The sequence below is a fragment of the Clostridium sp. AF21-20LB genome, assembly GCF_003478795.1.
GTDB lineage: Bacteria > Bacillota > Clostridia > Lachnospirales > Lachnospiraceae > Otoolea > Otoolea fessa.
Genome location: NZ_QUGD01000021.1, coordinates 1 through 47,256 on the forward strand (window position 1 = coordinate 1; position 47,256 = coordinate 47,256).

The 47,256-nt window shown below is 48.2% G+C and carries 44 protein-coding genes, 3 pseudogenes and 1 other annotated feature; of the genes and pseudogenes, 41 read left to right on the forward strand and 6 right to left on the reverse strand.

From position 1 onward, the window contains the following. On the forward strand, positions 1–678 hold a 678-nt coding region (locus DWX76_RS10465), incomplete at its 5' end, for an IS200/IS605 family accessory protein TnpB-related protein (protein ID WP_243022538.1). Positions 679–766: 88 nt separating this feature from the next. On the opposite strand, the gene DWX76_RS10470 is transcribed toward DWX76_RS10465, so the two are convergent. Next, positions 767–1,174: an IS66 family transposase gene (locus DWX76_RS10470; RefSeq protein WP_147353854.1), complete on the reverse strand. Its 408-nt coding sequence runs from the start codon at positions 1,172–1,174 to the stop codon at positions 767–769. A 189-nt stretch (positions 1,175–1,363) separates the two neighbouring features. Between DWX76_RS10470 and DWX76_RS14510 the strand changes: the two genes are divergently transcribed. The 3 genes from DWX76_RS14510 to DWX76_RS10480 are packed head-to-tail and all read left to right on the forward strand — an operon-like array spanning position 1,364 to position 2,864. Next, entirely contained in the window at positions 1,364–1,588 is a 225-nt protein-coding gene (locus tag DWX76_RS14510) for a winged helix-turn-helix domain-containing protein (protein WP_243022539.1), read from the forward strand. A gap of 8 nt (positions 1,589–1,596) precedes the next feature. Continuing rightward, complete coding sequence (locus tag DWX76_RS10475) at positions 1,597–2,133, forward strand: aminotransferase class I/II-fold pyridoxal phosphate-dependent enzyme (protein WP_243022540.1); 537 nt, start codon at positions 1,597–1,599, stop codon at positions 2,131–2,133. Next, on the forward strand, positions 2,130–2,864 hold the full coding sequence (locus DWX76_RS10480; RefSeq protein WP_147353855.1) for a PLP-dependent aminotransferase family protein: 735 nt from the start codon (positions 2,130–2,132) through the stop codon (positions 2,862–2,864). The genes DWX76_RS10475 and DWX76_RS10480 overlap by 4 nt, the downstream gene beginning before the upstream one ends. Before the next feature lie 97 nt (positions 2,865–2,961). On the opposite strand, the pseudogene DWX76_RS10485 reads toward DWX76_RS10480, so the two are convergent. Then, positions 2,962–4,376, reverse strand: a pseudogene (locus DWX76_RS10485) (spore germination protein). A gap of 453 nt (positions 4,377–4,829) precedes the next feature. On the opposite strand from DWX76_RS10485, the gene DWX76_RS10490 reads away from it, so the two are divergent. The 17 genes from DWX76_RS10490 (at position 4,830) to DWX76_RS10565 (ending at position 23,305) form a co-directional block, all read left to right on the forward strand. Beyond that, positions 4,830–8,249 carry a hemoblobin-interacting domain-containing protein gene (locus tag DWX76_RS10490; RefSeq protein WP_182429773.1) on the forward strand — a complete coding sequence of 1,140 codons (3,420 nt, stop codon included), beginning with the start codon at positions 4,830–4,832 and terminating at the stop codon, positions 8,247–8,249. A gap of 17 nt (positions 8,250–8,266) precedes the next feature. After that, entirely contained in the window at positions 8,267–8,698 is a 432-nt protein-coding gene (locus tag DWX76_RS10495) for a hemoblobin-interacting domain-containing protein (RefSeq protein ID WP_412694054.1), read from the forward strand. Positions 8,699–8,817: 119 nt separating this feature from the next. After that, positions 8,818–9,252, forward strand: a complete 435-nt coding sequence (locus tag DWX76_RS10500; protein ID WP_118570631.1) for a hypothetical protein — start codon at positions 8,818–8,820, stop codon at positions 9,250–9,252. Positions 9,253–9,273: 21 nt separating this feature from the next. Further along, on the forward strand, positions 9,274–9,873 hold the full coding sequence (locus DWX76_RS15155) for an FAD:protein FMN transferase (protein WP_118570632.1): 600 nt from the start codon (positions 9,274–9,276) through the stop codon (positions 9,871–9,873). After that, a complete protein-coding gene (locus DWX76_RS15160; RefSeq protein ID WP_412694052.1) occupies positions 9,870–10,409 on the forward strand; it encodes an FAD:protein FMN transferase in 540 nt (179 codons plus the stop codon). The genes DWX76_RS15155 and DWX76_RS15160 overlap by 4 nt, the downstream gene beginning before the upstream one ends. 84 nt (positions 10,410–10,493) lie before the next feature. After that, positions 10,494–11,135, forward strand: a complete 642-nt coding sequence (locus DWX76_RS10515) for a hypothetical protein (protein WP_147353856.1) — start codon at positions 10,494–10,496, stop codon at positions 11,133–11,135. A 181-nt stretch (positions 11,136–11,316) separates the two neighbouring features. Then, entirely contained in the window at positions 11,317–11,886 is a 570-nt protein-coding gene (locus DWX76_RS10520; protein WP_022360190.1) for a biotin transporter BioY, read from the forward strand. A gap of 135 nt (positions 11,887–12,021) precedes the next feature. Then, complete coding sequence (locus DWX76_RS10525; protein WP_118570634.1) at positions 12,022–13,167, forward strand: acetyl-CoA C-acyltransferase; 1,146 nt, start codon at positions 12,022–12,024, stop codon at positions 13,165–13,167. A gap of 169 nt (positions 13,168–13,336) precedes the next feature. After that, positions 13,337–14,578 carry an AMP-binding protein gene (locus DWX76_RS10530; protein ID WP_118570635.1) on the forward strand — a complete coding sequence of 414 codons (1,242 nt, stop codon included), beginning with the start codon at positions 13,337–13,339 and terminating at the stop codon, positions 14,576–14,578. A gap of 88 nt (positions 14,579–14,666) precedes the next feature. After that, positions 14,667–14,852 carry a hypothetical protein gene (locus DWX76_RS10535; protein ID WP_118467328.1) on the forward strand — a complete coding sequence of 62 codons (186 nt, stop codon included), beginning with the start codon at positions 14,667–14,669 and terminating at the stop codon, positions 14,850–14,852. Between the two features lie 256 nt (positions 14,853–15,108). Next, positions 15,109–15,732 carry a Holliday junction branch migration protein RuvA gene (gene ruvA, locus DWX76_RS10540; protein ID WP_107001651.1) on the forward strand — a complete coding sequence of 208 codons (624 nt, stop codon included), beginning with the start codon at positions 15,109–15,111 and terminating at the stop codon, positions 15,730–15,732. 158 nt (positions 15,733–15,890) lie between these two features. Next, the gene (gene ruvB / locus DWX76_RS10545) at positions 15,891–16,913 is read left to right on the forward strand and encodes a Holliday junction branch migration DNA helicase RuvB (protein WP_118570636.1); all 1,023 of its coding nucleotides are present in this window, start codon (positions 15,891–15,893) and stop codon (positions 16,911–16,913) included. An 89-nt stretch (positions 16,914–17,002) separates the two neighbouring features. Continuing rightward, positions 17,003–17,272, forward strand: coding sequence for a cell division protein ZapA (locus DWX76_RS14515; RefSeq protein ID WP_243022541.1), 270 nt, complete (start codon positions 17,003–17,005; stop codon positions 17,270–17,272). After that, complete coding sequence (locus DWX76_RS10550) at positions 17,248–18,090, forward strand: hypothetical protein (protein ID WP_243022542.1); 843 nt, start codon at positions 17,248–17,250, stop codon at positions 18,088–18,090. Before DWX76_RS14515 ends, DWX76_RS10550 begins: the two co-directional genes overlap by 25 nt. 13 nt (positions 18,091–18,103) lie before the next feature. Continuing rightward, a complete protein-coding gene (locus tag DWX76_RS10555) occupies positions 18,104–20,473 on the forward strand; it encodes a U32 family peptidase (RefSeq protein WP_118570637.1) in 2,370 nt (789 codons plus the stop codon). Between the two features lie 47 nt (positions 20,474–20,520). Beyond that, positions 20,521–21,861: an FtsW/RodA/SpoVE family cell cycle protein gene (locus DWX76_RS10560; RefSeq protein ID WP_117795001.1), complete on the forward strand. Its 1,341-nt coding sequence runs from the start codon at positions 20,521–20,523 to the stop codon at positions 21,859–21,861. Then, positions 21,845–23,305: a peptidoglycan D,D-transpeptidase FtsI family protein gene (locus DWX76_RS10565; RefSeq protein WP_118492044.1), complete on the forward strand. Its 1,461-nt coding sequence runs from the start codon at positions 21,845–21,847 to the stop codon at positions 23,303–23,305. Before DWX76_RS10560 ends, DWX76_RS10565 begins: the two co-directional genes overlap by 17 nt. A 74-nt stretch (positions 23,306–23,379) precedes the next feature. Here the strand turns inward: DWX76_RS10565 and aroA are convergent, their stop codons facing one another. Then, the gene (gene aroA / locus DWX76_RS10570; RefSeq protein WP_118293797.1) at positions 23,380–24,657 is read right to left on the reverse strand and encodes a 3-phosphoshikimate 1-carboxyvinyltransferase; all 1,278 of its coding nucleotides are present in this window, start codon (positions 24,655–24,657) and stop codon (positions 23,380–23,382) included. Positions 24,658–24,723: 66 nt separating this feature from the next. Next, entirely contained in the window at positions 24,724–25,830 is a 1,107-nt protein-coding gene (locus DWX76_RS10575) for a prephenate dehydrogenase (protein ID WP_118492045.1), read from the reverse strand. Positions 25,831–26,164: 334 nt separating this feature from the next. Between DWX76_RS10575 and DWX76_RS10580 the strand changes: the two genes are divergently transcribed. The 3 genes from DWX76_RS10580 (at position 26,165) to DWX76_RS10590 (ending at position 30,284) form a co-directional block, all read left to right on the forward strand. Further along, complete coding sequence (locus DWX76_RS10580; RefSeq protein ID WP_118570638.1) at positions 26,165–28,255, forward strand: elongation factor G; 2,091 nt, start codon at positions 26,165–26,167, stop codon at positions 28,253–28,255. Positions 28,256–28,635: 380 nt separating this feature from the next. Further along, positions 28,636–29,766 (forward strand): hypothetical protein, encoded by a 1,131-nt coding sequence (locus DWX76_RS10585; protein ID WP_118570639.1) that lies wholly within the window; start codon positions 28,636–28,638, stop codon positions 29,764–29,766. Continuing rightward, positions 29,763–30,284 (forward strand): hypothetical protein, encoded by a 522-nt coding sequence (locus DWX76_RS10590; protein ID WP_118570640.1) that lies wholly within the window; start codon positions 29,763–29,765, stop codon positions 30,282–30,284. Before DWX76_RS10585 ends, DWX76_RS10590 begins: the two co-directional genes overlap by 4 nt. A gap of 158 nt (positions 30,285–30,442) precedes the next feature. Here DWX76_RS10590 and DWX76_RS14520 read toward each other — a convergent pair whose 3' ends face one another. Beyond that, positions 30,443–30,949, reverse strand: a complete 507-nt coding sequence (locus tag DWX76_RS14520) for an acetyl-CoA hydrolase/transferase C-terminal domain-containing protein (RefSeq protein ID WP_412693910.1) — start codon at positions 30,947–30,949, stop codon at positions 30,443–30,445. Further along, positions 30,835–31,731, reverse strand: coding sequence for a hypothetical protein (locus tag DWX76_RS10595; protein WP_243022543.1), 897 nt, complete (start codon positions 31,729–31,731; stop codon positions 30,835–30,837). Before DWX76_RS10595 ends, DWX76_RS14520 begins: the two co-directional genes overlap by 115 nt. Before the next feature lie 424 nt (positions 31,732–32,155). On the opposite strand from DWX76_RS10595, the gene DWX76_RS14525 reads away from it, so the two are divergent. From DWX76_RS14525 to DWX76_RS10675, 17 genes and pseudogenes are all read left to right on the forward strand, one after another. Then, positions 32,156–32,674: an MATE family efflux transporter gene (locus DWX76_RS14525; protein WP_243022544.1), complete on the forward strand. Its 519-nt coding sequence runs from the start codon at positions 32,156–32,158 to the stop codon at positions 32,672–32,674. After that, positions 32,599–33,510, forward strand: a complete 912-nt coding sequence (locus DWX76_RS10600) for an MATE family efflux transporter (protein ID WP_243022545.1) — start codon at positions 32,599–32,601, stop codon at positions 33,508–33,510. Before DWX76_RS14525 ends, DWX76_RS10600 begins: the two co-directional genes overlap by 76 nt. 30 nt (positions 33,511–33,540) lie before the next feature. Next, on the forward strand, positions 33,541–34,599 hold the full coding sequence (locus DWX76_RS10605) for an MBL fold metallo-hydrolase (RefSeq protein WP_118570641.1): 1,059 nt from the start codon (positions 33,541–33,543) through the stop codon (positions 34,597–34,599). Between the two features lie 233 nt (positions 34,600–34,832). Beyond that, positions 34,833–35,045 (forward strand): FeoA family protein, encoded by a 213-nt coding sequence (locus DWX76_RS10610; RefSeq protein ID WP_022360163.1) that lies wholly within the window; start codon positions 34,833–34,835, stop codon positions 35,043–35,045. 128 nt (positions 35,046–35,173) lie between these two features. Then, positions 35,174–35,412 (forward strand) — a binding site (T-box leader). Between the two features lie 195 nt (positions 35,413–35,607). Continuing rightward, positions 35,608–38,018: pseudogene (leuS, locus tag DWX76_RS10615) on the forward strand (leucine--tRNA ligase). Positions 38,019–38,203: 185 nt separating this feature from the next. After that, positions 38,204–38,425, forward strand: coding sequence for a hypothetical protein (locus DWX76_RS10620; RefSeq protein ID WP_147353857.1), 222 nt, complete (start codon positions 38,204–38,206; stop codon positions 38,423–38,425). A 310-nt stretch (positions 38,426–38,735) separates the two neighbouring features. Further along, positions 38,736–39,431 (forward strand): transcription termination/antitermination NusG family protein, encoded by a 696-nt coding sequence (locus DWX76_RS10625; RefSeq protein ID WP_118570643.1) that lies wholly within the window; start codon positions 38,736–38,738, stop codon positions 39,429–39,431. Continuing rightward, positions 39,406–39,837, forward strand: a complete 432-nt coding sequence (locus DWX76_RS10630) for a glycosyltransferase (RefSeq protein WP_182429774.1) — start codon at positions 39,406–39,408, stop codon at positions 39,835–39,837. The genes DWX76_RS10625 and DWX76_RS10630 overlap by 26 nt, the downstream gene beginning before the upstream one ends. Beyond that, positions 39,834–40,400 carry a hypothetical protein gene (locus tag DWX76_RS10635; protein ID WP_118570645.1) on the forward strand — a complete coding sequence of 189 codons (567 nt, stop codon included), beginning with the start codon at positions 39,834–39,836 and terminating at the stop codon, positions 40,398–40,400. The genes DWX76_RS10630 and DWX76_RS10635 overlap by 4 nt, the downstream gene beginning before the upstream one ends. Before the next feature lie 100 nt (positions 40,401–40,500). After that, entirely contained in the window at positions 40,501–41,871 is a 1,371-nt protein-coding gene (locus DWX76_RS10640; RefSeq protein ID WP_118467352.1) for an exopolysaccharide biosynthesis polyprenyl glycosylphosphotransferase, read from the forward strand. A 151-nt stretch (positions 41,872–42,022) separates the two neighbouring features. Continuing rightward, positions 42,023–42,994: a glycosyltransferase gene (locus tag DWX76_RS10645; protein WP_412694053.1), complete on the forward strand. Its 972-nt coding sequence runs from the start codon at positions 42,023–42,025 to the stop codon at positions 42,992–42,994. 2 nt (positions 42,995–42,996) lie between these two features. Beyond that, entirely contained in the window at positions 42,997–43,785 is a 789-nt protein-coding gene (locus DWX76_RS10650) for an ABC transporter permease (RefSeq protein WP_107001635.1), read from the forward strand. A 30-nt stretch (positions 43,786–43,815) separates the two neighbouring features. Continuing rightward, positions 43,816–44,552, forward strand: a pseudogene (locus DWX76_RS10655) (ABC transporter ATP-binding protein). A 26-nt stretch (positions 44,553–44,578) separates the two neighbouring features. Beyond that, a complete protein-coding gene (locus tag DWX76_RS10660; RefSeq protein ID WP_118570647.1) occupies positions 44,579–45,292 on the forward strand; it encodes a DUF4422 domain-containing protein in 714 nt (237 codons plus the stop codon). An 87-nt stretch (positions 45,293–45,379) separates the two neighbouring features. Beyond that, on the forward strand, positions 45,380–46,420 hold the full coding sequence (locus tag DWX76_RS10665; RefSeq protein WP_118570648.1) for a glycosyltransferase family 8 protein: 1,041 nt from the start codon (positions 45,380–45,382) through the stop codon (positions 46,418–46,420). After that, complete coding sequence (locus tag DWX76_RS10670) at positions 46,417–46,788, forward strand: glycosyltransferase family 2 protein (protein ID WP_118570649.1); 372 nt, start codon at positions 46,417–46,419, stop codon at positions 46,786–46,788. The genes DWX76_RS10665 and DWX76_RS10670 overlap by 4 nt, the downstream gene beginning before the upstream one ends. Positions 46,789–46,843: 55 nt before the next feature. Next, positions 46,844–47,236, forward strand: a complete 393-nt coding sequence (locus tag DWX76_RS10675) for a hypothetical protein (protein WP_118570650.1) — start codon at positions 46,844–46,846, stop codon at positions 47,234–47,236. The last annotated feature ends 20 nt before the right edge of the window (positions 47,237–47,256 follow it).

Here is a 47,256-nt window from a genome sequence, read left to right on the forward strand (position 1 = left end):
ATCAATACGGATGCGGTCTGCAGCATCATGCGTGCAGATGGCACTATCCTGGGACGTAAATTTATAAATTTCTCCAGTGATAAAGACCATTTGTATCATGTGCTTGGCAGAATCCGCCGTTTTCAGAGGGAACATTCCTCCAGACAGGTCCAAAGCCGATGGGATTATGCAAAAAGGCTGAATATGGAGCTGTCCCGCAAAATAGCTACGGAGATCACGAAATATGCCGCAGAGTATCAGGCCGATGTAATTGTATTTGAGTATCTGGAAATGCAGGGAAAAATATCCGGAAATAAAAAGCAAAAACTTCATTTATGGAGAAAGCGGGATACTCAGAAACTGTGTGAACATCAGGCACATCGGAACAGAATTCGTGTGTCCAGAGTCAGTGCCCGGAACACCAGCAGGCTGGCCTGTGACGGAAGCGGAGCGGTAGTAAGAAATCAGGAGAACCATAGCCTATGTACCTTCCGGACAGGAAAACAGTACAACTGCGACCTGTCAGCTGCCTATAATATTGGAGCGAGATATTTTATACGGGAACTTTTAAAACCCTTGCCGGAAACGGGAAGGTCTTCACTGGAGGCAAAAGTACCTGCGGTGAAGCGTAGAACCTCATGTGTTTATGCAGATTTAAGAAAGCTTTATGTGGAAGTAAACAACTTAAAAGCGGCATAAACGCAGGCAGATATACAGCGGACTACCTGTAATGTGGAAACCAGCCGTATCCGGCATGGGAAAAGTGCGTATCCGCACAAATTCTAAGTTACTGGCGTATCCGCCGATATTTAGTCTTGCCGTTTAAAACGGCCGAGAAGCACGTGACTTTAGCCATGTGAGGTTCACGATAATTACGCAGTGTTTCTTTATGTTTTTTTGCGTATATCACAGCTTTTTCCAGCTTGCTTCTTTTTACAGGATTGAGTTGTTCCAACCATGCATAAAAGCTTTCCCATACCGGCACTTCTGTTTCCAGACGTCTGTCTTTTCGCTCTTCCGGAGTAAGGTCACGGAACAGCTTTTCCAAAAAGAAAAGCTTGTTGCAGTATGCCAGACCAACTTCAGCCGGAATCATGCGGGGGATTTCTTCTTTCTTAGGAAGAATCGGCTCTTTGATTTCTTCCTCGGAAATTCCGTTACTGGGCACGTATGCGTGAACAGTAACAGTACTCAATTTTGGGGATTGCCTATAAGCAGGAGAAAACGGTATAATTGAGGAAGGCAGTTGGGTATGAGGGGGTACAAGTGGTGGAGATGAAAAATATTGTGAAGACGGAAAGAGGGGCGGTTGTCTGGGATATGGGATGATGCGGATGATCGATGCGGTGCATCGCCGTTTACATAAATAGATAGAGGAAATACGATGGAACTGAATTTAAGCGAACCGGGACAGAGCCGGTATCTGAGAGTATATGAATATTACAAAGAATTGATCGTGTCCGGGCAGATGAAGCCGGGAGCGAAGCTGCCGTCGATCCGCAAATGTTCCCTGCAGCTGCAGCTTTCACGGACGACGGTGGAGACGGCGTATATGCTGCTGGCAGCGGATGGCTATATCATTTCGCGCCGCAGAGCGGGTTTTATGTAACGGATGCGGTGCTGGCGGCTGCAAACCGGGAGGAAGTAGAGCACGGTGTGCCGCATCAGGAGGAACGCCCGGAAATCCGGTATGATTTTGCGTCTTCAAATGTGGATCGGGAGAGCTTCCAGTTTGATTTATGGCGGCGCTATGTCAAGAGCGCCCTGCGCCAGGATGAGCGGCTGCTTTCTTATGGCGAACCGCAGGGAGAGCGGGAATTCCGGGAGGCGCTCTGCGCGTATCTGGGGCGCCACCGCAATGTGATCTGTACGCCGGACAGTATCGTAGTAGGGGCGGGTGTGCAGAGTCTCTTGCATATTTTGTGCCCGATGCTGCGGGAGCGGGACAGCGCATGGTTTTTTAATCCGTCGTTCCGGCAGGGACGCCAGATTTTTGAGGATTATGGGTTTCGGACCGGAGATATAAGAGAATATTGGGAAAGTAATGATAGGAGGATTGAGTCCTCAAAAAAGGATTTGTGCGGAATAGAAAAGCCAGATGTATGTGCAAGAGAGATGAAACAGGGTTATCCGAACAGATGTCAGAGGCGATGAGACATACAGGGAGAAGTGTTTGCTATCTGACCCCATCGCAGATGACAGTCTGGGGCGAGGTCATGCCGGTGGGCGACCGGATGAAGCTTTTAAAGGATGCGGCGCGCGAGGATATGCTGATTATTGAGGACGATTACAACAGTGAGTTCCGCTATTATAACCGCCCGACACCGTCCCTGCAGGGGCTTTCCGGCGGGCGGGGCGTCGTGTATCTGGGGACATTTTCAAGGCTGCTTCTTCCCTCGATCCGCATGAGCTACATGGTCCTGCCGCCGGATCTGCTGAAACGGTATCAGGAGCGGGGGCGTTTTTATAACCAGACGGCGTCCAAGGCAGAGCAGATTGCCCTCTGCCAGTTTATCCGGGACGGACATCTGGAAAGCCAGATCCGAAAGTCCAAGAAATTGTACGCGGCAAAGGCAAAGTGTCTGTGTGATGCGGTGCGGCGCATTTTTGGAGAAAAAGCGCGAACGCATCTGGGCGATGCCGGTTTTCTGGTTCTCATGGAGCTTGACAGCCCGCTTACATCGGCGGAAATTGCCGGGCGTGCGGCACAGGCAGGCGTCGCCGTCCGCCCGGTGGAGTCGGTCGGGAGTCTTTTGGAAAAACAGGAGCATCATTTTCAAGAGGGATATCCGAAGCTCCTGTTGTCCTGTGCCTCGATGGGGGCAGAGCGGTATGAGGAGGCGCTGGAGGTGCTGAAAGAGGTAGTGTATAAGAAAGAAAAATAGAAGATAGATATAGAAGTTAAAATGTCCGCATAAACCACAGCCAGTACCCGGAACCATCCGGGCAGTTGTGGGTATGCGGACATTTTAGGCGACATTCTTACCCGTTTTTCTCCTCATGCGGCAGCCGGTTCCGGAGCAGCCGCTTTTTTAATTCACTCCAGTGAAATGGAATTAGCGGGTAAATATAACTTTTTCCGGCGATTGTCCGGTTAAAGACAAGGCAGCCGACGGCAATGAGCGTTCCTGCGATGAAGCCCCAGAGATTGAGGAAAAAGGTCAGAATCAGGAGCAGGACGCGCATGAATTTGAGTGCGTAGCCGAGTTCGAAGCTCGTCATCGAGTAGTTGGCGATCGTGACGAACGCCATATAGAGCATCGTCTCGCTGTTGAACCAGCCGGATTTGACCGAGTATTCTCCAAGCACGATACCGGCGATGACACTGAGCGGTGTCGTCAGCATGCTGGGGGTGTTGACTGCCGCGAGCCGCAGACCATCGATGGCAAATTCCAGGATCAGGAGCTGATAGATCAGCGCCACATGGATCTCGTCGGTGACACGGATAAAAGCGAGCCATTCCGGGATCCAGCCGGGATTCTGCATAAAAAGCAGCCACAGCGGTGTCAGAAATAAGGTCAGGAAAAAGATGACCGTGCGCGACAGGCGCAGATAGGTGCCGGTCAGCGGTGGAAAATAGTAGTCGTCGGCTTCCTCGATGATATCGAAAACAGAGGATGGCAGAATCATTGCGGATGGCGAATTGTCCACCAGAATGATGATATTTCCTTCCAGAATCGAGGCAGCGGAGGTATCCGGACGCTCTGAAAAACGAAATTTTGGGAACGGATTGAACCATTTGTGCGGATAAATACATTCGGCAAGGCTTTCCTGGTTCATCGAGAGGGCATCGACATGCACTTTTTGAATCCGGGTGCGGATGCGGTTTAAAAGTTCGGTGTCCACCCGGTTTTCCATGTAGCAGATGGCGATATCGGTGTGCGAACTTTCACCAATATTCATGATTTCCATCCGCAGCTTCGGATCGCGGATGCGCCGCCGGATCAGAGCCGTATTGAACACAAGCGTTTCGACAAAACCATCGCGTGAGCCGCGCAATACCTTATCCTTTTCAGGTTCGCTGACTCCGCGGGCGGGATAGGTGCGGCAGTCTATTGTGAGTGCCTGTGCATACCCGTCGATCAGAAGAAAAGGAACACCGGAGAGAAGCTGGATAATCAGCGCGTCCGAATCCGTTTCCAGCCCGATTTCGCCGTAGGCGAGGTAGAGGGCGGCAAAATCGTTTGCATTGTCAGGCATCTGGCGGTTTCAATGCTGCTCATCGCCTGCAGCACTTTTAAAAGCGTATCGTCCTTGGTAAAACCATCAATACAGTAGAGGCAGGCATCGCGCCCGCCGATCATCAGGTTCCGATCTACGACATCAAAACTGATGTCCGGTCGGAGCTTTTTTTGAAAAAAAGTCCGGTTATTTTCAATGGATGAAGAAATCTGCATCGTGTAAATCTCCTATCAGAGAAGCCAATATCAGTGACCGCGAAGGGACTGGAATGGGACAAAATGTTTACAGATGGAGTATGTGCGAAAAGGATAAAAATATACGAAATGAAGCAAATGGATAAAAATTCTCAAAATATGTTTTTTTAAAATTCATGACAAGCGAGGCAATATCAGTGAAAAAGGCGGAAAAATCGCTGCAAAATGAGACTTAACATGTGCTGAATGAAAAAAGAAATTTGCATGTTAGTTTTAGCAACTAAAAAACCAATGCTTTATTGAGAATAAAATTCGATTAAAAAATAGATAAAAATTCTCATTTTTAAACAGATTTAAATAATTGACAGATTTTATTGGATTAGTATATACTAACCTCCTCGGCCGCCTGAGTTAGGGATGCCTAATCCGGTGCGGAGGGTAAGATATTACAAAAGATTATATGGAGGAATATGTATGAAAGGTAAGGGAAGATCCCGGCAGGCAATTCTGGCAGCGGTGACCGTGTTAGCGGCGGCGCAGGCAGGTACTGCTTATGCTTCAACCGGACCGGCATCGGAGTCCGGAGTACAGACCGGCGCCTGGATTCAGGAAGGACAGGACTGGAAATATCAGGGAACGGACGGAACGCTCAAGACTGGATGGGTTAAGACCGAGAATGGCTGGTATTATCTGGATCCGCAGACCGGACGGATGATGACTGGATGGATCACCGTCGATGGACGCCGGTACTATATGAACACAACTGCCGATGGCGTGGAAGGACAGATGCGCCGCGGCTGGTGGAAGGACAATGCAGGAAAATGGTATTTCTTCAGCACTGCATCCGATGGAACGGAAGGTATGACCGTGACCGGATGGCAGTGGATTGATGGAAAATGCTATTATTTTGATAACTTGAGTGCAGAAAACTTTGGTCAGATGCACACCGAAGGCCGGACGCCGGACGGCTACAGCGTCAATGCGGATGGACAGTGGGTCAATGAAAATGGAGAGGTCCAGACCCGTGCGGATAGAGGTTACGCGAGCAGCCCGGCAGCAGACGGCAACGGAAGCAGCGTATCAGGAGGCGGTTCGGGGAATTCCGGCAGTTCCGGCGGCAGCCATTCGGGGGGCTCTGGAAGCAACAGTAATTCTGGAAATAACAGTAATTCCGGAAATAACAGTAATTCTGGAAATAACGGTAATTCCGGGAATGACGGAAATCAGAATGGCGGAAATGCCGGAGATAACGGAAACACTGAAAATCCAGACAAGCCGCAGATGGTTTCGCTGGTAGATGAGACGAAGACAAAGCTTACCGAAGTAAATTCCCTGGGCTGGTGGCTTCCGATCGCATTTGATGAGGGATACAATGCAGGCAATACGGTCGTTAAGGTCGATGGAAAAGATGTAACCAATCTTTTAACTCCGATCACAGATGACGGACGTATGGCAAAACTGGCGCTTCTTGGCACACCGGGCAAAGTAACCGTCAGCAGCAAAGAAGATGCGGCAAAGGAAGAGACGGTGGTTCTGAGCAATGAGAGCCAGGAAGATGCTGTATATGAGGAAAACGACGGCTATCTGCCTGAGAAGATTCTGACGCATGAGCCGGTTGCTTACTGGGACTATTATCTGACCAATTACGATGAAAACGGAAATGCTCGCATTTCTCCGAAAAAGACTACGTATAACTTGAATGAAGAGAAACAGACTCATCCGAGCTATTCGCCGGATGCGGTTCTTCCAAAAAATGGAAAAGCAGCCGTTACCATTCTGTTTAACTATAATACAGATGAGGAAAAAGAGTGGTTTGACGGCATCCGCAAACTGGAACTGGTTGAATACAATGAGCAGAAGAACACAATTAATTCGAGTCTCGTATTTGACAGTGAAAAGAATGTGGCGCACGGACAGGGACGCGTTGGACAGCTGACTATCCAGACAGGACAGAGCAATTTCTACAATAATGGACGTTATTATGTGCGGGTTGTATCGTCGGCGGGCGGTTCCGCGCTCGTTCCGATTCATGTTGTCAATGAGACAGTACCGACGCTGGAGCTTAAGGAAACACCACAGTCCGGAAAGAACCTCCATTTTGCAGTCAGCGATCTGGTATACGCAATTGAGACACCGATCGAGCGTGTGACACTGGAAGATCCGAGCGGAACAGTAAGCGACCTTAAGATGATCGATGACTGGTATCTCTACAGTCAGGATTTATTTGTTCTGTACAATGATAATACAGACCATCTGCCATACATGGGCAATTACAAGATCACTGTATATGCAAATGGTTTCCAGTCATTCTCCAAGAGCTTCAAGGTGAAAACGGGCGCAGAGCCGGTAAAAGAGAAGGAACAGACCAATGGTCAGAAAATGGCGTCATACGGATTCGACGGTATCAGCACTGCATCGACCGGTTCCGGCGGAAGCGGAAGCTCCAGCGGCAGCAGCTCAGGAAGCTATGCAATCTCTGCAAACCTGATTTTTGATTCAGATCTGCTTGTAAATGCACATCTCCTTGAACAGGCCAAGATGGAAAATGATGCGTCCAAGGCAGTGATGGAATGGTGGTACAATGCGATTCCGGATGCAGTCTATGATACTGGAGATGATGATTTCTTCAGATGGAAAGACTACGTAAATAAGAGCGAGAATCAGAAATACGAAGAGAACAGAATGCTTCCATTTGCAGATTACCGTGAAAATGGAGCACTGGATCCGAACCATCCGGCAACGGCAAAAGAGGTTCTCGAAGATGGTCTGCTCGGCGATATCCAGTACAATGGAAACTTCTCCCGTCAGGATGCACCGGCGATTACAGTTGTACAGAACAAAGAGGGCGATCCGGTAGTTCTGCAGACAGAGGATACAGAGTATATCGGGGCAGTTCAGGGTATCGTTGTCAATGGAAACTGGCAGGCACTCAGCAAGGATAAATATTCCATCGACAAAGAAGCTGGCACCATTACCATTAATGCGGATGTATTCAAGGCTGGTGAGGAGTACAAGCTGACTGTTGATGCAACGGGATATAAGAGCCAGAGTATTGCATTTACATACGATAAGGTGCTGGAGAGTGATCTGGCGCTGAAGGTTGATTATGCGGATACCAAAAATGCATTTTCAGCAAAGAAGACAGTAGATGGAAAAAATACATACTACTTTGCAGACGCTGAATTTACCGTTAATGGCAGCAAGGGAGATTTCCTGAAGAACCTGAAATCTGTTACCCTGCTTTCTGACGAGGAAGATGCGGTTGAGAGAAATATCTACACGAAAGGCGTGTCCAGCAGCAACGATGTTTACTATGAAGTATCCGGGGATGGCAAGAAGCTGATTCTTCACCAGGTTCAGCCGGGAACTTATAAACTGACACTTCGTTCGAATTACTATACGGAGGCGCTGAGATGTGAATTTGTGGTTGAGAAGGAAGAGGAAGAAATTCAGGAAGAGATGGCAGCTCCAGAAGTAGTGGAGTTCAGCAAACATAAAGCCAGTTGGTCATTTGATCCAGATTTTGGACGTGCTTCTTTTAAGGCTTCAAAGGGAACGAGTGTAAAAGATTACCTGGCTAAGATTACGTCCGTGAAGGTTGGAAATAAAGAGTATACGAAAGCTTACAGCCTTAGTTCGTATAAGCCTACATGGAAGATGTCAGATGCAGATGATCCATATAACAATGTACAGAATTTTGATTGCATCGATTTCACCTTAGACGGTTTCAGCACCGAAGAAAGCACCGATGTAACGATTCAGGCAGAAGGATATGAAGAGCTTACCTTTACAGTTACAAAGGATATGAAGTTAGCGGGTGACGAAGAGAAACTGCTTCCAGCACCGAAACTGACAGGCAGCACTACGTTGATACGGGAAAACCGCTGGTTCTGACTGGTGATGAAGAGTATCTGAAAGCAATTAAGTCTGTAAAAGTAACTGGCAATGATGAGGAGGAAGATGCTGCACTTGAATTTGCAGTAAATGGTACAACATTGACAATTCAGACAAGCGCACTGGATAGTGGTCTGAATGAGGTTGTGATCGAAGCAAAAGGTTACAAGAATCAGTCGATCACGGTTACAGTTGAGAGCCAGAAAGCAGATACAGAAATTGAGGTTTCCAGTGTTGTAAAAGAGAGTAGTTGGACAGGAGATTATTTACTGATTCGCTTCAATGGAGTTGAGGGAGAAAAGCTAAAAACCTTCTTAAAGGAGATTGATTCGGTTGAGGTAAATGGAAAATCGTATAGCAAGGCATTCAGTTCTGCGTTCCTTGGAAGTGGTGAGTTTGCACCGCATGCAACGGATACATCTCAGAGCATGATAATTACGATTGTTTAAAGGTTTCAGCGTCCGGACTGAGTAAAGAAGAGGAGAATGAAATTTCTATCTATACTAAGAATAACGTAACGATTGAGTGCAAACTTGATAAAAACTGGGAATTAATCAAGAAATCCCAAGTGCTTCTCGCCGACGAAGTTCTCCCAGATGAGATCGTCGCCACACCGGAGCAAACACCGGAAGAGCCGAAGACGAATGACGAAAACAAGGCAGATGTACCAGATGGCGATAATAAGAACGAGACAGACGATGCGAACAAGGCACCGGAAGTAGACGAGGACAAGAAAGCGGATTCGGACGAGTCCAAGGATACTTCGGATGAGAAGAAAGACGAAACTTCAGATAAAGGCGATGCTGACAAGGATGATTCGAAAGATGAATCCGGCGAAACTGGTGACGATTCCAAGAAGAATGAAACGGACGAATCTAAGGACAATGATTCCAAGAAGGATGAGACCGGTAACGTAAAAGATGATATTTCTGATAAGGAAGAATCCGACGGCGGTAAAGGCGATGCTTCTGAGAAAGAAGAGTCTGTTTCTGAAGAAGAGTAGTTGTATTTAAAGGAGTAAAAATTGAAACAGAAGTGGTGGATTTTATTAACCCTGCTGCTGTGTGGCTGCGGTGTTTCATCGCAGCCGGATCAAACGGGGGCGGTCCAGAATGACCGTCCTCGTTTATCTGCGTCTACGGAAGAGACGGCAGAAAATGTGGCAGTAGTAGAAAAAAACGAAAATTTAGAGAAAAATCCCTCAAATTCGAACCAGAATCCGGGAGAAGGGCAGAACTGGACGGTGTTTGCGATGGATACTGTGATGCAGTTTGACGCCTACGGCGGAAGCACGGATTTGCAGGAAAAAGTGAAACGGCGGGTGGAAGAGCTGGAAGGGGAGTTTTCGACAACGCAGGAAAACAGCGATATTTTTCATCTGAACCAGGAGAAAACAACGGAACTTTCAGCGGATACGCGTTATCTGATGCAGGAGGCGCTGGCACTGGGAGCGGAAACAGATGGTGCGCTCGATATTTCGATTTATCCGGTTGTGCAAAGCTGGGGATTTACAACGGGAAATTACCGGGTCCCCAGTGAGAGCGAGCGGGAAAGCCTGCTTAAATCGGTCGATTATCGTCTGGTCGGTTTAGAAGCAGATACGGCGTCGATCGAGCGGGAATGATGGTGGATCTAGGCGGTGTCGGAAAGGGATTTACCGGAGATGAGGTGGTAAAGACTATGAAGGAGGACGGCGTGACAAGCGCACTGTTCAGTCTTGGAGGCAATATCCAGACGATCGGAACAAAACCGGATGGCGAGAAATGGTATGTCGGCATCAAGGATCCGGAGAGCGACGGCTATCTGGGCGGAGTCAGGGTGCAGGATGAGGCGGTCATTACCTCCGGCGGCTATGAGCGCTATTTCACGGATGATGACGGAACAATTTACTGGCATATCATGGATCCGTCCACTGGGGCGTCGGCGCATAGCGGGCTGATTTCTGTGACAATCATCGGACCGTGCGGACTGCGCTGCGATGGGCTTTCGACCGCCCTGTTTGTCATGGGACGGGAAAAGGCAGCGGCACACTGGGCGGCGCATCAGGACTATGAGGCAGTCCTGGTTGACGAGGGCGGCACGATCTGGCTGACACCGGGCTTAAAAGACCGATTTATTCCGGTGGATCAGGGGGAGACGCGGGAGATTCGGATATTGTGATTCTGGAACAGAACTAGTATAATGAGCAGAGAAAAGTGCATGCGAGTCAGATTTACAATTTATAACGAAGAGGTCGAAAATACCGTGAATGATAGATTGAAAAAGAAGCTTCTTTGCTTTGAGCGCGCTCTCTCCACATTGGAAGGATACGAGGGCTGGATGATAGGCACAACTACACTTCATCTGGACTGGCAGCCCAAACAGGGGGAGAATGAGTTTTACCATACCAAATTAACTCCAGAAATCATCAAAAAAGGCCGCTCGGCAATCCGGGTCCGCATAGCGGCAGCGGAGGAGGAAAAGGAACGGGAAAATGAGGAGATGGAAGTGCTGCTGGTAAAACCGCGCCAGAGCGTCCTTGTCCCGGAAAAAGAGAAAATGCCGCTCATGAAAGCAATTACGGAACTGGGCAGTGAGGATGATGATACGCTGGTATTTAGCCGCAGCCAGATGGAAGAATATCTCCGGGAGGCGGCAGATACCAATCCGATCCATCAGGGAGAAGCGGCAGTTCTGCCGGGGTTTCTTGTTATGAATGCCTGCCTGCTTCGTCTGTGGAAGAAGGGCTGGATGAAGGGACAGACCGCTCTGGAAGTACGTTTTCTTGCCCCACTTCGTCCTGATGAGGAGGTATATCTGTCGGATTCGGGGCAGGAGGGAAGAAACGCGGTGTATCTGAGAACGAAGCAAGAGGGAAAGGAAATTCTTTCGATTACAGAAAAATAGGGATGCCGATGATAAAGTGGGTGCAGAGGAGCTATGGATGCATATGTAAACCATTTATAAAACAAGGTTGACAATCCTCTGAAATTCCGATATACTCTTTTCTAGCAAAGATTCTCTGTGTGTGATTCATAGGAAAATGCATTACACGGCTTAGAATTTTATCACTGAGGAGGTATATATAATGAGTTCAGAGACAAGTGCAGTGAACGTACACGGCGCATGGAGCGCGAAGCGGCTTACACTTTTGGCGATGATGCTGGCTCTTATCAGTGTGTCTTCGTATATTGCGATTCCGCTTCCGTTTTCGGATGCAAAGATCACAGCGCAGACGATGATTGTCAACCTGATCGGTCTGCTGATTGCACCACAGGATACCATTTTAGTTATGGCGAGCTGGCTGCTGTTAGGCTTATGCGGCGTGCCGGTATTCAGCGGCGGAAGCGCAGGACCGGGAAAACTGCTTGGACCGAGCGGCGGTTACTATATCGGATTTCTGGTTGTAGCGTTCCTGATTTCCCTGTTTTGCCGGAAATGGAAAAATGTTGCATTCCAGACAGCGTTCCTGATTGTAGTTGGTATTCCGGTGATTTACGCATTCGGTGCAGGCTGGATGAAACACGTGACCGGACAGCCGTGGGGTGCAGTTATCGTGCAGTCGATAATTCCGTTTATTCCGCTGGACATCGTTAAGTGTGTGGCAGCGGTAGCACTTGGAAAGGCGCTGAAGCGGACGGGCTTATTTGGAAATTAGATAGAAAATAAAGATGGGATGTGGTAGTGAACAGAATCAGCCTTTTAGTGCAGAAATGCAGCCAGGAGGCATGAGGAGTCCGTTGCCGCATCCCTTTAATTTTAATTAGGAATAGAAGAAAAACAGGAGAAAAGTATGAATCACGTATATATTCTGGGCGGTTTGCGCAGTTACATCGGGGTGAAAGATGGAATGTACCGTCATATCCCGGCGGAAAAGCTGGGGGCGGAGGTGCTGCGGGAGGTGGTTTCGCGATTTGAGCTTCCAACCGATGCGATCGACTATATAATAGGAGGAAATGCGGTCGGGGGAGGCGGCAATATCACGCGCCTGGCGGCACTTTCGGCAGGGCTTCCAGAGCGGATTCCGGCGGTTACTTTGGATCTGCAGTGCGGGTCGGCGCTGGAGGCGATCAGCGCGGCAGCAGCCAAGATTGAGAGCGGGATGGCGGATCTGGTCATTGCCGGGGGAATGGAGAGTTCTTCGGTACAGCCGTACCGCATGATGTCCCCGAACCATCCGGAGTATGACGGTGGAAAGGTGTATACGGTTGCACAGTTTGTGCCGGGAAAGCGCGGCGAGCAGGTTATGTTAGAGGGCGCGGAGGAGACTGCGATCCGGGAAAATGTCTCTAAGGAAGAGATGGACACCTGGGTGCTCCGGAGCCATAAGAGGGCGGCGCAGGCGCGCAAAGAGGGAATATTGGAGGATATAACGGTTTCCATCGACGGCAGCAGCCGGGATGAGGGAATCCGTCCGACAATGAGCCAGCGTCTGATCGACCGCCTGCCGTATCTGCTTCCAAATGGCACGAAAATCACGGCGGCAAATGCGTGCCTGATGCACGATGGCGCGGCATTTGTGGTACTTTGTTCGGAACGGTTTTTGCGGGAACAGGGACGGAAAGCAGAATGCCGTTTCCGGTTTGCTACAGCGATCGGGGATGATCCGATGATGAGCCCAAAATCAGCCGTCAGCGCTGCTAAGGCGATACTTGCAAAAACGGGGCATTCTTATCAGGAGATCGATGCTTTTGAGGTCAATGAAGCGTTTGCCGTTATTGATGTTCTATTTGAACGTGCATTTCCGGGGATTGAAGACCGTTATAATATCTGGGGCGGGGCACTTGCCTATGGGCATCCATATGGAGTCTCCGGCGCAATGATTCTGCTGCATCTGATGAAAGCACTGGAACATAAAAATGGGCATTTGGGAATGTGCTGCGTGGCAGCCGCCGGAGGGATCGGAAGCAGTATTCTGGTGGAGAAAGTAATGAAGTAGATGAAGACAGTGCTTGAATGATATAAAAAGTAAATGTGGTAAATTTAAAAGCTCAAATTGGTAAAAAGTTCTACATAAAAATAAGTAAAAGACAGGAATTAATCATGAAAGAAATACAGACACAACGTATAAATACATATCTGGATGCGCTCCGGGCATACCCGCCAGAGTGGGAAGCCTGATCACGGAGAAAGAGCGCTATACGTTCGGGGAGCTCATCGAGGCGGCAGAACGTGTAAGGAAACATCCGAAAGAGATAGAAGAAAAACAGGGAAAACGTCACATCCACTGGATCCAGGAACCGACGATCGCGCATCAGCTTATTCAGTTTCTGGCATATGGAGACGGAAATACGGTTCCGGTGATTGCACCGTCCGATGTAAAAATTTCCGATGAATTGCGTGACGTGACACCTCCGGAAGGGGCATATATGGGTGTGATGACGTCGGGAACCTCCGGTCGTCAGAAAGTATTGTTCCGCTCCTTTGAAAGCTGGCACGATTTTTTTAAGCTTCAGAATAAAATTTTCAAAATGGGAGAGGGAAGCATTACGTTTATGCAGGGAAGCCTGGCGTTTACGGGCAACCTGAACCTTTATATGGCGCAGCTTGCGTCCGGCGGAAGCGTCGTTGCGGCGGATTCCTTTGATCCGCGCCTCTGGAAGCGGATGATCGAGGCAGAACAGGCGACCTGCGTCTATCTGATTCCTGTCAAGCTGCGGGCGCTGCGGCGTATCTATGAGCGGGAACAGGCGGTCAATTATCGGATTATTTCTTTTGTCAGCGGCTCCCAGAGTATGGGCGGTGCGGAGGCAGTGCAGTTTAAAAAGGCATTTCCCGAAGCGGAGATTACATTGTATTATGGCGCCAGCGAGCTGAACTATATTACCTATATCCATGGAAGTGAGATGAAAGAAGATACGACGCTGGTTGGCCGTGCATTTCCAGAGGTGGATGTCTGGATTGAAAACGACCATTTTCATGTAAAAACGCGGTATGGAATCCTTGGAATTGGAAATGACGCGGTGATTGGGGACTGCGGTCACACAGATGCAGAGGGACTCTTCTATTTTGATGGGCGGGATGATGATATCTGCAACATAAATGGGAGAAAAGTGTCATCCCTCCGGATCGAAGAGGCGGTGCGGACATTTCCGGGAGTGGCAGAGACGGCAGTGAAGGCAGTCCATGAGCATGGGCGCGATTATCTGAAAGTGTGGATTGTGTGGGAGAAAGAAGCTGAAAGGGAAGAAATTGCCGGAAGTGACAGCGAAAAAAGTGGTTGTATCAATATGGCAATTCGGGAATTTTTGGCAGAAAGACTGGCAGATTATGAGATTCCACGCGAATTTGTCTTTCTAAAGGAGTTTCCAAAGACTGAAAGTGGAAAGATTCGTAAAAAAGAACTGTGAAAATTGCTTTTTCTTGTCAAAAAAGAAAATAGCTTATTGTGCAAAATGACAAAAGGAAGACATAGGGGCAGCTTATGGAGATGCACTGATGGCAGCGATTGGAGTCGGATTCTACCAAGGTTTTTCAGATTTGCGCCAAGTAATCCAAAAGAAATGTATTTATAAGCCGGATTTAGAGAGGCATGAGTTATACAAGCCGTTTAGAAAGCTATTTGATGAATTATATAGGTGTAATCAGGAAATATTACATAGTTTATCTAAGCATAACAAGTAAATAAAAGATATGAAAAGGCTTTTTGACTGTAATCATTGATATTACAATTGAAAAGCTTTTTCATTTATAGGTTCCCGATAATGTGTAAAAATGAAATTCAATCAACCGGGCAGAATATATGTTCGAAATTCCGCACTTTCCTTGCAATGAAAACTGTGCTATGGTATACTGAAAAGAAGATTTGGAGGCATTTTGAAGCGTTCTTTTTTTAGTTTGAACCAGATCTTGAACCAGTGAGAAAAGAAAGGAATTTACCGTGATTTCGTATGTAAAAGGCATCCTGGCGGAGAAGGCAAAGGACCGTATCGTGGTCGAGTCCGGCATGATGGGGATCGGGATTTTTGTCCCGATGTCGGTGCTGGAAGTTTTACCGCCGCTCGGGGAAGAGGTAAAGATATATACGCACCTGCAGGTGCGGGAGGATGATATGAGCCTGTACGGCTTTTTAAGCCGTTCGGATCTGGAGATGTTCCGCCAGCTTCTGGGGGTCAACGGCATTGGTCCGAAGGGGGCACTTGGCATCTTGTCGGCGCTGCGTCCGGAGGATCTGCGTCTTGCGGTTATGACTGGGGATGCGAAGGCGATCTCCCGTGCACCGGGCGTTGGGGCAAAGACGGCACAGCGGATCATTCTCGATTTGAAGGATAAAGTACAGGCAGAGGATCTGCTGACACCGCTGTTAGATGGCAGTGCGGCGGTTTCGCCGGCTGCGGAAAACGGGCTTTCAGGCAATGCGGTGAAGGAAGCCGTGGAGGCGCTGGTGGCGCTGGGATATACGAATGCCGAGGCGGTGAAGGCGGTCAAGAGCGCCAATGTGACGGAAGAGATGGATTCCGAGGCGGTATTGAAGGCATCGCTGAAATATCTGGCGTTTTTGTAAAACAACCTATGTGTCGGACATTCGAAATTGCTGGATCATAAAAAATAGTGGTGCTTGTGCGTCAGATGAAAATTTGGAATGTGTGGCAGATATGAGAAAATGGAACTGTCATGGCTTAATTGAATGAGAGAGAAAAACAGGAAAGACAGGAAACAAGTATGAGCAGAAGGACGATTACAACCGAGGTGACGGAGGAGGATAAGCGGATTGAGGGAAGTCTCCGCCCGCAGACCTTAGACGAATATATCGGTCAGGAGCGGATCAAATCGACGTTAAAGGTATTTATCCATGCGGCGAAATCCCGCGGCGAGGCGCTTGACCATGTTCTTTTCTATGGACCGCCGGGACTGGGAAAGACGACACTTAGCGGCATTATCGCCAATGAGATGGGAACCCGTATGAAGGTTACCTCCGGTCCGGCAATCGAGAAACCAGGGGAGATTGCGGCGATTCTCAACGGGCTTCAGGAGGGAGACGTCCTCTTTGTGGATGAGATTCACCGCTTAAACCGCCAGGTGGAAGAGGTGCTTTATCCGGCGATGGAAGACTATGCGATCGATATCATGTTGGGAAAAGATTCGACGGCGCGCTCGATTCGTCTGGATCTGCCGAAATTTACGCTGGTAGGCGCGACGACACGCGCGGGGCTTCTGACGGCGCCGCTGCGCGACCGCTTCGGCATCGTGCAGAAGATGGATTTTTATACGCCTGAAGAGCTGCAGACGATTGTCCTGCGGACGGCGGGAGTTCTGGATGTGGAGATTGATAAGACGGGGGCCTATGAGATTGCGAGACGTTCGAGAGGAACGCCGCGTCTGGCAAACCGCCTGTTAAAACGTGTGAGGGACTTTGCACAGGTCAAGTACAACGGCGTGATTACGAAAGAAGTCGCGGATTTTGCACTGGATATCCTTGATGTGGACAAGCTGGGACTTGACAACAACGACCGTGCGATCTTACATATGATTATCGACAAGTTTTCCGGCGGTCCGGTCGGACTGGAGACGCTGGCGGCAGCGCTGGGCGAGGATGCTGGGACACTGGAAGATGTGTATGAACCGTATCTTCTGATGAACGGTCTGCTCAACCGGACTCCGCGTGGACGGATGGCGACCGAAGCAGCGTATCGGCATCTCGGGTATGCCTGGAATCAAGTAAAAAACGGTATTTCTGAGATTTGATATTTGATTGATTTGAAGGTGGTATTTCTGTGTGGGTGACGTGACAACGTCGAACCATATTTATTAATAGATAGAAAGAAGAGAATGCGATGGCAAAACAGTATATAGATGTATTAATTGATGGAAAAGTGTATAGCCTGGGCGGCAGTGAGACGGAAGGATATGTACAGCAGATTGCCACGTATCTGAATGGGAAGATTTTCCAGCTCAAGGCGCAGCCGGGATTTTTGAAAATGCCGGAAGACTACCAGAGTATTATGACTTATCTGAATCTGGCGGATGATTATTTTAAAGAAAAAGAGAGTGCGAAGCACTTGCATCCGACAAAGAGAGCATGGAAAAAGAGACATACCGTCTGAAACATGAGATGGTCAGCACCCAGATGAAACTCGAGAGTCTCCGCAATGAGCGCACCGTCAGCGAGGAAGAACTGGAGACGGCAAAGAAGGCGGCAAAAGAGGCAGCTGAGCAGGCGGAAGCTGCTAAAAATGAGGTACAGGCACAGATCGAGCGTGTGAAAAAAGAAGCGCAGGAGCAGATCGAGGCTGTGAAGAAAACAGCACAGGAACAGGTTGAGTCTGCAAGAAAAGAAGCGCAGGAGCAGATTGAACGTGCGAAGAGAGAGGTACAGGATCGCGTGGAATCCGCGGAAAAAGCAGCACAGGATCGCGCTGCCAGGGCGGAGCAGACAGCCCGGGAGCAGGCAGAAGCTGCAAAGAAAGAGGCATTGGAACAGATTGCGGATGCAAAGAAGGAAGCAAACGATTTCCGTGGAGAAGCAGAGGTTTGGAAACAGGAGGCAGAAGATCAGCGTCTGGCGGTCGAGTCATCCCAGAGTGAAATCGCTTCTTTGCAGGACAAGCTGGAGATTTTCAAACAACAGCTTGAAGAAGCAAGACAGGCGGCGACAGCTGTGCAGACGGAAAAATCGCAGCTGGAAGCACGTCTGATGCAGACGGAACAGGAAAAACAAAGTGTAAAAGAGCAGCTGAGCCAGCTGGAGCAGGAAAAACAGACGATAAAGAAAGATCTGGAAGAGAGCCTCCAGGAGGCAGGGGCAGCACGTGAGGAACTGGCAGCTGTCCGTCAGGCACAGGTGGAGGCATATATGAAGCGGAAGCCATTTCCCAAGAGACAGGGAACGGTGGAACTGAAAGATGCAATTCTGCGGTTATAATGGGTGAAATGATATGAAAAAAAAGGTGGAAATTCTGGCACCGGCGGGTTCCTTCGATAGCATGAAAGCAGCGGTTGCTGCGGGGGCGGACGCAGTCTATATGGGCGGCAGCCGTTTCGGAGCCAGGGCATATGCGGAAAATCCGGATGAAACGGGGATGCTGGAAGCGATCAACTACGTGCATCTGCATGGGTGCCAGCTTTATATGACGGTCAATACGCTGGTAAAGGAAGACGAGATGGATGACTTATACGACTATCTGCTTCCGTATTACCAGGCGGGACTGGATGCCGTGATCGTGCAGGACATGGGCGTATTTTCTTATATCCGGGAGCATTTTCCGGATTTGCCGGTTCATGCGAGCACACAGATGACGATTACCGGACCGGAGGGCGCGGCGCTTATGACGAGAATGGGCGCGGTCCGCATCGTTACAGCGCGTGAACTTTCATTGGAAGAGATACGCCGCATTTATCAGGAGACGGGCGTGGAGATAGAGAGCTTTGTTCACGGGGCTCTCTGTTACTGTTATTCGGGACAATGCCTGTTCAGCAGCCTGATCGGCGGCAGAAGCGGCAACCGGGGACGATGCGCTCAGACCTGCCGGCTTCCGTTTGATGTCCTTCGGCGGCTGGATGAGAACAACCCGAATGAAAACAAAAACAAAAAGAAAGAAAATGGCGTGTTAAATCCGGGCGATTCCAAGTATGTGCTCAGTCTCAAGGATCTTTGTACGCTGGATATTTTGCCGGATATTCTGGAAGCAGGCGTTTATTCCTTGAAAATCGAGGGGCGCATGAAGAGTCCGCGCTATACGGCAGGCGTGGTGCGCCTGTACCGGAAATATGTAGATTTATATTTAAAGAATGGCAGAAAAGGTTACCGGGTTGACCCGAAAGACCGGAAGGAGCTGCTGGATCTGTTTGACCGCGGCGGTCAGACGTTAGGCTATTATACCGAGCACAATGGACGCGATATGGTGGTCTGCCATGAAAAACCGGCATTCCGCCAGGAAAACCGGGAACTTTACCAGTATCTGGACAAAACGTATGTGGAAGCAGAGGTAAAAGAACCGGTTCAGGGGTTTGCGCGTGTCTGTGAAGGCGAACCGCTGCAGCTGACGCTTCAATACGAAGATCCGCTGACGGGAGAAAGCCGGATGGCAGGCGGAATCGGAGCAGTTGTCCAAACGGCAGTGAAACAGCCGATGAGCAAGGAACGGATTGAGAAACAGCTCGGAAAAACGGGAAATACGCCGTATTATTTTGAAAATCTGGAAGTGGAGACAGGCGGCAGCCCCTTTGTGCCGGTGCAGGAGTTAAATGAACTCCGCCGCTCTGCGTTTGAGCAGCTGACCGAGGAGATACTGCGTCCATACCGCCGGGAGATACCGGAAAATAGGGCGTGCGGGACAGGAAAAGGGTGGCAAAATCCGGAAGAAAATAACCAGACAGGTTCGGAATCAGAAAAAACCAGCCCGGCTCAGGACGTTGAACTCACAGCAGATTTACCTGTACAAAGCCAGGAAACGCTGTTTGAGAATAAAAAAGGGAATAAAACAGCTCTGTACCACATCCACGTTTCGGTCGAACACCCGGCACAGTTAAAAGTGGCGTTATCCGTACCGGAAGTCGGCGCCATCTATCTGGATAGCGCTGAATTTGGCGCCGAACAGTGGAACGAATGGGTATCGCGCTGCCATGAGGCAGACAAGCAGTGTCTTTTGGTAATGCCGCATATTTTCCGCGATCGGGCAAAGGAATATTTTGAAACACATCGTTCCAGGCTGGAATCGGCGGGATTTGACGGTCTTGTCATCCGGGCATGGGAAGAGCTGGAACTGGTGCGCGAGTGGAAGATTTCCATCCCGCTTGTGATGGATTATGGTATTTATACGATGAATCACCGGGCGGAGGATTTTGTGCGGGAGATGGCGCCGGAGCTTTCGATGCGTTTTACCCTTCCGGTCGAGCTCAACAGCCGGGAGTTGGAGGCGCGCGACAGCCGGGAACGGGAACTTCTCGTATATGGTTCGATCCCGGTCATGGTAACCGCCCAGTGCATCCGGAAAACAGTGGAAGGATGCAGTAAATGTCCGGAATATCTGTATCTGCGGGATCGCAAAAAGAAGGTATTTCCGGTAAGGAACCAGTGCCGTTTCTGCTGCAATACGATCTACAATTCCAGCCCCCTGTCGCTTTTGAAGGATAAAAAGCAGATAGACCGCCTGCAGCCGGAGGTGCTGCGTCTGGCATTTACGTCGGAGAGTGCGGCACAGACCGGGGAAGTGCTGGATGCCTACGTGAAGACCTTCCTCCATCAGGAACCGGTGGAGCTGGAGGGCGAATTTACAAGAGGTCATTTTAAGAGGGGCGTAGAGTAGCGTGTGTACCGGGAATCCTCCGGGTACACATGAAAAGGAGGATCACCATGATAAATCTTGTGACAACGATGTCCAGGTATCTGATGATATTGCTGATACTGATTTATACATATTATAATTTCCGCTTTTTTTCACTGCCGGATGACGAGTCGAAACTCCGGCTCTGCCGTCTGCAGAATGTACCGCTGTTTTTGATATTTCTTCTGTCGGGTACAATCATTTATCTACAAACCGAGGATGAGGCAGTTGTGCTGTTTTTCGGCGCGCAGCTTGTCTTTTTTGTCCTGTACCAGCTCTTATACCGGTTGTTTTACCGGAATGCGTCGAGACTGTTGCTGAACAACACGTGTATGCTTCTGTGCACCAGTTTTATCATGCTGACGCGCATCTCGATGGACAAGGCGGTCCGCCAGTTTATCATCATGGCAGTTGCGGCGGTTATCACAATGATTATACCATATGTGATAGATAGAACCTGGCAGCTCGCTAAGATACCGTGGGTGTACGGCCTGATAGGTCTGGCGCTGCTGCTGGTTGTCTGTGTGATCGGCAATACCAGCTTCGGCGCGCAGCTTTCGATCAGTATCGGCGGATTTTCGTTCCAGCCGTCCGAGTTTGTTAAGATCAGCTTTGTATTCTTCGTGGCGACGATGTTTTACCGCTCAACGGAGTTTAAAAATGTGGCGATCACGACCGGCGTGGCGGCGGCGCACGTGTTGATTCTGGTGTTATCCAAGGATCTGGGAAGCGCGCTGATTTTTTTCCTCGCCTATGTCCTGATGCTGTTTATTGCAACCTCCAACTGGCTGTATCTGGCAGGCGGTCTTGGAAGCGGCTGTGCGGCTGCGATGCTGGCGTATAAGCTGTTTTCGCATGTGCGTGTCCGCGTGGAAGCATGGCAGGATCCGTGGAGTGACATCGCAGGAAAAGGATATCAGGTTACGCAGGCGCTCTTTGCGATCGGCACAGGCGGCTGGTTTGGCATGGGACTTTACCAGGGGATGCCGAAGAAGATCCCGGTTGTCGAGAAGGACTTCATTTTCGCGGCGATCTCGGAGGAGCTGGGCGGCATCTATGCGCTCTGTATTCTCCTGATCTGTCTGGGCTGCTTCATGCAGTTTATGCTGATTGCGACCCGGATGCAGGCATTATTTTACAAGCTGATCGCGTTTGGTCTGGGAATTGAGTATGTGGTGCAGGTGTTCCTGACGATCGGCGGCGTGACCAAGTTTATCCCGTCCACCGGTGTGACGCTGCCACTTGTCAGCTACGGAGGCAGTTCGATTCTCAGCACATTTATCCTGTTTGGCGTGATACAGGGACTATATGTCCTGAAACGGAATGAGGAAGAAGAGGAGGAGCAGCAGTTTGATGAGGCAGAAGGATGAAATGGAAAGAACTGAAAATGCGAGAGCGCGTTCAAACCGTCATATTCTGTGGCTGACCTATGGGATTGCGGCGCTCTTTATCGCGATGGCCGTTTATTTTGGCTGGTTTATCCAGTTTAAGAGTGAAAATGTGATCGGCAGCTCTTATAATGCGAGACTCGATCTCCTCTCAGACCGGGTGACCCGCGGTTCGATTATGAGCAATGATAAAACGGTGCTGGCGCAGACGAACGTTGCAAGTGACGGAAGCGAGAAACGCTATTATCCGTATGATTATCTGTTTGTTCATTCGGTCGGATATTCTGGCAAAAATGGAAAAACAGGTCTGGAGTCGCTGGCGAATTTCTACCTGCTTTCCTCCCATGTGAATCTGATTGAGAAAACGATCAATGAATTTCAGGGGAAGAAAAATCTGGGCGACAATGTGATTACGACGCTCGATGTGGATCTGCAGCAGACGGCATCCGACGCGATCGGAAAACACCGGGGTGCGGTGATCGTCATGGAACCGGATACGGGAAAGATTTTAACGATGGTTTCCCAGCCGAATTTCAATGCGAATCTCGTCGATGAGCGCTGGGCAGAGTTGATATCGCCGGACAATACGAAGGCGCAGTTAGTCAACCGCGCGACGCAGGGCTTATATCCGCCGGGATCGACGTTCAAGATGCTGACGGTGCTGGAATATATGAAAGAGAACCCGAATACCTGGCAGGACTATGTGTATAATTGTAATGGCTCTTACCAGAATGGCGATTATACGATTAAATGTTACCACGGGACCGCACACGGGGCGCAGAACCTGATTCAGGCATTTGCCAATTCCTGCAACGGTGCGTTTGCGGAGATTGGAATGCAGATTAATTCAGAAAAATTCCGGGCGCTGGCAAATCAGATGCTCTTTAATTCGGAGCTTCCGTACACACTTCCGTACAACCAGAGCACGTTTTCGCTCGACGGCAGTTCGGATGACTGGGAAAAGCTTCAGACTGCGATCGGACAGGGAAAAACCCAGATTACGCCGCTGCATAACCTGATGATCGTATCGGCGATCGCCAACGGCGGCACGCTGATGAAGCCATATATGATCGATCATGTTGAAAATGTGGGTGGTCAGACGGTCAAGAAGTTCCTTCCGTCCGCCTATGGAACCCTGATGTCTGCGAATGACGCACAGTTTCTGACCCATCTCATGAGCCAGGTGGTCGAGATTGGTACGGGTTCCGCGATGCGGGGGGCATCCTATACGGTGGCCGGAAAAACCGGTTCCGCCGAGTTTGAGACAGGTAAGGAGACACATTCCTGGTTTGTCGGTTTCGCTCCGGCAGACAAGCCGAAGGTGGCGATCTGCGTGCTGGCAGAAGAGTCCGGTTCCGGCGGTGCGGTCGCTGCGCCGATCGCAAGACAGGTGCTGGATCGGTATTTTGCGAAATATGGGCAGTAGGACAAAAGAAAAGGGCAGGAAAGCGATTTGAAGCTTTTCCTGCCCTTTTTGTCTCAAATATGCATAGTCACATTTTATTTACACAGCCGTTCCAGATCCCCATAGAATCCCGGATAGGAGATGTTCACGCAGTCTGCATCCAGAATTTCGGTCTCGCCGGAAGCGCCGAGTGCGGCAACGGCGAAGGTCATGGCGATGCGGTGATCCTTCTTGCTGTCGATCACAGCACCGTGCAGCGGCTTGCCGCCGTGGATGATCATGCCATCCTCGGTCTCGGTCACATCCGCGCCCATAGCGGTTAAATTCTCTACCATGACAGCAATGCGGTTTGACTCTTTTACCTTCAGTTCCGCGGCATCGCGTATGACGGTGGTTCCCTCGGCATAGCACGCCATCGCAGCGATCACCGGAAGCTCGTCGATGAGAGTCGGGATGATCGCACCCTCGATTGCGGTTCCAGTCAGCTTACCGGAGCGGACGAGCAGGTCGGCGGTCGGTTCGCCGGAGGCGGTGTTTACATTGAGAAGTTCGACGTCCGCGTTCATCGCCTTGCAGACGCGCAGGATGCCGTCGCGGGTCGGGTTGATACCGACATTTTTAATTAAGATTTCTGAATCCGGTACGATGAGTCCGGCTGCGATAAAGAAGGCAGCGGAGGAGATATCGCCCGGAACCAGAATTTTCTGTCCATAGAGCTGTTTTGCCGGCTGTAAAATCGCGGTGGTTCCTTCTGTGTGGATGTCTGCGCCGAATGCGGACAGCATCCGTTCACTGTGATCGCGGGAAATGTACGGTTCGGTCACGCGGGTTTCTCCGTCGGCATACAGACCTGCCAGCAGAATCGAGGATTTGACCTGGGCGGAGGCAACCGGAGAATTATAATGGATGCCGTGCAGCGGTGAGCCGGTGATATGGAGCGGCGCGCAGCCATTTCCATTGACACTCTCGATCTTTGCGCCCATCTGGGAGAGAGGATCGATGATGCGCTTCATCGGACGTTTCTGGATGGAAGCGTCGCCGGTCAGTGTTGTGTCAAATTTCTGGGCCGAGAGAATGCCGGAGATCAGGCGTGTTGTGGTGCCGCTGTTGCCGCAGTCTAAAACGGAGTCTGGGGCAGTCAGCCCGTGCAGCCCACGTCCGTGGACGAGAACGGTCTCGCCCTGATTTTCGATCGAGATTCCCATTTTGGAAAAACAGGAGATCGTGGAGAGACAGTCTGCGCCCTGCAGGAAGCCGTGGATTTCGGTCAGTCCGTCCGCAAGAGCGCCGAACATGACGCTGCGGTGGGAGATGGACTTGTCTCCCGGAACGGTGAGTTCGCCCCGGAGAGAAGATGTATGGGTAAATTTCATTGAGTTCATAGTTGTACCTGCCTAAACATTAATGTTGAAAGTTAAGTTTGAAACATACATTGCAGTCTACGCGAACAGCGTGTAATTGTATTTCTTCAAACGCGCCCACGCCGCTTCCATCGAAGCCTTGTCGTAGAAGCTGATCCGCAGCGCGCCCTCGCCATGCTCACGGTTGTGGCTGATGCCGATATTTTTGATACTGATTCCTTTACCAGAGAGGATCGAGGAAATGATGGAGATAGCACCTGGCTCGTCCACCACGTCGGCGGAGAAGGCGTATTCCGGCTGTATCGATCCTTTTGGAGTTTCTGCAAACGAATTCCGGTAGTCGCGGGAGGACTCAAACAGCTGGTAGATGGCTCTAGACTGGTGGTCGGACAGTTCTTCCCGCAATGTCGTCAGGGAATCAATGTAGCGATCCAGCACCTCAGTGATATTGCCTGTGTTCGTCATGCAGATCTGTTCCCACATGACCGGAGAAGAGGAGGCAATACGGGTGATATCCTTGAAACCTCCGGCAGCCAGCCGTTTCATCATCTGATCCTCGCTGTCGCAGTCGTGTACCAGGTTGACCAGGCTGGAGGCGATGAGGTGCGGCAGATGGCTGATCGCCGCGACAATGAAATCATGACGATGGTAATCCAGCACCAGGGGCAGCGCACCGATCGCCTTTGCCACCTCCACCATACGGTCGGTGTAGGAAGCCGGGGTGTGCGGCGTCGGGGTAATGATATAGTACGCATTTTCCAGCAAATGGTCGGTTGAACTCTCGTAGCCGGTCTTTTCCGAGCCAGCCATCGGGTGTCCGCCGACGAAGCAGCTTTCCATGCCAAGCGCGGCAACGGTCTCATGAATGCTGGTCTTGGTGCTTCCGACGTCAGTCACAACCGCGCCTTCCTTTAAGAACGGCCGGATCTGGCGCAGATAGGATTCATTAAATTCAACCGGTGTGCACAGGAAAATGATGTCGCACTCGCTTAAATGCTCGTCCACGCCGTCCAGAATCAGGTCAACAATGCCGTCTGCATGTGCCTGTTCCAATTTTTCGCGGGTCCGCATATAAGCCATGATCTGAATATCCGGGGCGCTGCGTTTCAAACCTCTGGCGATAGAGCCGCCGATCAGACCGAGTCCGATGAAACCGGCGGTAAGATGATTAATCGGTGTATTCATAGCAATTACGCTCTCTTTCATAGGTAGTATAGTAAAAAATGAAACTAGAAATTATTGTAGAATAGAACAAGTCACTTGTCAACGATTTTACGCGTTGAAGTGAAAAAGAAATTTTTTTACATCTGTTTATTACTAAATTTGCGAAAATGCGATTGATTTCACCGCCTTTGAACAGGGAAATTGTCGCATTTTCAATGCTTTTCAAAATAAAACGAATAAATTTTGTATAAAGGTGTTGTTTTGCTTGAAATTTTCTCTATTTTCTTGTACAATATGAACAGAGGTTAAAATACAAGAAAAAAACATCAAAATAAATAGACGGGAGGACTTAACTATGAACGTGTATGGGACAAAACAAATCCGCAATGTAGTGTTACTGGGGCACGGCGGTGCCGGCAAGACAACGGTAGCAGAGGCGCTGGCACTGGTAACAGGTACTACCAAGAGAATGGGAAAAGTTCCGGAAGGAACCACCATCAGCGATTATGATAAAGAAGAAATCAAGAGACAGTTCTCTATCTCCACCACGCTGATTCCGTTGGAGTATCAGGGAGAAGATGGACCGATCAAGATTAACCTGTTAGATACCCCTGGCTATTTTGATTTTGTGGGAGAAGTAGAGGAAGCTATCAGTGTAGCAGATGCAGCAATCATCGTTGTAAACTGCAAGGCTGGCATCGAAGTCGGAACCGAGAAGGCATGGGAACTCTGTGAAGAGTACAACCTGCCGCGCCTGTTCTTCGTTACCAACATGGATGACGATCAGGCAAGCTTCCGTGAGCTGATCTTAAAACTGGAGAAACAGTTTGGCCGTAAGATCGCGCCGTTCCAGGTGCCGATCCGTGAAAATGAAAAATTTGTCGGCTTTGTCAATGCGGTAAAGATGGAAGGCCGCCGTTTCACCCATTTAAGCGAATATGAGAAATGCGAGATTCCGGAGTACACCAAGAAGAACCTCGGCATCATCCGTGATGCGCTGATCGAGGCAGTGGCAGAGACGAGTGAAGAATATATGGAGCGCTATTTCTCCGGTGAAGAATTTACACAGGAAGAGATCGCACAGGCGCTGCGCGAGCACGTAAGTGAGGGCAACATCGTTCCGGTTATGATGGGTTCCGGCATCAATGCACAGGGCTTCGCATATTTGCTGCAGGCGATCGATAAATACTTCCCGTCACCGGACAAGTTCGAGTGTGTCGGTGTCGATGTATCGACCGCAGAGCGCTTTACCGCTAAATATAATGACGATGTATCCCTGTCGGCACGTGTTTTCAAGACTGTGGTTGACCCGTTCATCGGCAAATACTCCCTGATGAAGATTTGTACCGGTACCTTAAAACCAGATACCGTTATCTACAATGTAAACAAAGATGCTGAAGAGAAAGTTCAGAAAGTATATGTTCTCCGCGGCAAGGATGTCATCGAGGTTCCGGAATTAAAGGCGGGCGATATCGGCGCGGTTGCCAAATTAAACGTTACTCAGACCGGCGATACCATCGCAGTCCGCACGGCTCCGATTGTATACCACAAACCGAAGATTTCTACCCCGTATACCTACATGGCATACGCAGCTAAGACCAAAGGCGATGAGGACAAGATCTCCAGTGCACTGGCGAAGATGATGGACGAAGATCTGACACTCAGAAGCGTCAGCGATACCGAGAACCGTCAGACCTTACTTTACGGCATCGGCGAGCAGCAGCTCGAAGTCGTTGTCAGCAAGCTGCAGGCAAGATATAAAGTAGACATTGTGCTCAGCAAACCGAAATTTGCATTCCGCGAGACACTTCGCAAGAAAGTAGAGGCACAGGGCAAATATAAGAAACAGTCTGGTGGACATGGACAGTACGGCGATGTTAAGATGTCCTTCGAGCCGTCCGGCGATCTGGAGACACCATATGTATTTGAAGAGAAGGTATTTGGCGGTGCCGTTCCAAAGAACTACTTCCCGGCAGTTGAGAAAGGTATTCAGGAATGCGTACAGAAGGGTCCGTTGGCTGGATATCCGGTTGTTGGTGTGAAAGCAACCCTGTTAGATGGTTCCTATCATCCGGTTGACTCCTCCGAGATGGCATTCAAGATGGCAGCGACGCTGGCATTCAAGAAAGCGTTCATGGAAGCGAATCCAGTTCTCCTTGAGCCGATCGCATCTCTGAAAGTAACCGTTCCGGATAAATTCACCGGCGACGTTATGGGCGATCTGAACCGCAGAAGAGGTCGTGTTCTCGGTATGAACTCCAACCATCACGGCAAACAGATCATCGAGGCAGATATCCCGATGTCCGAGCTGTTTGGTTATAACACCGATCTTCGTTCCATGACCGGCGGTATCGGCGAATTCTCCTATGAGTTCAGCCGCTATGAGCAGGCTCCGGGCGATGTACAGAAGAGAGAAGTGGAGGCGAGAGCGGCAGAAGCTGAATAATGGCAGATGAAGTGCTTACCGTTTCGGTCAAAAATATGATATTCTTATATAAATAAGCAGAAAACCGCCGCAGGCGGCTGAGTGGATCGATACCGATTCATCAAGGCTGTCAGCGGCGGCTTTCTCTTTCTGGAAGGTCTTTCGGATCGATATGGTTATAGGCTGTGCTTGAATTGAACAAAGCGCTGCGAATGTTATCGATGGGACAGGCGAGAAGTTAAGGCAGTGAATGCGGATGCCAAATTGCTACGAATTGCGTTCTTTTGCAATTTTCAAAAAGAAGGCTATAAATTGTAAGAAAATAGAAAAGACTACCCACCTGTAAAAAGGTATAATGTTGCAAAGAGAACAACTTATACAGACAGGTGGGTGGCCTTTTTATGATAGAGAAAAATGAGAAAAGCGGGGAACTCATGGAAGTAAAAGAACAGGCAAAAACAGTTCGGAAACACCCGGAGCGGATGATCGTGCGTATCTGGCTGGTGCTGGCGCTTATTTGTCTGCTGGCGGGTCTGATCGCCCAGTATACGTTCCGGCTGAAAGAACCGCTGTTTCTGCACTACAGCCAGTCGGCTTATCTGGGCTGTGGGCTGGACGGAGTAGAAACTTCGGAGGATGGAATCGTTTCATCTGTGTCAAGTGAGGCGCTTGAAGAAGAAAGTACCGATTCCGATGTGAAAGTTGGAGTTTTAGACGAAGGTGTGAAAGACCTGAATGCGAATATGGAATTGGAGAATACAGTGTCCTTATATGCGCTCGGGGAAGAAAGTGTGGATGAGACAGATGAAACTTCGGATGTATGGTATACACAGGTAAATTTTGCCTATCTGACGGATGTGACGGATGAGATCTGTGTGAGAGAAATTCGTTTTTCAGAGTTGCCTGAACTTCAAATGCAGGAAATGCGGGAGACAGTCCAGTCAGCGGGACAGTATGCGCTTCATCGCCTGGATGCTACGCTTTCGATTGAAGATCCGCAGCATAACGGGATCAGTCAGTGGAGAATCCTGACGCGGGCGCAGGTGCTCTATTCAGATGGAAACACAGCGGACGTAAAAATTGGTAATCTGGTACTGATTGCAAATCCGGAGGGCGGGAGCGCCCTGGAAAATCCAAGTTCCAGCGCCAATTCAGATGGAACGGCCACACAGGTTTACACCGTTCAGAAAGATGGAACCATCGAAGTAAAAGGCTGCATTGCGTCAGCCGGGGAGATGGAAAATTTTTCGATGACCTTAAATGGAGAGCCTATCCCAGCCCAAAAAGAAGGGGAAGAGCCGAAACGGCTGACAGTAAAAACGGGTGATGTGCTGACGTTCCAGAGCCATTGGATTGGCAAAGAGGAAGACCAGTCGCCGCAGGTATTTCATTCAGGAGTTGCAGTGCTTTCATATATCGGCAAAGATGGCGGGGAGCAGGTTCTTTCATTTGAAAATGAATACAGGAAGAGAAGGGAGCTTCGCTTTATTGATGTGTGGAAATATCTGCTGAAAGAGGAGGCATTTAAGTGAAAACGGGAGATCATAAGATTTTAGCCGGTCTGATTCTTGCTTCGATTCATATTAATCTGTTCCATGTGATGCTGCTGCCGCCCTGCATCGGGTTCCTGATTTTATATGTCGGGATTCTCCAGAAAGAGCGGCAGGCTGGATTTTTCCAGATGGATGTAAAAGAGATGAGAGTGTACCGGGCAGCAGGGGCGGCGCTTGTGCTGGTGACTGCTTTTTCTAGCTTCCTGTCCATGTTCTGGAGGCGGCCGGACGGAACCATCTGGTCGCTGATTCCGTGTATGCTGGAATATGTGGTGCTCTATGGACTGATGGAAAGCTACACCGCAGGTTCGCCCAGACATTCCTATCACTCCGAACTGTGCTGTGGATATGCTATGGTAATGGGAGCAGCACTGTGTGGGTACGCAGTCAGCCTGATTCTGCATATCGCGCTGTGGCAGCTCTTTGCGTCTATGATTATTTTGGTCTGCCGGTTTATGGTGGTTATGGTTGTTATAGGGGCGAAGAAAGAGGCATAAAAAATAAAAAGCCGTAATCAGATATACTCGCCCATGGGATTAAACTCATGAGCGAAAGTATAAGGTTACGGCTTTTCTATGTTGAAAATTCTGGTTTTCAAATAATCAAAGATAACATGGAATGTTGATGTTTCGGTTCCGATGTATCTTTCCAATTTTTATTTAAAATTCTCCTCCGCATACCGGCGCAGCTCATCACGGAAATCCGGGTGTGCGATGGCGATCATGGCATCCGCTCGTTCTTTTAAGGTAAGCCCGGTCAGTTTTGCGATACCGTACTCGGTCGCCACGTACTGAATCATGGTACGCGGTGCAGATACGGTGCTGCCGCCCGGAATGAACGGTACGATGTTGGATTTTAAGGAGCCATCTTTTTTCTTGTGGGTGGAAGCAAGGCAGATAAAGCCCTTGCCTCCCTCGGAGCGGAATGCGCCCTCCAGGAAATCCATCTGTCCGCCGATACCGGAGAGCTGTCGGGTGCCGGCAGACTCGGCATTTTCCTGTCCCATCAGATCCAGCTCGACACCACCGTTGATACTGATGACATTTTTCATCTCACCGATGCGGTACGGGGAGTGGACGTAATCGACGTCAGCCGGATGGAAGAGCTGCGGCTCATTATCCAGCCAGTCATATAATTCCTGAGAGCCATGGCAAGGTTCCAGGTAGAATAACCGTTGTCAATTTCCTTCTTCTTGTTGGTCAGCTTGCCAGCCTTATAGAGGGCTAAAAAAGCATCGCTGATGGTGCCGGTGTGGCAGCCGAGGTCGGTTTTGTCGGACTGTGCCAGCATATTGGCAACGGTAAACGGAACGCCGCCGACGCCCAGGGAAAGGACAGCGCCGTCCGGGATCTCCTCAACGACACGTTTGGCAATCTCAATATCAATGGCGCTCGGATCGCGGTAGGTGCGGATCGGAAGCGGCTCATGCTCGCCCTCGACGATGAAATCTGCCTCTGAGAGGTGGACACGGTGGGAACCATCGACGCCCTGTAAGCGCGGGAGGCGCTCATTGATCTCGAAGATGACGGTACGCGCATTCTCAAAGATGGTGCGCCATGCATAGTTGGAAATACCCAGCCCGCAGCAGCCATCCGCATCCGGTCTGGAAACCGGTACAAAGGCAACATCCACGCGAATGTGGTGGCGGTACATTTCCGGCAGGGAACGCAGCATCATCGGCATAAACTTGCAGAGCCCACGGGTCTGCAGCTTGCGCTCATAATCGCCGATGTGCCAGCTGTAGTAGCTGAATGCTTTCTGATCCGGGTCGCTTTCGACAACCTCGATGCGCGGGCGGATGACTAAACCACCGCGGATCTTGACATCGGTCAGCTCATCCCTGCGCGCTGCCAGCGCACGGTCGAGAAGCTCCGGAAATCCAGCGCCAAAGCCATAATCCACCCAGTCGCCCGGCTTGAACGGCCTTGACGGCGGTCTCAGCACTTACAAATTTGCCTGCGTAATTGTTAGACATAGTAAAAATCCTCCATCGGTATGAAATTCATAATTTTCTAGTTTCCATCATATCCCAGAAAGCGCTTTTTTGCAACTTCCAAAGACAATTCCAAAAGACAATTTTTAAGCTGGGTTTTAAGATAGGTTTAATACGGAAATAGTTGACAAAATAGGTGTTTATGATAAAATTAAGTGTTTATAAATAAGAGTTGGTCTTTTACACAGCAGGCAGAAGTGCCTGTATTTTTATGTAATAGGAAATTTCTTGGAATCCCCTATTATACAAAAAGGCACTAACGTGCCAATGATGTGCACTTGCGCGAAGCAGAAACATGTCGCAAGCGACCGCGCTCGGCGCGAGAATGTGACTGTAAAGAATACAACAAATATAGAAAGAGAGGAGTTACGACAAATGAAAACAAATACGGATTTATTTGAAAAAACACCCGTACCGAAGGCGGTCGCAACCATGGCGGTTCCGACTATGATTTCCATGCTGGTGGTTGTTATCTATAACATGGCGGATACATTTTTCATCGGTCAGACGAAGGATCCGCTGCAGGTGGCGGCAGTTTCGCTGGCAACGCCGGTCTTTATGATTTTTATGGCATTAGGCCATCTGTTCGGTATCGGCGGCAGCTCAGCGATATCGAGAGCACTGGGAGAACGCCATAAAGACCGGGCATGTCATATCAGTTCATTCTGCTGCTATGGATCCCTGGGGCTGGGCGTGATAGTGGCTATCCTGTCTGTACTTGGAATGGAAACCATTCTGCATCTCATCGGTGCCAGTGTAAATACGATCGGTTTTGCGAGACAGTACCTGATGATTATTGCAATCGCGCGCCGTTTATTATGTTTTCAACTGCATTTGCGAATATTCTGCGGGGAGAAGGCGCATCGAGGGAATCGATGGTCGGAAACCTGTTAGGTACTGTAGTAAATATTATTTTGGATCCGATCATGATCCTGACGCTTGGCTGGGGAGTGACCGGTGCAGCGCTTGCGACGATTATCGGCAATATTGCAGCCTGTCTTTACTATATTGCTTATTATCTGCGGGGCAAATCGACACTGTCGATTCATTTCCGTGATTTTAAGATGGGAGATGGAATCGCTTCCGGCGTGGCAGGGATCGGTATTCCGGCTTCCTTAAATAATATCCTGATGAGCTTTGCCAATATTATCCTGAACCAGGCGCTGGTCGGCTACGGTGACACACCGGTAGCGGCGATGGGTGTTGCGATGAAATCCAATATGCTTGTTGTCCTGCTGCAGATTGGTCTCTGCGTGGGAATCCAGCCGCTGATCGGTTATAATTATGGAGCGCGCAACAAGAAACGCCTGATGTCGGTATTCAAATTTACAGGAATTGTATCAGTTATTATGGGAACGATTCTGACATTGATTATGATTGTCGCAAGAAAGACAATGATTCAGATGTTTATTAATGATGCGGAAGTTGTCCAGTATGGTATTCAGATGGTGGTTGCCCTGCAGCTTTCTGCGCCACTCCTTGGTATCTTATTCCTCTGCATCAATACGATCCAGGGAATGGGAAAAGCGCTTCCGTCGCTGATTCTTACGATCTGCCGCCAGGGACTGATTTTTATTCCGCTGATTTTCGTGCTGAATGCGATGTTTGGCCTGGATGGAGTTATCTATGCACAGCCGGCGGCTGATTATCTGTCGATTGTGGTGGCGATTTTGATTTGTGCACATCTGTTCCGGACGATGGATCATAGAGAAGAGAAAGCAGAAGGCTGAGAAGATTCAATAGGTTCAATAAGGAAAAATATGCTTAAAGAAAATAAAAGAGAAGAAATCACAAAGAACATAGAGAAGAGGGAAGCCCTTGTAGAACAGGTGGCAGAGGGAATCTGGCGGATCGGTGTGGAATTGCCGCAGAATCCTTTGCGGGAACTCAACAGTTACCTGATCAAGGGAAAAGAAAACGAGCGTGATCTTCTGATTGACACCGGATTTCGGCGCGAGGAATGCCGGGAGGCGCTGTTTGCCGGGCTTCGGGCACTTGGCAGCAGTCCGGAGCGGCTGGATATTCTTCTGACACACCTGCACTCGGATCACACAGGACTTGCCAGGGAGGCGGCAGGGACGGACAGCCACATCTATATCAGCGGAACCGATCTGGCAATCTTAAAGGACGGTTTTACACCAGAGCGTCCGCTTCGGCTGGCGGAGCAATTCCGTGCCGGGGGATTTCCGGAGGATGAAATGAAGAAAACGCAGGCGCTCAATCCGGCAGTCCGCTATAAGCTGGATCAGATTGATGATCGTTTTGTTCCGATTGAGGCAGGCTGGAAATACACGGTAGGAGATTACACGCTGGAAATGATCTCCGTGCCGGGGCATACGCCGGGTAATGCGATGTTCTGGGCAAAGAAACAGGGCATCATGTTCACGGGCGATCATATCCTGTTTGATATATCGCCGAATATTACTTCCTGGCTGGAATCGGAGGATTCATTAGGTGATTATCTCGACAGCCTGCGCCTCGCCAGAAAATATCCGGTCCGCCTTGCCTTGCCGGGACACCGGAAGACGGGCGATTATGCAGCGCGCATCGAGGCGCTGCTGGCACACCATGAGCGGCGTCTGGCGGAGACGGAGGCGCTGCTTGCCGAACATCCGGGTATGACGGCATATGAGACGGCTGGAAAGATGCGCTGGAAGATCCGTGCCGCCAGCTGGGAAGAATTTCCACCGTCCCAGAAGTGGTTTGCGGTGGGAGAGTGCATGGCGCATCTGGACTACCTTCGCCTGCGCGGCAGAATCCGCCGGGAGATGGACGGAGAAGTGTGGAGATGGTTCACGGTAACGGCTAAATACTGTTAGAATTAACTAACAATTATTACCATTGACTAACAATAGTCTGACTGTATATAATAATAGTAAAGAAAGCGGTAACTGTTCAGTAGGTCTGCGCATTTACTGCGCTGACTGTACGAAAACATGGACCAGCAGACAAAAATCCCATTGCCGTAGGCAATTTTTAATGGATTTTTGCGCGTGACTGTGAAGGTACTGAACAGTTACAGAAAGCGGAATATCAGTCAGGAGGTCGTTGTATGCAGTCGTTGGCAAAGGTGCAGGCGGGAGAGTCCTGTGAAATCAAGTGGATGTTTGGAAATGCGGATGTGATGAACTTTTTGGAGCGCTATGGAATCAAAGAAGGAAGCCGGATCCGGGTTCTCGGCCGTGTGCTGGATGGCCTGATTATCGGAAATGGAAAGGTGCGGCTGGCACTGGGCGATGAAGTGGCAGAGCGGATTCAGGTGTAGGTTTGACGGTGATTGAAAGATTGTCGAAAATGTCATGTATTGAAAGAACGTCGAATCTGTCACGTGCAAGTTTGAGAAGGTCACGTTACTTGACATTTCTTCCCATTTATGCTATTCTACCAGATAGCACAAATGCAATGAACGGAAGTAGTAAGCCGCGAAATTTCTACAGAGAGCTGCCGGATGGTGTGAGGCAGCGGAAGGAAGCCGCCGAACTGGTCCGGGAGCAGCCTGTTGAAAGAAGTGTTTTTGAATACCCGAGTAGACAGAGCCGGTCATCCGCCGTTACAGGACGATGAGGAGCACACGGATTCCGTGTGAAATAGAGTGGTACCGCGCAGTTGGAATTTTCGCCCTGCGTCTCTATACAGGTAATGTAGAGACGCAGGGCGTTTTTGACGTTACCGGATTGAAAGAATGTCCGCAAGGGTTGGATGTTATGCAACTGCCAACGGACCAGTCGATTGCAATAATGAATCATCATTTTAGAGACTGGAGCCGGATTTTGACAGGAAATAGCAAAAAATCAGCGTGGGTTAAGCAGAAAACAGGAGGAACAAAGATGTCACAGTACAATCATACCGCCATTGAGAAAAAATGGCGCGAGAATTGGGAAAAACATCCCATCAATGTAAACGATGGAAAGAAAGAAAAATATTACTGCCTGGATATGTTCCCATATCCGTCCGGAAGTGGTCTGCACGTTGGTCACTGGAGAGGCTACGTTATTTCAGATGTATGGAGCCGTTATCAGCTGCTGCGCGGCAAATACGTGATCCATCCGATGGGCTGGGACGCATTTGGTCTGCCGGCAGAGAACTACGCGATCAAGATGGGCGTACACCCGGCTATCTCGACCGAGTCCAACATTAAAAATATTAAACGTCAGATCAACGAGATCGCAGCCATCTATGACTGGGATATGGAAGTAAATACCACAGATCCGGCATTCTACAAATGGACCCAGTGGATCTTCGTCCAGATGTTCAAAAAAGGCCTGGCATACGAGAAAGAATTCCCGATCAACTGGTGCCCGTCCTGTAAGACAGGTCTGGCAAACGAGGAAGTTGTCAACGGCTGCTGTGAGCGCTGCGGTACCCCGGTTACCAAGAAAAACCTGCGCCAGTGGATGCTCAAGATTACCGCGTACGCAGACCGCCTCTTAAATGATCTGGACAAACTGGACTGGCCGGAGAAGGTTAAAAAGATGCAGACTGACTGGATCGGTAAATCTTACGGTGCAGAGGTTGATTTCGGCGTAGAGGGACGCGATGAGAAGATCACCGTTTACACCACCCGCCCGGACACCCTGTACGGTGCAACTTTCATGGTACTGGCTCCGGAGCACGCGATGGCAAAGAGCCTGGCAACCGATGAGACCCGCGAGGCAGTAGAGAAATACATTTTCGATTCATCCATGCGTTCCAACGTAGACCGTCTGCAGGATAAGGAAAAGACCGGCGTATTTACCGGAACTTATGCAATCAACCCAATCAACGGTGCGAAGGTTCCGATCTGGCTGTCTGATTATGTATTAGCTGACTACGGTACCGGCGCTATCATGTGCGTACCGGCACACGATGACCGTGACTTCGAGTTTGCAAAGAAATTTAATATCCCGATCATTCAGGTTATCGCAAAGGATGGTAAAGAGATCGAGAACATGACCGAGGCGTATACCGAGGCGTCCGGCACGATGATCAATCTGGCGAGTGGAATGGTATGGAATCTTCCGTACTGAAAAAAGAAGCGCCGGAAATGATTGAGAAGAGAGGTATCGGTCACAAGAGAGTCAATTATAAGCTGCGTGACTGGGTATTCTCCCGTCAGCGTTACTGGGGCGAGCCGATCCCGATCGTACACTGCCCGAAGTGCGGCAACGTACCGGTTCCGGAGGATCAGCTTCCGTTAAAACTTCCGGAGGTAGAAAGCTATCAGCCGACTGGTACCGGCGAATCCCCGCTGGCAGCCATCGACGAGTGGGTCAACACCACCTGCCCGTGCTGCGGCGCTCCGGCAAAACGTGAGACAAACACCATGCCGCAGTGGGCTGGATCTTCCTGGTACTTCCTGCGCTATGTAGATAACAAGAACGATAAAGAACTGGTATCCCGTGAGAAAGCAGACAAATATCTGCCGGTTGATATGTACATCGGCGGTGTTGAACATGCAGTACTGCATCTGCTGTATTCCCGTTTCTACACCAAGTTCCTGTGCGATATCGGTGTTATTGACTTCGACGAGCCGTTCAAGAAGCTGTTCAACCAGGGTATGATCACTGGTAAGAATGGTATCAAGATGAGTAAGTCGAAAGGAAATGTCGTATCCCCGGATGATCTGGTACGCGACTACGGCTGCGATTCTCTGCGTCTCTATGAGCTTTTCGTAGGACCGCCGGAACTGGATGCAGAGTGGGATGACCGCGGTATCGAGGGCGTATCCCGTTTCCTGAACCGTTTCTACAACCTGGTTATGACCAGCAAGGACAAAGACATCAAAGAGACCAAGGAAATGGTTAAACTGCGCCACAAACTGGTATTCGACATTGAGCAGCGTTTCGAGCAGTTCAGCCTGAATACCGTTATCTCCGGTTTCATGGAGTACAACAACAAGCTCATCGATCTGGCGAAGAAAGAGGGCGGCATCGACAAAGAAACCCTCAAGACCTTCACTATCCTGCTGGCACCGTTCGCACCGCATCTGGGTGAAGAGCTGTGGCAGGAGCTCGGCGGCACCGACAGCGTCTTCCATGCTTCCTGGCCGGAGTGCGACGCAGAGAAGATGAAGGATGACGAGAAAGAGGTAGCCGTTCAGATCAACGGCAGAGTCCGTGCGACCATCACCGTACCGGCAGACATCTCCAAAGAAGATGCCATCGCCGCTGGTAAAGAGGCTATCAAGGACAAGCTGACTGGAAATATCGTAAAAGAAATTTACGTTCCGGGACGGATTGTGAATATTGTTATGAAATAAATAAAAATGGTATGGGAAGAAGCAGAAGAATCTGTGACTTTTCTATGCAGATAAGGTCAGCGGCTATACAGGGGAGAAAAACTGTGTGGCCGCTGTTTTTTTGCCCGCTCCTTTTTCACGTGCCTGCTATTTGATTTCCTAAATGATAAAATTAAATTGAACTTATGTGATTTCAGAAGGGATAGGTGAATATGGGAATATTTGTCAACCCGGACAATTCGGCATTTCAATCAGCCCTGAATGCAAAAAGCATTCTTGATGAGGAAAAACTCATTTGGAATGCTTTTTGCTGTCTATACGAAACATTCCATATGGCGCTTCTGGGAGGAAGCAAAGGTGTGGAGTACTATCGTTCAATAAAATTGTCTAAAAAGTCTACCAATCAAAAGATAAATTTTATATCATAAATGCAACATAATAGCTTGTAGCTAGAAAAATCAGAATAAAAAATTTCGCAGAATATCTAGTTCTGCGAAAATAAACGGTTTTATATGCAGAACCCAGATGCTGTATTGACAAAAATTTCAAAAGCAAAGGGGAATATTATATGAGAATTTCAGAAAATTTTGTTCAGAAATGACGACTTAATAATTTCATAAGAGATTCTTGGGAGAAACTTCTATTGAATTAACCTTGAAAGTATCGTATAATGATTGAAGATTTTCGCAGAACTAGATATTCTGCGAAAATCGCAAACATGAAAGGGAGAACGCCTGTATGTGGTACGTGGTGCAGACACCTGTGGGACGCGAGGCAGAAGCGGCGGAAAAACTGAATCATTTTTATCGGGATAAGGCTGAAAAGCCTTGTTTTGTGCTGTCCAAAGAACGGACCTGGCGGATGGGCGGTGTCTACTATGTAGATACGGAAGTCATGTTTCCGGGCTATGTGTTTGTGGACACGGCGGATGAGCCTGTTTTGGAAGACGGAGTGAAATGTCTGGCGGGGCTGGTGCGATTTCTGAATGCTGGTTCGGAAGCACATCCATATGGAACGGCAGTCCCCCTAAAAAAAGAGGAAGAGAAATTTCTGAAAGAACTTCTTCGGGAGGATTCTTCTCACACCGTCCGGCGGTTTCTGGTGCGGGCAAATGACGCGGGGGAGATCGAATGGGCGGAAGGAGTGCTTGGTGAGATGCTGCCAAAGATCATCCGGAAGCGGCTGCGGAAACGAATCGTGACGATTCAGGCAGAACTGCTGAACGAAGCACGACAGGTAGAGCTGGCAATCCGGATGGAAGATGATCCGGAGGCAGTTTTCCAAAAGAAAGGACCCCTGAACCCTAAAAATCTTTCAGGAGATTTCCAGGAAAACGATTTTAGCCGGGTATCGGTCTCTGGAAAGAACCCATCAAAAAAGATAACAAGATTACATGGAGCGGAGAACGATGGAACAAAGCTGGCAGCAGAATAATGAGTATGAGTGTATGAAATATTCGGTTCTGATGCCGGTATATCACAAAGAAAATCCAGCGTATTTCTATCAGGCGGCAGCCAGCATGATGAATCAGACGATTCCTCCAGATGAATTTGTCCTGGTATGCGATGGACCGTTGACACCAGTGCTGGATGAAACGATCCAGACGATTGATCGGGAATGGCCGGGAGTTCTGCAGGTGCTTCGCCTTCCCGTATGCGGCGGAATCGCACGGGCGCTGGCAGCAGGTGTAGAAGCGTGCCGAAATGAATGGATCGCCCGCATGGACAGTGATGATATTGCCTGTCTGGATCGCTGTGAAAAGCAGCTGAGACGATATGCAGAAGAAGCAGTGGGCAAATCGCTGGGAAAGAAAGCAGAACAGGGAAAACTCGGATTTTGAGCGGAAAAATTGCAGAATTTGCCGCAGCAGAAGTGCCAGAACAGGAAAATGTAGATAACCTAAATGCGCCAGATAGAGGTGAAATTGGAAGTGGGATGAATGGAAAATTGTTTCCGCCGGGCAGAATCACTGGAATTCGGTCACTTCCCTGCCAATATAAAGAAATTTTAACGTTTGCCAGAAAGCGCAATCCGATGAACCATATGGCCGTCATGATGCGGCGTTCAGCTGTGCTGGCGGTGGGAAACTATCATCCGGTTCCGGGGGCGGAGGACTATGAATTGTGGGTCCGTCTTTTGCAGGCAGGATATAAAGCAGAAAATCTTCCGGATATTCTGGTGTATGCGAGAACGGACAATGGGATGATCAAACGCCGCGGCGGTCTGTCCTATGCCAGGGCCGCTCTGAATCTGCAGAAAACGTTTTTTAAAAGTGGATTTTTAAATAGAAGAGAGTATCTGCGAAACTGCGTGATCCGCGTTACCGCAAGTCTGATTCCGGCATCCGTGCGTGGAATACTCTATCAGAAAAAATTGAGAGGAACGCTTTCTGAGGATGCTTAGTGTTCCTATAAAAAGAAACAGGCAGATTACCTGGAATAGAATTACACGTTGGGTTCTGTGGAGTTCGGCCTGAATAAAAACAAAAAGAAGAGGAACTATTTTGAGACAATATGAACCATTCAAACGACTGTTCCGTCTGATAGGTGCGCTGCTCCTGATGGGGGCAGAAGTTGGCGCTTATGGATATGTCTGGAACGGATATTTCAACAAAATGATCGAATTTCCGTTCTGGAGAAGAGGAAACTGGCTGATGATCGCCCTGTATGCGGGACTATTACTATTTTTCCTGCTGACTTACGGGGGATTCCGGATCGGATACCTGAAAAAAGGAAATCTGCTCTGTTCTCAGATCCTTTCGATCGGACTTTTAAATCTGATTACGTATATTCAGATTTCTCTGTTAGATAAAAAATTTCATGATCCCCGGATACTGCTTGGGATGACGGTTGTCCAGCTTTTGATTGCACTGATCTGGACGTTCCTGTTTCAGCAGATATACAGGATTCTGTTTCCGCCAAGAAGGATGCTTTTGGTATGCGGAGACCGTCCGGCCTTTCATCTGATGGAAAAGATTCATTCCAGAGAAGATAAATACTATCTGGAAACAGCCATTCATATCCGGGTTGGCATGAAAGCGATTCTGGAAGAAGCAAAAAAATACGACGCTCTGATCATCGGAGATATTCCGGCGAAGGATCGAAATGCGCTTTTAAAGAAATGTTTTGAGCAGGATATCCGTACCTATACTGTGCCGAAGCTGTCAGACATTCTGATTCGGACTTCGCAGGAGCTGGATATATTTGACAGTCCGCTCCTGTTATCGAGAAATGATGGAATTTCCGATCTTCAGCGATTTATCAAGCGGGCGATGGATTTCATTTGTTCCAGCATCGGAATCGTGGTATTATCCCCATTCTTTCTTCTGGTGGCGCTGTCGATCTACCTGACCGACCGCGGTCCGGTCTTTTACAAGCAGACCCGTCTCACAGAGGGCGGAAAAGAATTTCAGATCTGCAAATTTCGGACGATGATCCAGAACGCGGAGGCAAAAACCGGGGCGAGACTGGCAGCGGAACACGATGACCGGATCCTGCCGGTGGGACATTTCCTTCGGAGAACCCGCCTGGACGAGCTGCCGCAGCTTTTCAATATCTGGAAAGGTGAGATGTCGATCGTAGGACCGCGTCCGGAACGCCCGGAGCTGGCGGCGGAGATCGAGAAAGAAATTCCGGAATTCTGCTACCGCTTAAAGATGAAAGCCGGACTGACCGGATATGCACAGGTCTATGGAAAATACAATACAACGTCCTATGACAAATTGAAACTGGATTTGACTTACATACGAAATTACTCTCTGCTTCTCGACCTGAAGCTCATCCTGATGACACCGAAGATCATGATGCTCAAAGAGAGTACGGAAGGAGTCGCAGACAATGGAAAAGCTTCTGACAGTCGTCATCCCGGCGTATAACGCGGAAAAATATATCACATATACCCTGGATTCACTGTGCGCAGGATGCAAAGACCAGGATTTGAAAAAGAAAAATCAGAGCTGGACAGGAAATGAAACGGAATCAAACATTCAAACCGTATCAGCAAGAATGTCTGATTTTCAACCAGGTATGGATTGGTCCGAATACCTGGAAATATTGATTATAGACGATGGATCAAGGGATCAAACCGGTGCGATTGCTGATCAATATGCGGAGCGCTATCCGACCGTTGTTCGTGTCATTCATAAAGAAAATGGCGGTCATGGATCTGGGATCAACTGCGGCATCCAGAATGCATTGGGGCGGTATATGAAAGTAGTCGATGCCGATGACTGGGTGGATCCGGAGGCATTGGATCATCTGATTGCTGCGCTGAAAAAATGTCAGGATGATGTGCTGGTCAGCGGTTTCTACTGGCGGTTTGACAACGGAAGCGGAGAGGAAAGTTCTTTCCCGAAAAAAGCAGAAATTCCAGAACAATTTCCAGGGGTGAAATATGGGATTTCCTATGAATTCGATGGAATCGCGGATCAGATTTATATGAAAATGCATGGAATTACATGGAAAACAGAGATCCTGCGGCAGATGCCGCTTTCGATCGATGAACACTGCTATTACGTTGATGCCGAATACATCCTGTACCCGATTCCGTGGGTCAAGACAGTATCCTTTATCCCGGACTTTGTCTATCAGTACCGGATCGGCCGGGAAGGACAGAGTGTCAGCCCGGAGAAGATGATCAGGAATAAGGAAAATTATGACAGGGTGATGGAATCCCTGCTGTCATTTTATCGTCTGTATCAGGGCGGAACACTTACCGGAAAAGACGGAAAGAAGCTTCCATGCAGTCAGGAAAAGCTACAGTATCTTGAAAATGGAATCGCCAGGGTGGCAGCTGGGAGAGTGAAGATACTTCTGAGCCTTCCGGCTGGCAAGGAAGTAAAGCATGCATTGATGCAGTTTGAAGATGAATTACTTCGGGACTATCCAGAAGTTTACCATGCGAACCGAAATAAGGCGGTGAAGCTACTGCGGGTAAGCCGGTATGGGCTGTATCGGGCGGCGGTGTGGGCGCTTAGTAAGATGAATAGGAGCTTTTAAAAATGGGTCGATTGGGACAAAGATTAAATGGATTATATAGCTATAGAAATCTTTTGCAGCAATTAGTTGAACGAGATGTCAAACTGAAATATCGAAGAAGTTTTTTGGGGTATTTGTGGAGTATTTTAAATCCCTTAATGATCATGATGATTATGGTAATTGTTTTTTCCAATATGTTCCGCTTTGATATTCAGGATTATCCGGTTTATCTGATTATTGGTCAGACTGTATTTAATTTCGTATCAGAATCAACCAATCAGGCAATGTGGTCTATCACAGGCAATGCATCACTGCTGAAAAAGACATATGTGCCTAAATATATTTTTACACTTTCTAAAGTCACGAGTTCCTGTGTGAATATGCTGTTTTCATTGGGAGCTATGCTGATTGTCCTGCTTGTATGCAGAGTTCCTTTAAATTGGTATATGCTTTTTATTCCGGTCATTATTTTACAGGTATATGTATTTAGTACAGGAATTGGTTTGTTTTTGTCGCAGGCAACCGTGTTTTTCAGAGATGTTCAGTATATATATGCAGCTTTTATGACGGGATGGATGTATCTGACACCTATTTTTTATCCGATCAATCAGCTTCCGGAAGGAATACGGTGGGGGATTATGACATTTAATCCTCTTTATTCGTATATCACCCAGTTTAGAACGGTTGTATTGATGCAGCAGCTGCCGGAATGGGGGATGATACTGCAGGGGAGTCTGGTTGCCTTGGGCGTTTTGATTGTCGGAACCCTGTGTTTTATGAAAAATCAGGATCGTTTTATACTGTATATTTAACTGCTTGAAATAGGAGAAACCTATATGGATATGAATAACTGTGCTGTAAAAGCGGAACATGTAGTAATTCGCTTTAATATGGCGTCGGAAAAAATCGATAATTTGAAGGAATATTTTATCAAACTTGTAAAGCATGAGCTGATGTTTAAAGAGTTTCTGGCGCTGAACGATGTTTCGTTTGAAGTAAAAAAAGGAGAAGCCTGGGGAATCATTGGAGTCAATGGTTCTGGAAAATCGACCTTTTAAAAGCAATTTGCGGGATTCTGAAACCGTATAAAGGGAAAATCACTGTCAACGGAAGCATCGCACCGCTGATTGAGCTGGGAGCTGGATTTGATGGGGATCTGACAGCCAGAGAGAATATATTTCTGAACGGTGCTGTATTGGGTCATGATAAGAAATTTATGGAACAGCATTTCGATGAAATTGTTGAGTTTGCAGAACTGCGGGATTTTCTGGATATGCCGATTAAGAACTATTCTTCCGGTATGGCGGCGAGACTTGGATTTGCAATCGCTACGATTGTGAAGCCGGATATTTTGATTTGTGATGAAGTCCTTTCGGTTGGAGATTATGCATTTCAGAAAAAGTGCGAGAAACGGATGAATGAGATGCGGGCAGCAGGAACAACGCTGCTTTATGTTTCACATTCGATTGAATCGGTTCAAAAGATTTGTGATCATGCGCTGTGGCTTCAAAAAGGCATAGTGAAAGGCGCAGGAAATGTGGATGAGATAGCGAAACAATACATGGACAGTTTGGCATAAAGATAAGAGGAATAGAGAAAAATTCAATGAGTAATATAAAAATTCTCATAGCGTGTCATAAAGATACGGCCCTGCTGGACAGTAAAATTTTGATTCCAATCCAGGTGGGGGCAGCTGGATCAGCAAGACGATTTGAACAAATGCTTTCAGATGATACAGGGGATCAGATATCTGCGAAAAATCCAATGTATTGTGAATTGACAGCGCAGTACTGGGCCTGGAAAAATCTGGAGGCAGACTATTACGGATTTTTTCATTATCGCAGATACTTAAGTTTTTCAGAACAAAAATATCGGGAAGATCGTTGGGGAAATGTGCGGGAAGATACATTCTCTGATGCAATAAAAGAAAAATATGGGCTCTCGGATAAACAGATAGAGAAAGTGGTTACTTCCTATGATTTGATCATATCAGAAGAGAAAAACGTAGCATCCATGCCTGGAAAGGCGACGAATGTCTATGAACAGTATCAATACGGGGATTCTCTTCATATAGAAGACCTGGACTGCATCGTTTCGATTGTACAGGAAAAACATCCGGAATATGTACAAGATCTGAAAGAATATCTGAACGGAAAATATACTTGTTTTTGCAATATGTATATCATGAAAAAGGAGTTATTTCATGAATATATGGAGTGGCTGTTTGATATCTTGTCAGAATTTGAAAAACGCTCCAATCTGCACGATTATTCCATAGAAGGCCGAAGAACACCAGGCATCTGGGAGAACGCCTTTTGACGCTTTACTATCTGCATCTTAAGAGAACCCGACAAATAAAAATAAAAAAGTTTACAAACAGTTATCCTGTTTCATACAGAGCCTGCCTTGCAGGGAAATGTATCTCCAGCGTTCGAGAAAAATAATATTGCAATCGCAGCTGCCTGCAACGAAAAATTTGTTCCATATATGGCAGTCCTCCTGCAAAGTATTTGCGAACAGGCGGAGCAGAAAAATAATTATGACATCCTTGTACTGACACAAGATATATCGGAAAAAAGTAAAAAAATTCTTTCACTCATAATAGGGGATAAAAGTAATTTTAAAATCCGCTATCTCAATCCGACGCCGTATATACAGGGATGTTCTTTTTATATCAGAGGGCATTTTAGTATAGAAACCTATTTCAGACTGGTTCTTCCGGAGTTGCTGCCAGATTATAAAAAAATTTTGTATCTTGATTCGGACATGGTTGTACTGGACGATGTTGCAAAATTGTATAACGAATCAATTGACGGCTATCTGCTGGGAGCGTGTTACGATGCAGATACAGCCGGGCTCTATAACGGTTATGAGCCAAATAAAAAAGCATACATGGATCAGGTGCTGCAATTAAAACATCCTTATCAGTATTTTCAGGCCGGAACGTTGCTAATAAACCTGGAAACGTTTCGGGCAACCTATACGGTAGAGAAAAAGCTTCAATATGCAGCATCCAGGAAATTTCAGCTCTTGGATCAGGATATCTTGAACAAACTCTGCGAGGGCAGAGTCCGCTATATAGATATGTCCTGGAACATGATGGTCGATTATGCCGGAATACGAAAAGAGCAGATTATAACAAAAGCGCCGGCATGGTTAAATGAAATGTATCTGGAAGCCAGAAAACATCCGAAAATCATTCATTATGCAGGCTCAGAAAAACCATGGAAGCATCCAGAGATGGATTTTGGAAGTGTATTTTGGCAGTATGCCAGACGCACACCGTATTATGAAAGACTTCTTAGAGATATGACGCTTGCTTCGATTCAGGAAAAAGAAGAAAAGCGGAAGTGGAGCAGAAAAATTCTGGGAGGTATCCAGTGCGTCAGAGATCATGGGATTGGGTATACGTTGTGGTATTTGAAAAAAAGTGGAGGTCGTAAATGAAAGTATTATCGATATCAATTGCAGCTTATAATGTTGAATCTACGTTAAAAGAATGTTTAGATCCTTTTTTAAAATCTACAGTATTGGATGAATTGGATATTATGATTGTAGATGATGGTTCGGGTGATCATACGACAGCTATTGCACAAGAATATCAAGAATTGTATCCGGATACTTTTCGATTAATAAAGAAGAAAAACGGGGGATGGGGTTCTACTGTAAATAGTGGTATCAAAGAAGCAAGAGGAGTGTATTTTAAACAATTAGATGGTGATGATTATTATGAGCCAGAAGCTTTAAATAAATTTATCCAATATTTAAAAAGTGAGCCTAGTGATTTAGTTATTTCTCCATTATATTACATATGATAGTGAGACGGGAAAAATTATTACAACAGAAGATTGTAATCCTGGTTGTGACTTATTGAAAAAATATCTGATAAAAGATATTCCTGAATTTGCTCCATTTATGCACAGTCTTTCAATAAAAACAAAATTACTTCAAAAAGGAGGAGTAAAAGTAACAGAACATTGCTTTTACACAGATACAGAATTTGTTTTGAAAGCATGTAATCAGGCTGATTCGATATCATTTTTTGATAAACCAATTTATTACTATCGCCGTGCAGCTGTGGGACAGAGTATGAGCCTTAGTGGTTTTGAGAAACATTATATGGAACAGTATAAAGTAATAGAGGTTTCGTTGGATTATTTACAGAAGAATGTTTCACGACCGGAGATTAAGAAAATTTATGACAAATTATTATTAGGAACATGCTTTTTGGCAATATTTAATTATGTTTTACATATCGGTTAGTAAAGAACATAAAAATAATT

Coding starts and splice junctions, on each gene's coding strand:
- DWX76_RS10630 (WP_182429774.1), top strand. CDS start 39,406: ATGGAACAAAGCTGGCAGCAGAATAATGAGTATGAGTGTATGAAATAT.
- aroA (WP_118293797.1), bottom strand. CDS start 24,657: ATGAAATTTACCCATACATCTTCTCTCCGGGGCGAACTCACCGTTCCG.
- DWX76_RS10605 (WP_118570641.1), top strand. CDS start 33,541: ATGCTTAAAGAAAATAAAAGAGAAGAAATCACAAAGAACATAGAGAAG.
- DWX76_RS10560 (WP_117795001.1), top strand. CDS start 20,521: ATGATAAATCTTGTGACAACGATGTCCAGGTATCTGATGATATTGCTG.
- DWX76_RS10520 (WP_022360190.1), top strand. CDS start 11,317: ATGAGTTCAGAGACAAGTGCAGTGAACGTACACGGCGCATGGAGCGCG.
- DWX76_RS10550 (WP_243022542.1), top strand. CDS start 17,248: ATGGAAAAAGAGACATACCGTCTGAAACATGAGATGGTCAGCACCCAG.
- DWX76_RS15160 (WP_412694052.1), top strand. CDS start 9,870: ATGATGGTGGATCTAGGCGGTGTCGGAAAGGGATTTACCGGAGATGAG.
- DWX76_RS10670 (WP_118570649.1), top strand. CDS start 46,417: ATGAAAGTATTATCGATATCAATTGCAGCTTATAATGTTGAATCTACG.
- DWX76_RS10585 (WP_118570639.1), top strand. CDS start 28,636: ATGATAGAGAAAAATGAGAAAAGCGGGGAACTCATGGAAGTAAAAGAA.
- DWX76_RS10610 (WP_022360163.1), top strand. CDS start 34,833: ATGCAGTCGTTGGCAAAGGTGCAGGCGGGAGAGTCCTGTGAAATCAAG.
- DWX76_RS10650 (WP_107001635.1), top strand. CDS start 42,997: ATGGGTCGATTGGGACAAAGATTAAATGGATTATATAGCTATAGAAAT.
- DWX76_RS10555 (WP_118570637.1), top strand. CDS start 18,104: ATGAAAAAAAAGGTGGAAATTCTGGCACCGGCGGGTTCCTTCGATAGC.
- DWX76_RS10645 (WP_412694053.1), top strand. CDS start 42,023: ATGGATTGGTCCGAATACCTGGAAATATTGATTATAGACGATGGATCA.
- DWX76_RS10575 (WP_118492045.1), bottom strand. CDS start 25,830: ATGAATACACCGATTAATCATCTTACCGCCGGTTTCATCGGACTCGGT.
- DWX76_RS10535 (WP_118467328.1), top strand. CDS start 14,667: ATGGCAGCGATTGGAGTCGGATTCTACCAAGGTTTTTCAGATTTGCGC.
- DWX76_RS14515 (WP_243022541.1), top strand. CDS start 17,003: ATGGCAAAACAGTATATAGATGTATTAATTGATGGAAAAGTGTATAGC.
- DWX76_RS10480 (WP_147353855.1), top strand. CDS start 2,130: ATGAGACATACAGGGAGAAGTGTTTGCTATCTGACCCCATCGCAGATG.
- DWX76_RS14510 (WP_243022539.1), top strand. CDS start 1,364: ATGGAACTGAATTTAAGCGAACCGGGACAGAGCCGGTATCTGAGAGTA.
- DWX76_RS10580 (WP_118570638.1), top strand. CDS start 26,165: ATGAACGTGTATGGGACAAAACAAATCCGCAATGTAGTGTTACTGGGG.
- DWX76_RS14525 (WP_243022544.1), top strand. CDS start 32,156: ATGAAAACAAATACGGATTTATTTGAAAAAACACCCGTACCGAAGGCG.
- DWX76_RS10600 (WP_243022545.1), top strand. CDS start 32,599: ATGTTTTCAACTGCATTTGCGAATATTCTGCGGGGAGAAGGCGCATCG.
- DWX76_RS10525 (WP_118570634.1), top strand. CDS start 12,022: ATGAATCACGTATATATTCTGGGCGGTTTGCGCAGTTACATCGGGGTG.
- DWX76_RS10490 (WP_182429773.1), top strand. CDS start 4,830: ATGAAAGGTAAGGGAAGATCCCGGCAGGCAATTCTGGCAGCGGTGACC.
- DWX76_RS10565 (WP_118492044.1), top strand. CDS start 21,845: ATGAGGCAGAAGGATGAAATGGAAAGAACTGAAAATGCGAGAGCGCGT.
- DWX76_RS10660 (WP_118570647.1), top strand. CDS start 44,579: ATGAGTAATATAAAAATTCTCATAGCGTGTCATAAAGATACGGCCCTG.
- DWX76_RS10625 (WP_118570643.1), top strand. CDS start 38,736: ATGTGGTACGTGGTGCAGACACCTGTGGGACGCGAGGCAGAAGCGGCG.
- ruvB (WP_118570636.1), top strand. CDS start 15,891: ATGAGCAGAAGGACGATTACAACCGAGGTGACGGAGGAGGATAAGCGG.